This window comes from Ignavibacteriales bacterium, from assembly GCA_026390815.1.
Lineage (GTDB): Bacteria > Bacteroidota > Ignavibacteria > Ignavibacteriales > SURF-24 > JAPLFH01.
Genome location: JAPLFH010000011.1, coordinates 57,672 through 99,034, shown reverse-complemented (window position 1 = coordinate 99,034; position 41,363 = coordinate 57,672). Strand labels below are relative to the sequence as shown.

At 32.3% G+C, this 41,363-nt stretch carries 39 protein-coding genes (1 of these 39 only partly in view); 22 read left to right on the top strand and 17 right to left on the bottom strand.

The window, feature by feature from the left end; genetic code table 11:
• Positions 1 to 273: 273 nt before the first annotated feature.
• Positions 274 to 2,055, top strand: coding sequence for a M14 family metallopeptidase (locus NTX22_04865; protein ID MCX6149837.1), 1,782 nt, complete (start codon positions 274 to 276; stop codon positions 2,053 to 2,055).
• A 193-nt stretch (positions 2,056 to 2,248) separates the two neighbouring features.
• On the opposite strand, the gene NTX22_04860 is transcribed toward NTX22_04865, so the two are convergent.
• From NTX22_04860 to NTX22_04800, 13 genes are all read right to left on the bottom strand, one after another.
• A complete protein-coding gene (locus NTX22_04860; GenBank protein ID MCX6149836.1) occupies positions 2,249 to 3,289 on the bottom strand; it encodes a DUF6263 family protein in 1,041 nt (346 codons plus the stop codon).
• A 12-nt stretch (positions 3,290 to 3,301) separates the two neighbouring features.
• A complete protein-coding gene (locus NTX22_04855; GenBank protein ID MCX6149835.1) occupies positions 3,302 to 4,552 on the bottom strand; it encodes a DUF1343 domain-containing protein in 1,251 nt (416 codons plus the stop codon).
• Between the two features lie 44 nt (positions 4,553 to 4,596).
• The gene (gene ndk / locus NTX22_04850) at positions 4,597 to 5,028 is read right to left on the bottom strand and encodes a nucleoside-diphosphate kinase (GenBank protein ID MCX6149834.1); all 432 of its coding nucleotides are present in this window, start codon (positions 5,026 to 5,028) and stop codon (positions 4,597 to 4,599) included.
• 99 nt (positions 5,029 to 5,127) lie between these two features.
• A complete protein-coding gene (gene sucD, locus NTX22_04845) occupies positions 5,128 to 6,096 on the bottom strand; it encodes a succinate--CoA ligase subunit alpha (protein ID MCX6149833.1) in 969 nt (322 codons plus the stop codon).
• 259 nt (positions 6,097 to 6,355) lie between these two features.
• Positions 6,356 to 6,676: a nucleotidyltransferase domain-containing protein gene (locus NTX22_04840; protein MCX6149832.1), complete on the bottom strand. Its 321-nt coding sequence runs from the start codon at positions 6,674 to 6,676 to the stop codon at positions 6,356 to 6,358.
• Complete coding sequence (locus tag NTX22_04835) at positions 6,655 to 7,035, bottom strand: HEPN domain-containing protein (protein ID MCX6149831.1); 381 nt, start codon at positions 7,033 to 7,035, stop codon at positions 6,655 to 6,657. Before NTX22_04835 ends, NTX22_04840 begins: the two co-directional genes overlap by 22 nt.
• A 99-nt stretch (positions 7,036 to 7,134) precedes the next feature.
• Positions 7,135 to 8,583 (bottom strand): Asp-tRNA(Asn)/Glu-tRNA(Gln) amidotransferase subunit GatA, encoded by a 1,449-nt coding sequence (gene gatA, locus NTX22_04830; protein ID MCX6149830.1) that lies wholly within the window; start codon positions 8,581 to 8,583, stop codon positions 7,135 to 7,137.
• 90 nt (positions 8,584 to 8,673) lie between these two features.
• Positions 8,674 to 8,859: a twin-arginine translocase TatA/TatE family subunit gene (gene tatA, locus NTX22_04825; protein ID MCX6149829.1), complete on the bottom strand. Its 186-nt coding sequence runs from the start codon at positions 8,857 to 8,859 to the stop codon at positions 8,674 to 8,676.
• A 24-nt stretch (positions 8,860 to 8,883) separates the two neighbouring features.
• The gene (gene purQ / locus NTX22_04820; protein MCX6149828.1) at positions 8,884 to 9,585 is read right to left on the bottom strand and encodes a phosphoribosylformylglycinamidine synthase subunit PurQ; all 702 of its coding nucleotides are present in this window, start codon (positions 9,583 to 9,585) and stop codon (positions 8,884 to 8,886) included.
• Positions 9,582 to 9,833, bottom strand: a complete 252-nt coding sequence (purS, locus tag NTX22_04815; GenBank protein ID MCX6149827.1) for a phosphoribosylformylglycinamidine synthase subunit PurS — start codon at positions 9,831 to 9,833, stop codon at positions 9,582 to 9,584. Before purS ends, purQ begins: the two co-directional genes overlap by 4 nt.
• Positions 9,834 to 9,851: 18 nt before the next feature.
• Positions 9,852 to 10,589, bottom strand: coding sequence for a CDP-diacylglycerol--serine O-phosphatidyltransferase (pssA, locus tag NTX22_04810; protein MCX6149826.1), 738 nt, complete (start codon positions 10,587 to 10,589; stop codon positions 9,852 to 9,854).
• The gene (locus NTX22_04805) at positions 10,589 to 11,236 is read right to left on the bottom strand and encodes a phosphatidylserine decarboxylase family protein (protein MCX6149825.1); all 648 of its coding nucleotides are present in this window, start codon (positions 11,234 to 11,236) and stop codon (positions 10,589 to 10,591) included. The genes pssA and NTX22_04805 overlap by 1 nt, the downstream gene beginning before the upstream one ends.
• A gap of 5 nt (positions 11,237 to 11,241) precedes the next feature.
• Positions 11,242 to 11,937, bottom strand: a complete 696-nt coding sequence (locus tag NTX22_04800; protein MCX6149824.1) for a hypothetical protein — start codon at positions 11,935 to 11,937, stop codon at positions 11,242 to 11,244.
• Between the two features lie 124 nt (positions 11,938 to 12,061).
• Between NTX22_04800 and NTX22_04795 the strand changes: the two genes are divergently transcribed.
• The 14 genes from NTX22_04795 to NTX22_04730 all read left to right on the top strand — a co-directional run bounded on the left by NTX22_04795 (position 12,062) and on the right by NTX22_04730 (position 30,128).
• Positions 12,062 to 12,388, top strand: coding sequence for a YbaB/EbfC family nucleoid-associated protein (locus NTX22_04795; protein MCX6149823.1), 327 nt, complete (start codon positions 12,062 to 12,064; stop codon positions 12,386 to 12,388).
• 1 nt (position 12,389) lies between these two features.
• On the top strand, positions 12,390 to 12,986 hold the full coding sequence (recR, locus tag NTX22_04790) for a recombination mediator RecR (GenBank protein ID MCX6149822.1): 597 nt from the start codon (positions 12,390 to 12,392) through the stop codon (positions 12,984 to 12,986).
• Positions 12,986 to 13,720, top strand: a complete 735-nt coding sequence (locus NTX22_04785; protein ID MCX6149821.1) for a class I SAM-dependent methyltransferase — start codon at positions 12,986 to 12,988, stop codon at positions 13,718 to 13,720. Before recR ends, NTX22_04785 begins: the two co-directional genes overlap by 1 nt.
• Positions 13,717 to 14,292: a hypothetical protein gene (locus NTX22_04780; protein MCX6149820.1), complete on the top strand. Its 576-nt coding sequence runs from the start codon at positions 13,717 to 13,719 to the stop codon at positions 14,290 to 14,292. The genes NTX22_04785 and NTX22_04780 overlap by 4 nt, the downstream gene beginning before the upstream one ends.
• Positions 14,292 to 14,792, top strand: a complete 501-nt coding sequence (locus NTX22_04775; protein ID MCX6149819.1) for a hypothetical protein — start codon at positions 14,292 to 14,294, stop codon at positions 14,790 to 14,792. The genes NTX22_04780 and NTX22_04775 overlap by 1 nt, the downstream gene beginning before the upstream one ends.
• A 27-nt stretch (positions 14,793 to 14,819) precedes the next feature.
• On the top strand, positions 14,820 to 15,698 hold the full coding sequence (locus NTX22_04770) for a permease-like cell division protein FtsX (protein ID MCX6149818.1): 879 nt from the start codon (positions 14,820 to 14,822) through the stop codon (positions 15,696 to 15,698).
• A 65-nt stretch (positions 15,699 to 15,763) separates the two neighbouring features.
• On the top strand, positions 15,764 to 16,285 hold the full coding sequence (locus tag NTX22_04765) for an SLBB domain-containing protein (protein ID MCX6149817.1): 522 nt from the start codon (positions 15,764 to 15,766) through the stop codon (positions 16,283 to 16,285).
• A 15-nt stretch (positions 16,286 to 16,300) separates the two neighbouring features.
• Positions 16,301 to 18,556, top strand: coding sequence for a polysaccharide biosynthesis tyrosine autokinase (locus tag NTX22_04760; protein ID MCX6149816.1), 2,256 nt, complete (start codon positions 16,301 to 16,303; stop codon positions 18,554 to 18,556).
• Between the two features lie 32 nt (positions 18,557 to 18,588).
• Positions 18,589 to 20,196: an SLBB domain-containing protein gene (locus NTX22_04755; protein MCX6149815.1), complete on the top strand. Its 1,608-nt coding sequence runs from the start codon at positions 18,589 to 18,591 to the stop codon at positions 20,194 to 20,196.
• Position 20,197: 1 nt separating this feature from the next.
• On the top strand, positions 20,198 to 21,340 hold the full coding sequence (locus tag NTX22_04750; protein ID MCX6149814.1) for a Wzz/FepE/Etk N-terminal domain-containing protein: 1,143 nt from the start codon (positions 20,198 to 20,200) through the stop codon (positions 21,338 to 21,340).
• Positions 21,341 to 21,352: 12 nt separating this feature from the next.
• Complete coding sequence (locus tag NTX22_04745) at positions 21,353 to 22,294, top strand: SDR family oxidoreductase (protein MCX6149813.1); 942 nt, start codon at positions 21,353 to 21,355, stop codon at positions 22,292 to 22,294.
• Positions 22,295 to 22,521: 227 nt separating this feature from the next.
• Complete coding sequence (locus NTX22_04740) at positions 22,522 to 26,130, top strand: NF038122 family metalloprotease (GenBank protein ID MCX6149812.1); 3,609 nt, start codon at positions 22,522 to 22,524, stop codon at positions 26,128 to 26,130.
• 295 nt (positions 26,131 to 26,425) lie between these two features.
• On the top strand, positions 26,426 to 28,993 hold the full coding sequence (gene glgP, locus NTX22_04735; GenBank protein ID MCX6149811.1) for an alpha-glucan family phosphorylase: 2,568 nt from the start codon (positions 26,426 to 26,428) through the stop codon (positions 28,991 to 28,993).
• Positions 28,994 to 28,997: 4 nt separating this feature from the next.
• Positions 28,998 to 30,128 carry a hypothetical protein gene (locus NTX22_04730; protein MCX6149810.1) on the top strand — a complete coding sequence of 377 codons (1,131 nt, stop codon included), beginning with the start codon at positions 28,998 to 29,000 and terminating at the stop codon, positions 30,126 to 30,128.
• A gap of 23 nt (positions 30,129 to 30,151) precedes the next feature.
• Here the strand turns inward: NTX22_04730 and NTX22_04725 are convergent, their stop codons facing one another.
• Complete coding sequence (locus NTX22_04725) at positions 30,152 to 30,559, bottom strand: OsmC family protein (GenBank protein MCX6149809.1); 408 nt, start codon at positions 30,557 to 30,559, stop codon at positions 30,152 to 30,154.
• Positions 30,560 to 30,726: 167 nt separating this feature from the next.
• On the opposite strand from NTX22_04725, the gene NTX22_04720 reads away from it, so the two are divergent.
• The 4 genes from NTX22_04720 to NTX22_04705 are packed head-to-tail and all read left to right on the top strand — an operon-like array spanning position 30,727 to position 37,366.
• Positions 30,727 to 33,396 carry a carboxypeptidase-like regulatory domain-containing protein gene (locus NTX22_04720; GenBank protein MCX6149808.1) on the top strand — a complete coding sequence of 890 codons (2,670 nt, stop codon included), beginning with the start codon at positions 30,727 to 30,729 and terminating at the stop codon, positions 33,394 to 33,396.
• An 8-nt stretch (positions 33,397 to 33,404) separates the two neighbouring features.
• Positions 33,405 to 34,505 carry a DUF4876 domain-containing protein gene (locus NTX22_04715; GenBank protein MCX6149807.1) on the top strand — a complete coding sequence of 367 codons (1,101 nt, stop codon included), beginning with the start codon at positions 33,405 to 33,407 and terminating at the stop codon, positions 34,503 to 34,505.
• A 23-nt stretch (positions 34,506 to 34,528) separates the two neighbouring features.
• Positions 34,529 to 35,986, top strand: a complete 1,458-nt coding sequence (locus NTX22_04710) for a hypothetical protein (protein MCX6149806.1) — start codon at positions 34,529 to 34,531, stop codon at positions 35,984 to 35,986.
• 18 nt (positions 35,987 to 36,004) lie between these two features.
• The gene (locus tag NTX22_04705) at positions 36,005 to 37,366 is read left to right on the top strand and encodes an MBL fold metallo-hydrolase (GenBank protein MCX6149805.1); all 1,362 of its coding nucleotides are present in this window, start codon (positions 36,005 to 36,007) and stop codon (positions 37,364 to 37,366) included.
• On the opposite strand, the gene NTX22_04700 is transcribed toward NTX22_04705, so the two are convergent.
• The 3 genes from NTX22_04700 to NTX22_04690 all read right to left on the bottom strand — a co-directional run bounded on the left by NTX22_04700 (position 37,353) and on the right by NTX22_04690 (position 39,729).
• Complete coding sequence (locus NTX22_04700; protein MCX6149804.1) at positions 37,353 to 37,820, bottom strand: DoxX family membrane protein; 468 nt, start codon at positions 37,818 to 37,820, stop codon at positions 37,353 to 37,355. The genes NTX22_04705 and NTX22_04700 overlap by 14 nt on opposite strands.
• 94 nt (positions 37,821 to 37,914) lie before the next feature.
• Positions 37,915 to 38,508 (bottom strand): rhodanese-like domain-containing protein, encoded by a 594-nt coding sequence (locus tag NTX22_04695; GenBank protein MCX6149803.1) that lies wholly within the window; start codon positions 38,506 to 38,508, stop codon positions 37,915 to 37,917.
• Positions 38,509 to 38,532: 24 nt separating this feature from the next.
• Positions 38,533 to 39,729, bottom strand: a complete 1,197-nt coding sequence (locus NTX22_04690) for a hypothetical protein (protein MCX6149802.1) — start codon at positions 39,727 to 39,729, stop codon at positions 38,533 to 38,535.
• Between the two features lie 251 nt (positions 39,730 to 39,980).
• On the opposite strand from NTX22_04690, the gene prmC reads away from it, so the two are divergent.
• From prmC to NTX22_04675, 3 genes are all read left to right on the top strand, one after another.
• A complete protein-coding gene (gene prmC / locus NTX22_04685) occupies positions 39,981 to 40,826 on the top strand; it encodes a peptide chain release factor N(5)-glutamine methyltransferase (protein MCX6149801.1) in 846 nt (281 codons plus the stop codon).
• Entirely contained in the window at positions 40,823 to 41,281 is a 459-nt protein-coding gene (gene dtd, locus NTX22_04680) for a D-aminoacyl-tRNA deacylase (protein MCX6149800.1), read from the top strand. Before prmC ends, dtd begins: the two co-directional genes overlap by 4 nt.
• Before the next feature lie 75 nt (positions 41,282 to 41,356).
• A protein-coding gene (locus NTX22_04675; GenBank protein MCX6149799.1) for a metalloenzyme crosses the window boundary here: on the top strand, positions 41,357 to 41,363 show its 5' end (the start). It continues 899 nt past the right edge of the window; the window shows 7 of its 906 coding nt (coding positions 1-7); the start codon lies at positions 41,357 to 41,359; its stop codon lies beyond the right edge, outside the window.

Here is a 41,363-nt window from a genome sequence, read left to right as displayed (position 1 = left end):
AACTTATTTAATTCTTTTTCATCCAATTTTAATCGTGGACGACTACTTTTTCTGGACATATTTACTCCTTTTCTTTTCAGAAGTAAATATAACTCTTTTATTTCTATTTGTAAAGCTATTTGTGAAACGTTATACTAGTTCATTGAAGATATAAATAAAATGGGATTCATTGTTAGAATCTAAATGGAAATAAATAAAACAAAATTTGGATATTACTTCCAACCAATTTATTTTCGTTTCATAAAAATTAACAATTCAGCCCAAAGGATTTTTATGAAGAAGTTTCTAAATCTCTGTTTTTACTTTTTAATAGTGATCATTATTTCATCCTCATTTTCTATTGCACAAGAAATTCCAAATAAAGAGTGGCAAACTTTTTTTGAAAAATCTAATTTTTTAAAAACACCAAATTATGATGAGTCGATAATTTATTTTAAAAAATTCGAAAAATTCCCATCAGCTAAGCTAATTAACTTTGGGCAAACCCCGCAGGGCAGGGAATTGCAATGTCTAATTGTCTCTAAAGAAAAGGCATTCACTCAAGAAAAAGCTGCAAACAGCAAAAAGGCAGTTGTATTAATTCAAAATGGAATACATGCTGGTGAAATTGAAGGCAAAGATGCGTCTATGTTATTGCTACGCGATATTTTGGTTAGTAAGGAAAAAGAATATTTACTGGATAATATAATCCTTCTTGTCATTCCAGTATTTAATGTTGATGGTCATGAGCGGATAGGTGCGTTCAACAGGATAAATCAGAATGGTCCGGAAGAAATGGGATGGCGAACAACTGCACAGAACTTAAATCTAAACAGAGATTATATGAAAGCAGATTCTCCGGAAATGCAGGCATTATTAAAATTGTTTACTTCCTGGCTCCCGGATTTTGTAATCGATACACACACAACCGATGGATTAGATTTTCAATATACACTCAATTATGAAGTTGAGAAGCATCAAAATATTTATAGAAAAACATCAGCCTGGTTGATGGATAAATTTGTTCCTTATTTTACCAAATCGGTAGAGAAGCAGGGATATATGGTTTCTCCATATGTTGGTTTTAAAAGCGATAATGTTTCTGATGGAGTTACTGAATGGGTTTCTTTACCTCGTCTTTCCACCGGGTATTTTGCTGTTCAAAACAGACCATCACTTTTAACAGAAACACATATGTTAAAACCGTATAAGGATAGAGTGCTTGCAACTAAATCAGCTTTGCTTTCAACATTGGAATTTATTAACAAAAATTCAGCAGAGCTTAAATCGATGAACAGGGAAGCAGATCAGAACTCTATAAATGAATTTGTTATTGATAAACAACCACTACCGGTTACTTATAAACGAACTGAAGATAAAACTTCATTTTCATTTAAAGGAATCAAGTATTCAGAAGATTCGAGCTGGATTACCGGAACAAAAATTAAAAGATATACTGGAGAAAAATTTGCACAGGAAATTCCATATTACAATAAAATGCTGCCAGCAGTAACTGTAAAAGCTCCCGCCGCATATTTGATTCCACATCAATGGAGCTTAATTGCAGAAAGGTTAAAGCTACACGGTGTAAAGATAGGAGAGGTTAAAGAAAATAAATTAGTAAATGTTGAAAGATATAAATTCCGCAATGTTAAATTTGCAGAGAATCCATATGAAGGAAGACATCAGCCAGGTTTTGAAATGGTAAGTTACAATGAGGAAGTTCAAATTCCCGAAGGAACTTATATTGTTTATACAAATCAGAGAACAATTAGAGTAATATTGAATCTGCTTGAACCTAAAGCTCCTGATTCGTTTGTAAACTGGGGATTTTTTAATGCCATCTTTGAACAAAAAGAATATTTTGAAGATTACTCAATGGAACCAATTGCGAGAAAGATGGCAGAGGATGATCCTGATCTTAAAAAAGAATTCTTGAAAAAATTAAATGAGGATGAATCATTCAGAAAAGATCCCAACAAGCGATTAGACTTCTTTTATCAGCATTCTAAATATTTTGATAAAGAAATGAATGTTTACCCGGTAATGAGAGTGCTTGAAAAAACTGAACTTTAATCCGTTGTGTGTATAACATCGATAGTGTCGGTTATACAACTCGGATATGTCATTCTGAGCGATGTTATGAGCGAAGAAGTTCACACTCGGATAACGGTAAGTGCAATTATTTGTATAGAGATTATTCATCTCGCTTTGCTTCATTCAGAATGACAAGTTCTGCAACAGACACGATAAAGCACAGACACAAAGTTTATAATAATTCCAACACGTTTGTGTTAAGCATAAAATCGTTACGGGTAGCTTTCATCGGTCCACGTGGAGTTTTAGGCATGTTCATTGTTAAAGACATTTTTAATGTGGTGCTTGTCTTTGATTTTTCAATACAGCCTTTATTAAGATTAAAATAAATTGTACCAGAACCAGTTGCTTCCGGTTTCTTAAAGTCGTAGTTAACACCATTTTCAGAAACTTTGTTTTTTCCTCTTGCAACAATATCTAATCCAGCATCAACCACTGCTAACCTTTCATCATTTAATTTTGCAAAATCTGTTAGTTTGTATTTGGCGATATTATCAATTTCAAAAACTCCAAGCCGGGTTGTATATTGATTTGTCCAGGTAGAGTCTTTCCCTACCTTATTTTTTGGGAGAGTTCTAAATATCTGCTGGATTAAAGGCTTAAGCGCGGTTTCAGAAATATTTGTTTGGAATTGTTTCTTCTGTTCGATTGTAACTGAATCTTTTAATCCCTGAAGTGTAAGAAATTTATTTACGATTTTATCAACACGGTAAATTTCCAATATTTCTCCTTTTTGATCTAATCTAATTGCAAAGGGATTATTTACTACAGCTTCATATTCTAAAAATTTCAATCTCTGCAAAGAATCCATTTTTGTTCCGGATTGGTAGGTAATCTTTTGTCCGTTTGCATCCGCAGTAAGATTAACAGATGACAAATTAATTTTGATGTCCATAACTTTGTCAGCATCAACATCTGTTACATTCAATTCAAAAATGTAAGAAATTGTTTGTTTCAAATTCTGCTTCATTGTTGAATCTGAAATTACTGATTGAGTAGTATTTGAGATTGAAGTTAACCTGTAAGTATACTTCTTATCTTTAAGCAGTTGGTAGGAGATTGCTACATCTTTGGGCGGTGCATCATCCTTAACCGTATTAAGAACGCCGGTAGTATCAGGTGTTGCGGTTGTCTTATTTTCTTCGGGTTTATCTTTTTTTCCGCAGCTAATTAATAATAATGAAGCGATTATAACAATTAAAATTTTTTTCATTTCAGTTCTCTTCTAATAAAGTAAATATTTTTTTCTAAGATCTTTAAATTTATTTAATTCCTTTTGCCAGCTAGAAATAATTTCTTCTGGAGTTTTACCCGCAATTATTTGTTCGCGGATCGATTTATCTCCACTTAATTTATCAAAACGTGAAGCTGTAAACTTAAAATCTTTTGGATATAAATTATACAAAGTTGATATCAATGAAATTCCAAATTCGACTGGATTAAAATTATATCTATTCGTTACATTTATTTTAATTCCGTGGCATAATTGTCCTTTATACTTTGGACTGGAAGCAACGTTTGCTATTTCAACCGGAGTGAAATCAGTTGCAACAAATTTAACTCCTTTCAATTTCAAATTATTTATTGCTTTATAAAGAGTATCCGAATTTATATATGGTGCACCAATAATCTGGAATGGTGCTTCTGTTCCTCTTCCTTCAGAAGCATTAGTTCCTTCTATCAAACAAGTACCGGGATAAATAATAGCTGTTACAATATAATAAATATTGGGCGATGGTCTAAGCCAGTGAATATTGCATTTATCAAAGTAAAGTCCGCGCTCCCAGCTTTTCATTTTTATTACTGTAAGATTTGCTTTTAAGTCTTTGCCAATCATCCCACTTTCGTTAAACATAGTTGCAAGCTCACCAACCGTCATACCATGCATAATTGGTATTGGAGCAATTCCTACAAAGGAAGTTAGTTCTTGTTTTAATATTGGTCCATCAACATTAAGCCCCCCAATTGGATTTGGTCTATCCAGAACGATGACTGGAATATTATTTTCTGCAGCAGCCTGGATAGTATAAAATAAAGTAGAAATGAAAGTATAGAATCTTGCACCAACATCCTGGATATCATAAATAAGTACATCAACATCCTTAAGCATTTCTTTTGTTGGTTTATTTATTTTGCCATAAAGAGAGTACACAGGAATTCCAGTTTTGGAATCTTTGCCATCTTCAATCTTAGCTCCGTCAGCATTATCACCCCTTATACCATGTTCAGGTCCAAACAAAACAGAAATCTTTACATCATTTCGGTGGAAAAGTGTATCAACCAAATGAACCTTAGAGTCAAGCAGGGCAGTGTGGTTGGTTACAATTCCAAGTCTCTTTCCCTTAATCAAGTCGAAGTTTTCGGAAAGAAGTAAATCTGCTCCAACAATTACTTTTCTGGCTTTAGGAATTTGCACTTGCGCAAAGCAGTTAATTGATAATAACAATACGATTGATAGAAAAATTTTTCTTTTCATTTTACCAGCAAAATTAAATTTGAGAATTTTATTAATAGTTCTGATTAATCAAAATAATTTTCAAGAAGTTCTTTCCTGGGGAAAAAATGTGCTATTTCATTTCTGGCATTTTCATCCGAATCTGAACCATGAACTATATTTTCAGTTTTATCTTTAGCATAAAGTTTTCTGATGGTACCTTCATCCGCTTTGATTGGATCTGTTGCACCAATAAGTTTACGGAAATCGGCAACTGCATTTTCCTTTTCTAAAGCAATTGGGATGCACGGACCGGAAGTCATATAATCAAGTAAGTTATCAAACCAGGGCTGCTGTTTGTGTACTTCATAAAATCCGGCAGCGGAATCTTTTGTTAACCGAACCATTTTCATCGCTTTAATTTTAAAGCCAGCATTGTTAATCATTGTAACTACCTGTCCAACCAAATTTTTTCTAACACAATCAGGTTTTAATATTGCAAGTGTTCTGTTGCTCAAATGATTCTCCATTTAATGTTGTTAAACCGCATTGTTCTAAACGGTAATGCTATTTCAAAAAATTATTACAAAATATGATGATAAAAATTTATCCGTTTATTATTTTTTCTTCCTGGTTGTGGATTTAATTTTCTTAACGGATTTTATAATTGATTTTAATTTTAGAACATTTTTCTTTTTCTCTAATTTTGGTTTAAATGCATTCAAAGCCTTTTGCATTGTTACACCAATCTCCGCAGGACTTTCCACTACTTTAATTCCTGCTTTTTTCAAAGCTGCCATCTTTTCAGTTGCTGTTCCTTTTCCACCAGAAATAATTGCTCCGGCATGTCCCATTCTTCTTCCTGGAGGAGCAGTTCTTCCAGCAATAAAACCAACAACTGGTTTCTTAACATTCTTTTTAATAAATGATGCCGCTTCTTCTTCAGCGGTTCCACCAATCTCACCAATCATTATAATTCCATCAGTGCCTGGATCATCATTGAAGAGTTTAATAATATCAATAAACTGAGAACCGACTACCGGATCACCACCAATTCCTACGCATGTGGATTGTCCAATGTTCAAATCTGATAATTGTTTTACTGCTTCATAAGTTAAAGTGCCGCTGCGCGAAACAACACCAACATTACCAGCTTTGTGTATAAAGCCGGGCATTATTCCTATTTTTGCTTTACCGGGTGAAATAACTCCAGGACAATTTGGACCGATCAATCTTACGTTTTTAGATTTTAGTGAATTGAAAACATTTACCATATCTTTTGCTGGAATACCCTCAGTAATGCAAATGATTAATTTTATTCCTGAGTTGGCTGATTCCAAAATAGCATCTGCAGCAAATGGAGGCGGTACAAAAATCACAGAAGCATTAGCTTTCTTTTCTTTAACAGCTTCTTCAATTGAATTAAAAATTGGAACTCCTTCTAATATTTGTCCACCTTTGCCAGGAGTAACACCTGCAACTACATTTGTTCCATATTCAATCATTTGTTTTGTATGAAATGAACCTTCGCCGCCGGTTATTCCTTGAACCACAAGTCGGATTTTTTTATCTACAAGAATGCTCATATTAATTCCTATGATTTCTTTGGTATATTTTTTCTTGTTCAAAAATAAGGAAATAAAATAATAGTTTATTAAGAAAAATAAATTTGTGGAATAGCCCTATTTGTTGTTCCTCTACATTTAAAATAATATCAAATAGAATTTTCTTATAACTAAAGCTGGAAAAATTGTTGACTATTTAAATAAAAAAATATTTGCTTGGAGTAATGAGTTTAATCTTTGGATTGATTTTTTTAAGCAATTTGAAAAAATAAACATTGAATTAAAAACTTATTTCAATTCCTTCTTGTCTTACAGTTTCTAACAATGGAGAATGATCATCTTCCAAAAATTTTTTTTCGCCTACTGCATAAGGCTCAATTTTATAATTTATATCACCAGCAATCAGCCAAAGCTGAGCTTTTAATTTGTCATTTCTTTCTTCAAATAATGGTGAGACTAATAATAAATCTATGTCACTATCAGACGTAGCCTCACCTCTTGCATGACTCCCATACAAATATGCTTTTTTTATACTAATACCTTTTTTAGCAACTTCATTAAGGTATAGTTTAATTGTTTTTATAATTTCTCTACTAACCATTTCAATAATTCTTTTGTTCTTTTAAGATATTCTTTTACTAATTCAGAATTAGGTAGTTGTATTTTATATTCGGGATATCTGCCTTCAATTTGGTAGTTCATTAAAATGCCAAGAAGTTCTTCTTGTTCTATGTTTAATTTGATATTAGAGTTATTATGAAGATATCTTAATTGGTGTGTTTTAGGTGCCAATTTATTATTTGCTTTAACGTAATTAGCCTTTAATGCTTTTTCAATAGTTAAATGACAGAAAAATAAACCGTGAAGGTATTTTTTCTTTTCAAGTAGGATCTCGGCAGATTCAATGTCGTTTATTGCACCCGCTTTCCAGTAGTCGATTTGTTTAATAACATCAAGCATAAAAGAATTTCTTTTTATGCTTTAATATATAACAAAAATTCTTTTTTAGGAAGGATTACATTTCAAATAAAATATAAAATGGTTCTGATCAGGTATTATTTAAATCATGCTATGGTGTAAATAGTAACTCATTTTCAACAATGTCAGCTCATCAAATTGGTTTGCCATCAATTGCATTCCAATCGGCAATCCTTCGGAATTTTTTGCAATTGGAAGATTGATCCCGGGTATACCAGCTAAGTTTGCAGACGTAGTGTAAATATCACTCAAATACATTTCCAGTGGATCGTTGGATTTTTCTCCAATCTTAAAAGCAGGGAAGGGGGAGGTGGGTGTTAAGATTAAATCAACTTTTTTAAATGCTTCATCAAAATCATTTTTTAAAAGACGGCGAACTTTTTGTGCTTTACGGTAATAAGCATCATAATAACCGGCAGAAAGAACGTAAGTGCCAAGCATAATTCTTCTCTTAACTTCAACCCCAAATCCTTCTGTGCGGGAATTTGTATACATCTCTTTAAGATTTCCACTTTCCGGATGACGATAACCATACCTTGCTCCATCGTACCGTGCTAAGTTAGAAGATGCTTCTGCTGTTGTTAGAATGTAATAAGTAGCAATGGAATATTCAGTATTTGGTAAACTGATTTCTATAATTTCAAAACCATCATCCTTCAGTTGCTTTATCTTTTCTTCGATAGCAATTCTAACTTCCGAATTCAATCCTGCAGCAAAATATTCCTTGGGAATTCCTATGCGTGGCTTTTTCTTTTTAAATTCTTCAATCAAATTTTTATTGGAAAGAATGTTAAAATAATGTGGAATTTCTTTTTCAATTGAAGTTGAATCTTTTTCATCTTTGCCGGAAATAACCTGAAGCAACAGAGCAATATCTTCAACGTTTTTTGCAAATGGACCAATGGAATCGAATGATGAAGCAAACGCCGTTAATCCGTAGCGGGAAACTCTACCATAAGTTGGTTTCAAACCATAAATTCCGCAAAAAGATGCTGGCTGCCTTATTGATCCGCCTGTATCAGTTCCAAGTGAAGCATCGCATAGATCTGCTGCAACAGCAACCGCAGAACCTCCGCTTGAGCCGCCGGGAACTCTTGAATTATCAATAGGATTGAGTACATTCCCAAATGCAGAATTTTCATTTGAAGAACCCATTGCAAATTCATCGCAGTTAGTTTTTCCAATAATAATTGCATCTTCATCTAATAATTTTTTAATTGCGGTTGCACTATAAAGAGAAATAAATTCTTTTAAAATATTTGATGAGCAAGTAAGAGGTTTATCTTTTATTGCGAGTACATCTTTAACAGCCACAACCATCCCAGCAAGCTTACCATAAGTTCCATTTTGTATTTTTAAGTTTATTCTTTCAGCATTGTTCAAAGCATCTTCTGCAAAAATAAAGTTGAATGCATTTAAATGCTTATCCTTATCTATGCGATTAATAAATGATTGAACATTCTCAACGAGAGAAATTTCACCTGATTTTATTTTTTCAATTTTTTCAGAATAGTTTTTATAGTTGTGCAACAGATTAGCCTCGATCTGATTTGAAAGTTGAGATTTGTATATTCCCTTTGTCCCATTCATAAAAAGGGACAAAGAGAATGTGAAACGAAATTACTCTTTTTTTGTTGGTTTATCTGGATCCTTTACATCTTCTTCAACATCTTTCAATGCTTTCTTAAATTCTTTCATGCCTTTCCCAATACCTTGTGCTAATTCTGGAATTTTCTTAGCTCCAAATAAAATAAGGATGGCAATAATTATAAGTATTATTTCGCCTGTTCCTAAGTTTCCAAACATTTTATTTTCCTCTTTTTAAATTATTTATACTTCCGCAAATATATTTTTTGCTATTGAATTAAAAATCATTGCTCCATCAGTTTTTCCAAGGATTGGATCGCAAGCTCTTTCTGGATGAGGCATCATTCCAAGAACATTACCTTTTTTATTAATTATACCAGCAATATTCATTTGAGATCCATTTGCATTAAACTTTTCAGAGATTATTCCTTCTGGTGATGAATATTTAAAAACGATCTGATTATTCTTTTCCAGATCAACCAAGGCATCATTATCGTTAAAGTAATTACCATCGCCATGAGCAATAGGTATCTTTATTACTTTTTTCATTATCTGTTTCGAAAAAGCTGTATCAGAATTTTCAACAGATAGATAAACATCCTTGCAAATAAACTTTAGTGAATCATTCTTAATCATAACGCCGGGCAATAATCCAGCTTCAAGTAAAATCTGGAAACCATTACAAATTCCAATCACGTATCCACCATTTTCTGCAAATGAAATTACTTTTTCCATAATTGGAGAAAATCTGGCAATAGAGCCTGTTCTTAGATAATCACCATAAGAAAATCCACCTGGAAGAATTATTACATCTGAGTTTTCTAAATCTTTGTCTTTATGCCACAAAAAAGTAACGTCGTAACCAAGCACCTTTTTAAGTGAATAGTAAGCGTCGTGATCGCAGTTGGAACCGGGAAATACAACAACTCCAAACTTAACGCTCATTGTGCCTCTTCAAGTTTGTATTCATAATCTTCCATAATTGGATTTGCTAAAAGTTTATGGCAATATTCTTTTACTTCTTTTTCCGCAAGAGATTTATCATTTATATTAATAAAAAATTCTATATACTTTCCGATTCTGGTTTGTTCAATATTGTTAAAACCAAGAAGTTTAGCACCTTGTTCAACTGCTTTTCCCTGCGGATCAAGTATCGATTCTCTTCTTTTAATTATTACAGTTGCTTTATACAAATTGTTCCTCAAATAATTTTAATGCGAATCAATTCCATAATTATTTTTACTAAAAAGCAGAGTATAAATGTATCTTAAAATACCGAGAAGAATAATGAAAACAAAGATATAGAACAATGCCTTACCTTTTGTAAATATCATTAAAACAAATGATAGGAAAATAAATCCAAAGGAATACGGTCTGTCCTTTATTCCCTTTTTTGTAAACTTTGGAATTGTTTCGTAACGAATTTTGCTTACCATTAAAAATGCAAGAACAATTACCATGGGAATTACAAAATTTTCAAATGGAGGAATGAACGCCCCATCTCTAAAATAGATTAAAACGAAAGAAGCTATTGTAATTGCAGAAGATGGAATTGGTAATCCTACAAAGGAAGATTTATCAAACCCCACAAGCTGAACATTAAAACGGGCAAGTCTTAGTCCTCCGGCAATCATAATAAATGAGCTTAAAACAATTCCAAATATGTTAAATTGGTTTAAATATATTTGGTAAACTAAAAATGCAGGAGCCACACCAAAGCTAACCAGATCTGAAAGAGAGTCCAGTTCAACACCAAATTCGCTGCTGGATTTTGTTAACCTTGCCATAATTCCATCTAAAGCATCAAAAACTGCAGCTACAATAATTAAAATTGCGGCTTGTGTAAAATTCCTATCGTGCGAATAAATAATGGATACAAATCCGCTGAACATATTTAGCGTTGTAAAAAGATTCGGGATAACTGAACGGGTAATTCGGATGTTTTTCATTATTTGTTATACTCAAATAAAATTGTTTCACCAGCAGTAACTTTATCACCTTTCTTAACTTTTACTTTCCAGTTGAGTGGAACTACAACATCTACACGACTGCCAAATTTAATCATACCAAATCTTTCTCCAATTTTTACTTCGTCGCCAATATTAATTTCATAAATAATTCTTCTGGCAACAAATCCAGCAACCTGAGTAAAAAATATTTTGCCATTCTTGTTAGAAATTCCAAATTCTGCTCGTTCATTTTCAAGTGATGCTTTATCGTTGCTGGCAACAAGGTAATCACCCTGCACATAATTCAAATATTCAACTCTGCCATCAATTGGAATTCTGTTTACATGAACGTTTAATGGAGACATAAAGATAGATAGCTGTAAACATTTACCTTTTATAAACTTTTCTTCTGCTACTTCCTTTATTAAAATTACAGTTCCATCTGCAGGAGAAACAACAACATCTTTTCTTGCAGGCAGTGTTCTATCCGGGTCTCTAAAAAAATTCAACGTAAAGATAAGTAAAAAAAGACCAATTACGATAAGTGGAATTCGTAAATAACTATTGTTGAGAAAAATTGCGCTTGCGAAAAGAAAGAACACAATTATAGCCACAATACCAATGGTTGAGTAACCGTATTTTGTCATTTTGTTTAGCTGGAAATTAAGGTTAGTAAAAATTCAGAATAATTTTTTATATCTTCTGCGGATTTTATTTTGTACGGGTTAATTGTATTTCCGTTTGAATTTGTCTGAAGAATTTTTAAACTCAACGGAGTAAAATCATCTACTATAAACACTTTTTCATCTTCCTTACCAAAGTAGCAGTTAACCTCTGCCAGAGTTGTATTCCGTCTTTCAAAAAAAGATTTGAGTACAGCGTTCACTTTGGAGCAAATCCGTTTCATCACTTTTATATCTTCTAATAGACATAATTCAAGAGCCATCAGGTGGTTTTCAGAAATCATATTATCAGGTGAATTACCGAAATGAAAAGTAAGAAGTGGAATTTGAAGATTTGAGCCTTCCTGTTTATTAAATATTTTCGCTGTTCTTTTATCAATTATATTAAGAATCTTTATATAAAATGGAAATTGATAATGCTTATTTAAAACAATGGAATTTTCCTCAACCTTTTTATAACCAGTTTGAATATTGTAAGCATTCAAATAATCGAGGAAAAAAGAATTTGATAATGTAAATTTTGCTCCGATGTTTTTTATCTTAACTATTTCTTTGGAATTCAGATTAACATCGTCGGTATATTCAATTGAAAAGTAATTTTCATCTTCACAAAGATAAATGATCTTTCCGGTTTCTTCGTAAACAATATTTTTCTTAGATTTCAAAAGTAGAAATGCTCTTTGTTTTTGTTGCGGAAATATTAAATAAATAGGTATTCAAAGTCAAATAAGATTTTAGTATTTTGTTTTTAGAAAAATTTATTGAAAAACACATTATTTTGGAGGATAAATGAAAGGTGGTATGCAAGGAATGTTGAAACAAGTTCAAAAAATGCAGGCTGAGATGGAGCGTGTTCAGAATGAACTGGGAAACAAAACTGTTACAGAAGAAGCTGGAGGAGGTATGGTTAAAGCTACCGCCAATGGAAAAAAGGAAATTATCTCTATCCAAATTGATAATGAGGTAATAGGTGGTGGTGATAAAGAAATGTTGGAAGATTTGATTGTTGCCGCGGTTAATAAAGCTCTGGAATCTGCTGGTAAACTGGCTGAAGATGAAATGGCTAAAGTAACAAAAGGTATCTTGCCACCAGGATTAAACATTCCAGGATTTTAATTTGCAAATAGCTGAACCCTTACAAAAAGCAATTGATGAATTGTGTAAATTACCCACAATTGGAAAAAAGTCTGCTCAAAGACTTGCTATGCATATATTGAAGAGCGACATTTCTGAGGTTGATAGTTTTATAAAAGCAATTACTGAGTTAAAGACCAAATTAAAATTCTGTAATATTTGTTTTAATATTTCTGTAGATGATACTTGTGATATATGCAAAAGTGAAAAACGGGATAGAAAAACAATCTGTGTTGTTGAAGAAGTTAATGATGTTATTGCCATCGAACGAACTAACGAATACAATGGATTGTACCATGTAATTGGCGGAGTTCTTTCCCCCTTAAGCGGAACTGGTGTAGATGCCCTAAAAATAAAAGAGCTAATGTTTAGGCTTGAAAAAGAAAAAATTATTGAAGTAATCCTTGCCTTAAATCCCGATACAGAAGGAGAAACAACTTGTCTTTATTTGGCAAAGTTAATTAAACCATTCGATATTAAAGTTACAAGGATTGCCCGCGGATTACCAATTGGAGGCGATTTTGAATTTGCTGATGAAGCTACAATTGGCAGAGCTGTTTTGGGAAGAATTATTATATAATGGCAGAATGGTTTAAGAACTGGTTTGAATCAGAAGAGTATTTAGAAATTTACAAACATAGAGATGATGAAGACGCAAAACTATTGTTAAAGTTAGTTCTTGAAAATGTTCCTTCTCAAGATGATCAGACAGTTCTGGATATTGCTTGTGGAGCAGGCAGGCATTCTTTGTTATTTGCTGAAAAAGGATTTAATGTTACAGCATTCGATCTAAGTAGAAATTTATTGCGGGTAGCAAAAAATAAATCGCTTGAACAAAAATTAAATATTGATCTTTTCTGTGCTGATATTCGCTATTTAGCAATAAAGAAAAAATTTGATCTAATTATAAACCTCTTTACAAGTTTTGGCTATTTTGAAAATGATGAAGAGAATTTTGCCCTTTTTCAGGAGGTTAATTTTTGCCTTAAAGATGATGGCATTTTCGTTCTTGATTATTTTAATTCAGAATATCTAAGACAAAATCTTGTTCATAAAAGTATTGAGGTGTTTGATGGAAAGGAAATAATCCAGGAAAGATATTTTGACATGAATAGAGTAAAGAAAAATATTACTATCAGAAAATGTAATGAAGTAAAAAATTTTACAGAATCAGTTCGTCTGTATAATAAAAATGAATTAGTTACAGCCATTACAGATGCTGGATTAAAAATAATTAAAATATTTGGTGGTTATCGTGGTGCGGAATTTAACATTAATACTTCTCAAAGATTAGTAGTCTTTGCATCAAAATGAAAAAGATTATTATTTTTTGTCTAACAACTTTTATCTTTGTATCGTGCGATATTTTTTCAACAAGATCAGCGGAAAAACCGGAAACGCCAAGGACTAATAATCAAACTGCCACCACTCCTGAAATTCTTATCCAAAACTTAAAAGATTCATTTAAAGATAAAGTTGTTGAGAATTATCTTTCCTGTTTTGTCGATTCATCTTTTTCAGATAAGAAGTTTAGGTTTTATCCATCTGCTGGTTCAGGTTCCAAATACATATTTCTATTAAGTTGGAATCTGCAGGGTGAAAGACAATACTTTATTAATTTGATTAACTCGATCGACAAAAACAATAATATTGTGCTGAGTTTTATTAATGAAGAAAAAAATTTTTTAGGCGATAGCACTTCATATACAGCAAGCTATTCCATTTCAATACCAACATTGGATGAACAAAAACCAAAATATTATGAAGGTAATTTGCATTTCACATTAATTCGCGATGGTAGATTGCAATGGTCTATTTCAAATTGGCAGGATATTAAAGATGAAACTTTCCCAAGCTGGAGTGAACTTAAAGGAAGATATTATTGATGAAAAAAAAGTTAATGATATATCTTTTCCCAATAATATTTATGTCAGGATGTTTCAATCCATTTGCTCCCGAATTGGATGAAAATCTAAATTCAAATAATTCGCCTATTTCTGATTTAACAAAAGTTGATGGAATCTTTCAAAACTTACAATATGCATATTCTTTTAAGGATACAACAATTTATGGTGATTTAGTGGCTAACGATTTTAATTTTACATATAGAGATTATGACCTTGGATTTGATGTTTCTTGGGGAAGAGATGATGAGATGAGAGTAACAAATGGTTTATTTCAAAATTCTCAACGGCTTGATTTGATCTGGAATAACATTCTGCTAATTTCAAGTGATTCAACTAATATTGTAAGAAGTTTTAATTTAACAATTACTTTTAATCCAACAGATATTGTACGAGTAGATGGAAAAGTTAATTTAACTTTAAGAAAAAATACTATTAATAAATGGCAAATTGTAAGGTGGATTGATGAATCAAATTTTTAACTCACTATCAATTTAAAATAATTATTTATGATTTATTTTTATTTGAAAGAATCATTTAATTCGATAAGAAAAGCAAAATTATCTTTCTTATTATCACTATCCATTACATGTATCGCTGTATTTTTAGTTTCGCTGAGTTTTATTTTATTAAGCTTTTCAGGTGTTATTGAAGAAAAAATAAAAGAAAGAATTACTTTAAATGTTTTTCTAAACGATAGTTTAAGTAATGAAAAAATATCTGGAATTCAGGTATATCTGAATGAAATCAAAATTATTAAATCGCTTGAATTTATAAGTAAAGAAGAAGCAGAAAAAACATTTATTGATCAAACTGGAAACGATTTCAAAAATCTACTTGATTACAATCCGCTTCCTTCTTCCTTCGAAATCAAACTTCGCAGTGAATTCGTTAATGAAGAATCGATTAATAAATTAGAGAAATCAATAAAAAAATTTAGTGGAGTCTCGGATGTAGTTATTCAAAGCAGTCTAATTAAAAAATTATTAGATTCATTACGAGCTATAAAACTTTATATCCTTTTAATCTCCATATTCTTTTTTTTAGTTTCTACATACATAGTTTATAGCACAAATAGATTGATAATTCAATCCAAATTTTCTCAACTAGAAGCAATGAAACTTGTTGGTGCAAAAATCTCAACGATTAAGATCCCATTATTGATTAGTGGGATGGCAATTGGAACAATTTCCTCTTTATTAACCATATTAACAATTAAACTTCTGTCAATCATATTTAAGAACAATTTTGATTCGTTCTTGTTAGTATTTATCAATAATCCTTCATTTTTCATTTCAGTTATAATTAGTGGAATACTCATTGGACTAATCGGCAGTATAATTGCCACCAGTTCAATTTCGCACAGAATTAACAAAATTATTCTTTGATTAGAATGTGATATTTTAGTAGATTAAACAACCAATTTTTAATCTTTTATAGGGGATCCTATTATATGAAAAAAATGTTTTTTTATTTGAGTCTTTTATTATTAGTAATTGCGGTTCCTTCTATTGCACAAACCGGGGATATTAAAATTGGCGCCGATATGAGTATGTTACGAAATGCACAGGGCGCATTCTACGATTATTCGGATCCAGAAGCATTAAACATTAAGGTATCTGTGTGGGGATATGTTAGGTTTCCCGGCAGATATTTAGTCCCAGCTTACATTAATGTTAGAGATTTATTATCATATGCTGGTGGACCAACAAGTGATGCTTTTATGAATGATATGCGTATTTACAGAGTTCTTGAGGATTCTACATCAGTGATGTACAAGTTTGATTATAATGATTTAATGTACTCAGAAAAATTAACCAAAGTTAAAGAGATGGTTCCCGATCTTAGAGTTGGTGATTTACTTGTTATTCCCGGTGAGCCAAAGCTTTATTATAGGGATTATTTTTCTATGACACTATCTATTGTTTCTACATTAATTTCATTAGCAATATTGGTCATTAATATCGTAAAATAATGAGTGAGGATATAAGTGGAAGATTCAAAAATTAATATACGACAGAGTGAAGGAAGTTCCTTTAAAGATTACATAAATTTAATACGAAACAATCTTGTACCAATAATTCTTATTACTCTCACCGGTCTTGCAGTTGCTATTGTATATGCTATTAACGCTCCTAATATTTATAAAGCCACAACATCATTGAAGGTTTCTAAACCTGGCGGCAGCATTTTAAACTCCCCTTTAATGCCGGAGTTTCAGGATTTTGGTAGCGACCGGTTCATTGCTAATGAAATGGAAATATTAAAGAGTTATTCTTTAAGAGAAAGAGTTGCGCAAACTTTGTTGGATTTGTATAAGAACAGCAATATTAGGGACAGTTTTAATTTAATTATCAACAAAGAGTTTGGTAAAGAAAGAACTGTAACTACACCGGTAAAATCATCTTTACAAATAATTGATATGTTGAAAAGTGTTGTATCAATAGATCAGAAGAGGGGGTTAGATATTATTGAAATTTCAGTGGAATCTCCCTCTCCTTATGAATCTGCTTTAATTGCAAATGAATACGCAGCTGCTTATAACCTTTTAAACTTACAAACTAACCGAATACAACTAACTAACGTTAAAAACTTTTTATCCGATCAAAGAAAGGAAAAACAAAGCGAGTTGACCAGGTCTGAAGATAGCCTGCGAAATTACCAGCAAAAGGGCGGAATAATTGCTTTAGATGAGCAAGCAAAATCTCTTATAGACCAGTTGACAAACTTTGAAGCGCAAAAAAATGCCGCAAATATTGAACTTACAGTTGCTAAAAAGAATCTTACACAGTATAAAGATGAATTGTTGAAACAAGATCCCAGACTTGCTGATTATCTTCAGAGCTTTGCCGCTGAACCTTACTTAAAATCTTTACAAGAAGAAATAGCCAAGCTGGAAACTAAAAGAGATGTAGCTCTTGCAAGCAAAGGTTCAGATAATACTAACTCCAGACTTGCTGTATCTGATTACGAAGCAAAAATTAAGAACCTGAAGGATAAAGTAACAGAAAAAATGACTGTCTATAAAGCTGGAATTTTTGCCTCGAGTCCAGAAGAAATAAAAGCGTTGACACAAAAAATAATAGAAGAAGAAACAAAAATACAATCGGCAGGTGCATCATTGCAGGAATTGAATACAATTGTTCGGTCTTACGATACCAGGTTCAATTCCTTACCCAGGGCTACAATCGAATTAGCGAAGTTAACGCGTGATAGATCAGCCTTTGAAAAGATGTACTTACTTGTAGAAGAAAAATATCAGGAAGCGTTAATAAACGAGCAATCTCAACCAGGGAATGTGCTCATAGTTGATTCAGCACGTATACCTTACAGACCATCCAAACCAAATAGAACATTAATAGTAATTATTGGTTTTGTATTGGGTCTCGGAATGGGCTTTGGTTTTGCATTTGTAAAAAATTATTTCGATAACACAATTAAAACGCCTGAAGATATAACAAACAGAAACATTAATGTTCTAGCCTGGATTCCAATGATTGAAGGAATCGGTCAAAATGGAAATAAGGAATTTGAATTTATTGTTTCTAAAAAACCGGATTCAATTCCAAGCGAAGCTTTCAGAGCATTAAGAACTCGGGTTCAATTTTCTAAAATAGATAAAGAGGCTATTAAAACAGTACTAGTTACTTCATCTGCACCGCAAGAAGGTAAATCAGTTGTTTCTGTTAACCTTGCCGGCAGTTTTGCACAAGCAAATAAAAAAACTTTGCTAATTGATTGCGATCTAAGAAAACCAAGACAACATTCTATTTTTAAAACAAACAGATTCCCTGGTTTTACCGATTATTTTTTCGGTCAAGCTACATTTAATGAAATATTAAGAAATACCGGGATAAACAATTTATTTCTTATTACTGCTGGAACTATCCCACCAAATCCTTCTGAATTGTTAGGTTCTTACCAGATGGAAGAATTTTTAGCAAAAGTTAAAAATGAATTTGATATGATAGTTATTGACTCTGCACCGATTATTGCTGTTACGGATTCTGAAATTATATCGAGATTGGTTGATGCAACAATACTTGTTGTTTCTGCTAATACCACTGAAGTTGATGTTATGCAAAAATCCGTTGAATTGCTTAAACATGAACAAAATACCTTTATTGGTGTGTTGCTTAATAACTTTAGTTATAAGAGTGGTTATGGTTCTTATTATAAATATTACTATTATTACTCCAGACCAGCAGATGGTACAAAGAAAAAATCCAAAAAGTCTGAGTCGTGATTCAATCATTATTTTTAAATAATAGCTTTATTATGATTGTAAAAGCCGTAAAACCATTACCGCTATTGTTTGTTAGCTTTATATTGTTTATCAACACGTTTTCCCAATCCTTCCCGGATTATTTAGAAAGAAGTTTAACAACAAACAAAGACACACTTTTCAAAGGTTACCTGTCAGATGTTTCTCCAGGTGAAGGAAGTATAAATCCTAAATTGTATTTTGTTGGTCCTGGGGATAAAATATTTATTTCAATTAGAGGGATAGTTGAGCAAAATTTTAATCTGCAAATTAATCAGGAGGGCGGATTATATATTCCTAAAGTTGGGTTAATTAGTCTGCTTAACCAATCTTTAGAAACTGCTAAAAGTTCAATTAAAGAAAAAATATTGGACATCTACAAAAATGTTGAAATTCAAATATCATTGCTTGACATTAGAAAAATAAAAGTTACATTCATTGGGATTGTAACTAAACCTGCCTCCTATGTTCTAATTTCAAATAGTAAATTACTAGACCTTATTCTTCAATCCTATGGGCTGCAAAGTAATAGCGATTTGAGGAACATAAAAATTATTGATAAGGATGGAGAGACTAAATATTATGATCTGGTTTCATTCCTTCGATTAGGGAACAAAGAGTGTAACCCATATTTACGTGAAGGTGATTTAGTTATAATTACAAGTATTGATAAAACTGTTTCAATTGTTGGTGCAGTTAAAAATCCAGGTACATTTGAGTTTGTTAATAATGAAACTGCTGCTCATCTTCTTGAACTTGCCGGTGGTTTTTTAGACAAAGCACGCACCGATACACTTGAATTGACAAGATTTCTTGATGATTATAAAACAATTAAAAGCTTTTATTATTCTTACGAAGATTTATTAAACAATAATATCATTTTACAAAGAGGGGATCGATTAATCATTCGTGAAAAGCCTGAATATTTAATTGAGCAGTTTGTTACAGTATCCGGTTTTGTCAAATATCAAGGGATTTACAAGATTACTAAAGATAAAACTACTCTTAAGGAATTGATTACAAAGGATGTTGGTGGCTTTTTGGATAATTGTTCTTTAAAGGATGCTTATGTAATTAGAACTGTAGGTTCAAATGAAAAAGATCCGGAATTAGATAGGTTAAAATCGATTCCCCGCGCAGATATGACAGATGATGAATATGATTACTTAAAGCAAAAATCAAGAACCATAAAAGGTAAAATGGTTGTTGATTTTGAAAGATTATTTAATATGAATGATCTGTCAGAAAATCTGATACTTAAAAGAGGAGATGAAATTTTCGTTCCGGAAGAAAAAAAATATGTGTCGCTTGTTGGACAGGTTATAAATCCTGGAAATATTATTTTCAGACCTGCCTTAACAATTGAAGATTATATACAATTGGCTGGCGGATTCGGATGGCGGGCTTTGAAGGGTGATATCAGAGTTATAAAAGCAAATACAGGTGAATGGGTTGATGAAGACGATGTAGAAAATTTAGAACCTGGTGATATTATCTGGGTACCCGAAGATCCACCTAACCCAAGATTCTGGGAAGTTTTTCAACGAACCTTAGCCGTATTTGGCCAAGTTGCAACAGTAATTGCTGCTACAGTTGCTGTTATTATAGCTGTAAGGAAATAAATTGACGTATCATGAAATTCTAAATATATTAATTTTCAATAGAAAAATAATTCTGAAGATAACTTCAATTTCCACCTTATTTCTTTTTATAATTCTTGTATTCATTTATCCTATCACATATTCCTCAGTAGTTAAAATTCTTCCACCTGAAGAAAATAAAATGAGCAGTATAAGTAATCTTGTTGCTAATACTGATTTCTTAAGTCTTTTAAATTCGGGTGGTTCCCGCGGTAATTCTCAATTATTTGCTGAACTACTTAAGAGCAGAACATCTGCAGAATACGTGATAAATAAATGTAATCTGATGAACTATTTTAGTACAAAAGATACGCAGTTAGCCGCTTCAAGGCTTTCCAAATTAGTTGAGGTGGAAGTAAATAAAGAAGGGATTGTTTCTTTAGAAGTAGATGTTTCCACTCCATTATTTGGAAGATTCAATTCAGTTAATGATTCGATTAAAATACTTTCTGCACGTATTTCTAATACGTTTGTGGAAGCGCTGGATAAAATTAACCAGGAAAAGTTGAACTCCCGTGCTAAACGCTCCAGGGAATATGTGGAGAAACAATTAGTTCAAACAAAAATAAATATGGATTCTGCTGAAGTCGCTTTCAAAACTTTCCAGGAAAAGAACAAAGCCATTTCTCTTCCGGAACAACTTACAGCAGCTATTCAAACTGCTGCTAAATTAAAAAGCGAGATTATTTTTACTGAAATTCAAAAAGGAACTCTTGAAACTAACTTAGTTGAAAATGGCAATTCCCTTGAAGGAATTGAAAGAAAGTTGGAAGAATTAAAAAAACAATATCAACAAATAGAATTTGGTGAAAAACTTAACACTGATTATTTACCAGCATTTAGTAAAATTCCAGAAATGAGTTTAGATCTTGCAAGACTTTACCGTGAAGTCAAGATTCAAAATGAAGTTTATTTGTTATTGCAAAAACAGTTTTATTCAGAAAAAATTCAAGAGAATAAGGACGTTCCCACAATTGAAGTGCTGGATAAAGCTCTTCCACCATTACAAGCTAAAAGTCCAAGATTAATTTTTCATACTTTATTAGGCGCTCTAATTATTTTTCTTCTTACTTCTTCAATTGTTTTATATGCGGAGAATAAGAGAAAATTTTTAATGAGTAAATGAAAGGAGAGTGAATTGTATAAACCAACTGCAGTTGTTACCGGGGGAGCAGGCTTTTTAGGTTCCCATCTTTGTGATCGTCTTCTTTCGGAAGGATTAAAAGTTTGTTGCATAGATAATTTAATTACCGGTAATCCGGATAATATTGCTCATCTTTTTGGTAGAGATGATTTTTCATTTATCAAGCATGATGTTACAAATTTTATCCACGTTCCGGAAAGAGTGGATTACATTCTTCATTTTGCTTCTCCTGCAAGTCCAATCGATTATCTGCAATTTCCAATTCAAACCTTAAAAGTTGGTTCACTTGGAACGCATAAAGTATTAGGATTGGCAAAGGAAAAAAAAGCAAGGATTCTTCTTGCATCAACTTCCGAAGTTTATGGCGATCCAGCAATTCATCCACAAAAAGAAGACTATTGGGGGAATGTTAATCCAATTGGTCCGCGCGGAGTTTATGATGAAGCCAAAAGATTTGCTGAGGCAATTACGATGGCGTACCATCGTTACCACGGAGTGGAAACAAGAATTGTTAGGATATTTAATACTTATGGACCACGAATGCGTTTAAATGATGGCAGAGCCTTGCCAGCTTTTGTTGGGCAGGCTTTGCGTGGCGAAGACTTAACTGTTTTTGGAGATGGTTCTCAAACAAGAAGTTTTTGTTACGTTAGTGATTTGATCGATGGAATATTCAAACTTCTTTTATCTAATGAAACTGATCCGGTAAACATTGGTAATCCTTCGGAGATAACTATAAAACAATTTGCTGAAGAAGTTATTAAAATTACCGGAGTAAAAAGTAAAATTGTTTACAAAGATTTACCGGAGGATGATCCCAAAGTTCGCCAACCGGATATTACAAAAGCGCAAACTATTTTAGGATGGGAACCAAAAGTTGGTAGGGAAGAAGGACTTAAAATTACTATTGATTACTTTAAGAAAATCAAATTCTAAATATTCCGCTTAAGGATTGTTTATCTTCTAATTGGTTATTTACTTAAAGTTGAAGCAAATTCGTTCGCAATTTTCCCTTTAAATAATCAAAGTAAACATCTGCTCAACGGATTAAATTCTGCTTCAAATACATCCAGAGATTTTCTTATTCACTTCTTGACAAACCATTATTATTTATTTATTGTAAGATTAAAATTAGAACATCAAACTATGGAGGTTATTGCAAAATGAGAAAAATAAAATCTCAATTACTATTATTAATTCTTCTCTTCTTATTAACCGCGATTAATTTTTATCCTCAATCACCAATTGGGAAATATCAGTCCACACCAAAAGAGATAGAATATTTAGGATACAATATTTTACGAATTGACGATTCGGGTAATTTAGTTTGCCAGGAAATGAAAAGAGAAGAAAGAGAAGAAAGAGAATCTTTTCTCTTAAATGCAAATACTCAACCTCATTTAACAGTTGTTAATTCACTTAATAATCCAAACTCTGTGCGCGGACTAAAAGTTTTATTAAGAGCAACTGATCAGTTGCTTAACAACAAAGAAGCACTATTAGCATTTAGGCGGGCTGCCGCAAGATGGGAAAGATTTATTCAAACTAAAATTACAGTTGTAATTGATGTTGATTACGGTACAACAAGATGGGGAGAACCTTGGGCAGCTGGTGTTCTTGGCAGTACAAATTCCGCTTATAAAATTGTGCTTTTCCAAAACGGAGATTCTGCCAAAGTAACTGATATAGTGCAGGCACTCAAATTAAAACATCCGGCAGATGCCCAGCTACAGGCACTTTATAATGCCATTCCTATTCCTACTCCAAGCAGTGCCGGTACAAACCTTAACTGTGCAGTTGGTGGATTAATTAATTTTCAGGAATTAGGATTGCTTAATGCTGAAATCAATCCCGATCCTCAAATAAATCCATTAGGCTCAGTTCCTTCAATAGGATTCAATTCATCTTTTAGTTTTGATATGGATCCCTCTGACGGAATATCACTCGGTTGGCAGGATTTTGATGCTGTAGTTACGCACGAAATTGGGCATGCATTAGGTTTTAATTCCATAATTGGAAATGGTGGTGCCCCGACTAATTATTTTACTCCATGGGATCTTTTTAGAGTTCGTCCGGATTCTGTAGAACCAAATAATCTTGATGGATTTAAAACAACTGACAGAATAATTACACCTGGTCCTCCGTCATCAATTGTGCAGGTTACAGAGAATGGAGTTAAATATTTCAAAAGCAACCAGGTTTTTTTTGATGGCTTAAACGAAATTGAATTATCTACCGCCACTGGAAGCAGAGTAGGTGGTGATGGTCAACAAGCTTCTCACTGGCGTGATGATGACTTAAGACCGCCTTCGCTTGGAGATAAAAGACATATTGGAATTATGGATCCAACTGCTAACGCAGGTACACGCGAAGAAATTGGTATTAATGATTTACGCATGCTTGAAGTTATCGGTTATGAAATAGATTATCAGCCAAGCTTTGCATCAGTAATGCTGGTGCAAGGCAGCGATACGTTAGACCTGGATAAATCACAAGATACAATCAAGATAAAAGATGTACCACTTAATGGATCTAAGATGGTTAGCATAAAAATAATTAATCTTGATTTGAACAACATGCTTAATTATGAAACTGAAATTGAAATAATAACCAAAAGACCAGAAGATGCATCTGCTGATATTAGTGTGGATGCATTGTCCGGATCAATTGGTAGCGGTGGAAACACTACAATAAATTTGGTTGCGGCAAACGCTACAGCTCCTTCTATCTTCTTTGGTATCTTGCGAATCCATACCAACGATGAAAATAAATTAGTTATTGATATTCCTTTTAAAGTATCTGTTGGCGGAGCAATTGAACCAACAATTGTAACAGATAAAACTAATCTTGGTAATTTCGTTTTTGATAATAAATCTGGCAGCCAGTTAAGCTCAAAAGAATTAACAATTAAAAATTTTGGTAATCTTCCGTTGGAGTACAGACTTTTACTTTCCTTGACTGATAAAAGCAATCGACCATATGACACAAGATTGAAAAAAACAAGTGGGAAGTATGAGAATAATATATTATCACATTTTTATAGTGCGGAAGCTCTTGATGATGCTGTAGTTTTATTTAATGCAGATTTTGAAACTGATTTTAATGAGTTTACTTTTAAAGGAATTAATTCTGAAGATTGGCATAGAATAACTACTGGTCCATCATTGTTGGATGGTCATTCAAAGCCAACATCAGCACATTTTGGAATTGACTACATCGATTCAATAAAGTACCGTAACTATTCTGATGTTTACCTTACGAGTAAAAGTTTTGACCTTAGTAAAATATTGCCGGAAGATTTAGTTACTTTATCATTCAATTATTACTTACAGGCAGAAGAAGGCTATGACTTTGCTTCAGTTTTAATTTCTATTGATGGAGGAAAATCCTTTGAAGAAGTTGCAACATCAAACGGCGGGATTATTAAAAACGATTCTGTATGGCAATCAGTTTCTTTGCAACTGCCATATTTATCTGGCAATACTAATCCAGTTCAATTCGCATTCAGATTTACAAGCGATCAATTGATTGAAAAGGAAGGCTGGTTTATAGATGATGTTCAGCTAAGCGTTATTAAAAATTCCAATTCATATTACACAGATGTTAAGGGAGGAAAAATTACCGGCTTAAATGAAACTAATCTTGTAAAGCTTTTTGTAAATTCTCAAAAAATTGCGGCAGGTTATTATAAAGGATCTTTGTCGATGCTAAGTAACGATCCTGTAAAACCAGAATTTTCAGTTCCATTCGCAATTAAAAATTTCACTATTGAGCCTGTACAAAAAAATGTGCTTTATGCTTCAACCGGTAGAGGTACCGCAGCTAAAGGAAAATTACTAATCATCAATAAAAATACTGGCGCTGGAACTGAGATTGGAACTTCAGGTTTTGAACCATTAAAAAGTATTACGATTTCTCCTGAAAGCCACGAACTTTATGGATTAAATGCCAGCACATTTATTCCATCCTCAATTGTTTTGGTAAATTCGCAGGACGGATATGGATTATTTAAATACGAGTCGAGCTTTAAATTAAGCGCCATTGTTTTTGATGATAAGAACAATCTATATGCTGCTTCTGATGATAAGAAATTATTTAAACTGAATATTGAAACAGGCGACTCAACTTTCATTGGCGAAATTGGATTTAAGGTTGGAGCAATGACCATTGAACCTAAAACCGGGAATATCATTGCAAGCGTGGATGCATCATCCAATAAGGATAAATTATACCGGATTGATGTTAATACTGCAGATACATTCTACATAGGTAAAACCGGTCTTGGAAAAATAACGCGTGGTTTAGTGTTTGATGAAAAAGGAAATTTGTATGGTGTTGTTGGTGAAGATACACAATCGAGTACGTTTTTATCAATCGATATGTCAACAGGTTTAGCAACTCAGATTGGTGATGTTGCATTCAGAGGAGTAATGGGTCTGGCTATGTATGCCGATACTACAACCGGTGTGCTTACAAATAAAACTGATATTCCTGTTAAACTTATGCTGGATCAGAATTATCCAAATCCTTTCAATCCTTCTACCAGCATTAAATATAATATTCCGGAAAATGGTTTTGTAAAACTTATGGTCTTTGATATTTTGGGAAGGGAAGTGAAAGCACTGGTTAATGGAAACAGATCCGCAGGAAGCCATATTGAAAAATGGAATGCAACTAATTTTGCCAGCGGTTTATATTTCTATCAGTTGGAATTTACAGCGCAGGGAATAAATAAAACTACTTTAAGAAAGAAAATGGTTTTAACAAAATAAATCATTTCGCCAATGTTTCCAGCTGGATAATAATCATTAATATTTTACTGATTGTTATCCAGCGTTTTATTTTTAGAAAATACTTAAATGAAAAAAACTAACTAAATTCGATTACCTGCCTTTTCATTTTACCTTACTTCTTTTCTAAAACTTCTTTTGGATACAGATTTTATTTATATTTACAAACGCATTTAAGAGCTATTTATTTGCGCTTTGTTGTAGTTGGTCATTTTAAAGTATAAGATTTAATATAAAATGATTATTTACATTAGTAAATTTATCCGGGAGATTTTTAATGGCGAATTTCATTGGAACCTTTAATGTAACTCCTTCTTTACCAAAAAATTTAGAACCGCTGAGGGAATTAGCAAATAATTTACATTGGACCTGGAACCAGGAATCATTTGAACTTTTTAGACGACTCGATAGAGAATTATGGGAATCTACAAATCATAACCCGGTAATGATGCTTGGAAAAATTAGCCAGGAAAGATTAATTGAAGTTTCTAATGATGATGGTTTTATAGCTCATATGAGCCGTTCATATAATCAGCTTAAGACTTATTTAACACAGTCAAATTGGTACCAGAAAAATTTTAAAGGAAATGGCAAACCATTCATTGCATATTTTTCTGCGGAATTTGGATTGACAGAATGCCTGCAAACTTATTCCGGCGGATTGGGAATTTTGGCAGGTGATCATATTAAATCTGCTTCCGAACTTGGATTACCTTTGGTGGGAATTGGATTGCTTTATAAAGAAGGTTACTTCCAGCAATATCTTACCTCAGATGGTTGGCAGCAGGAACGTTATGAGTTGAACGATTTTTACAATTTACCAATGACACTTGAACTTGATGAGCAAAAAGCTCCGCGTAAAATAAAATTAAATTTTCCTGGAAGACCCGTTTATTTTCAGATTTGGAGGATTGATGTTGGGCGTGTTCCACTTTTTTTATTGGATACAAATATTCCTGAGAATGGTGAAGAAGACAGAAAAATTACCCGTACTCTTTATGGTGGTAATAACGAAACCAGAATTCAACAGGAAATTATATTGGGAATAGGTGGACTTAGAGCACTTCATGCAATGGGCATCAAACCGCAGGTATGTCATATGAATGAAGGACATTCTGCATTTTTATCTTTGGAAAGAATGCGTTTTCTAATACAGGAAGATGGATTAACTTTTGATGAAGCGAAAGAAGTTGGATATTATTCAAACATTTTTACAACACATACACCTGTTTCTGCTGGAATAGATATATTCGATAATCAAATGGTTGAAAGATATTTTGGCGATTATTATCGAAACGAGTTAAAGGTTTCTGACCGGGATTTCTACCAGCTTGGAACGATTAATCGCGATGCACCTCCAACTAATTTTAATATGGCACACCTTGCTATGAACACTGCTGGATATGTAAATGGCGTTAGCCGGCTGCATGGTGAAGTATCTAAAAAAATGTGGGTTTCCGGATTTAAAGGTGTTCCATTTGATGAAATTCCGATTGATTATATTACAAATGGAGTTCATACACGCAGTCATATTTCTACCGATATGGGAGAACTTCTTTATAGATATCTGGGTGAAAAATTTGTTATGAAGCCGGAAGATCAAAGTATTTGGGAACGCGTAGAGAAAATTCCTGACGTAGAATTATGGCGTACACACGAAAGACGAAGAGAAAGACTTGTAGCATTTGCCAGAAGCCGATTGCGAAAACAGGTTCTTGCAAGAGGCGGCTCTCAGTTTGAAATTGCTGCAGCAAGTGAAGTATTGGACCCAGGTGCACTTACCATCGGTTTTGCACGCAGGTTTGCCACTTATAAAAGAGCAACTCTTATTTTCCAGGATTTGGATAGGCTATCAAAAATTCTTAACAATCCTACCCAACCCGTACAATTAATTATTGCTGGTAAAGCTCACCCAAAGGATGAAGAAGGAAAAAAGTTAATCCAGGAGATTGTTCAATTTGCTCAGGATGAAAGATTCAGGAAAAAAGTTGTCTTTTTAGAAAATTATGATATGAACGTTGCGCGGTATATGGTTGAAGGTTGCGATGTTTGGCTTAACAATCCCAGAAGACCCCTGGAAGCAAGCGGAACATCAGGTATGAAAGTAATTGCAAATGGTGGTTTGAATTTTAGTGTTCTTGATGGATGGTGGGACGAAGGTTACGATCCAGAAGTTGGTTGGAAGATTGGCAATGGTGAAGAATATTTAGATTTGGATTATCAGAATGAAGTTGAATCGAACCAGTTATATAATACTTTAGAAAGAGAGATTGTGCCATTATTTTATAATAGAAGTGAGGATAAATTACCACGTGCCTGGCTGAGTAAAATGAAAGCTTCAATTAGAATTTTAGGTTCTATATTTAATACAAATAGAATGGTAGAACAATATTTTACTAAATTTTACCATACTTCTTATGAGAGTAGAAAAACCTTGATCAAAAATTCATTTCAACAGGCTAAATTACTTTCCGAGTGGAAGAAAAAAGTAAAGAAAAACTGGGGTCAAATCAAGTTCATTAATGTTGGTTTCGATGGAAGTTCTACGGAAGTTAAAGTTGGAAATGAGTTTGTTGTTAAAGCTGAAATATTTCTGGGAGAATTAGTTCCAGATGATGTTGAACTTCAGATATATTATGGCTCAATTGATAAACAATTTATTGCACATGCAAATTCTTTTGTTTCAATGCATCTGGAAAAGAATAAACAGACAAATAATATTTATACCTATAAAGGATCAATTGTTACACAGAACAGTGGACAGTATGGATTTACTGCCAGAATATTACCAAAGCATTCATTATTAAGAACTCCCTTCGATTTGGGATTAATAAACTGGGCATAGTTTTATGCTGTTAGAAACGTTGGATATTAAAAAGAATGACGTTTTAATTTTTTCTGAAAACAAGTTTGATCTTCAGAATAATTTTAAAGTTTGCTATAAACAAAAATCTTCTAAAAAACCTGTTACTATAAGTCTTAATGAGGTTGGGAATTTTATCAATGCCCCAGTTCCCAAAAGTTTGATTGTATATCGTCTCCTTACAAATCAACCTTCGTTTAATGCAAATATAACTAAATACGGTTTCTTCCTTAAAATCCAAGGTAACGTTGAATTAATTTATTTTGACCCAATCTTTGCAATTAAAGATATTGAGCATATAAAAAACAATATAAACTTCGAAACATTTCGATTCAAAATACAGCAGGTCGGTCTCACTTCAAATTCAAAAATGGGAAGCTACCTGGATTTTTCAGAAATCTATGCTTTCGATTTAAAAGCTGAAGAAGCGAAAAATCAAAATGACAGAGTATATGCTGAAGCTATTTTTGCATTTGACATTTCTTTTTCTGGTGAGGAGGCAAAATCAGTTGAAGAAATACCGATAATAAAAAATGAACATGATATTTCTAAATTATCAACTGATTCCTCTAAAGTATTTGTCCGGGCTAAAATAGATTTTAAGGATAAACCAACCATTGAAAACACTGTTACTGTAAAGAAAGAAATTATCCAATTGAAAGAGGACAAGAATAAAGAACAAGTTCATAACAATGTGGAACAGAGAACTGAAAAGCAAGTTAGTGTTGAATCGGGAACAATTGTTCCCAAAAAAGTTGAACCTAAAAATGTTGATTTTAGGACTAAAGAAAGCGAAACTATAAATTTTAGAGAACCTTTTAATGTCGATCAAGGAAAGATTAAAGAATATAAAGCAGTATCTAAAAATATTCCTGATTCCAATAAAAGAAAAAATGAAACTCTTATTCAGGAAAAATTTTCCGATAAAGAAAAGACAAAATCTTCCATTAGCGATTTTCTACAAAAGAAAAAACAAAATATTAAACAAGAAAAAAATTCCGGAAATTCAGAATCCGAACAAAATAAATTAGTTGATCTATTCAAATCATCTTCCAGCTTAGGAAGTTTTTTAAAAGATAGAGGTAAAGAATCCTTTATCCTAAAGATCGAAAAATAAATTCCGCCCGTTTCTGTCTCAGATTATAAAACACTATTTAATACGCTTGTTTGAATACTAAACTTTGGCGGAGTTTGTAAATGCTTTTTAACTGCGCATAATTCTGCAGCGTTAATAACAGCGTCTTTAAATTTTTCCGGAAAATCTTCCGGTAACTGAATATCAAGGTGAATATTATCAACTAAACGAGTTACAGGATTAAAGTTCATATTCTGAATGATTTTAATGTCTTTTGTGGGTATTCCGCGGGATGTGCAAAATCCTTTAACATAAATTCCAGCACACGTACCAATCGATGCCAGGAATAAATCGAACGGCGCTGGTGCAGTTCCATCTCCGCCTACTTGTATTGGCTGATCTGTGTGAATAATGTAACCATTATAATTTGCATCAACTTTTTTTCCTTCCGGAAGAGTAATTACTAATTCCATTATTTCTCCATTTTTTTTAAGTAAGATGAATTTTGATCAACAAGGATTCAATTGTAAAATATGACAGCTTCATTCTTTCATAAAATTAAATTTCTTTCTTGGTTAAAATTATCATTTCGATTATGTTTCAACATCTAAAATGTATTGCACTTTTATTTCGATTGAATATGAACTTTAGAATTTTATTACTTTTTTTTGCTTGGTTTATAACTTTTCTCTTACCAATGGATTCTTTCAGTCAATTCAATCCATTAGTAAATTCTAAGGATTTTGCTCTGTATCCTGAAGTAGAAACTGGAAATATTCAAGGATATATTTATGATGAAAAAGGAATTGCAATCCCGAATGCAAATATAATTATTTTGGAAAATTTGCGTGGCACCACTTCTGATGAAAAAGGGCGGTTCTTAATTAAAAATATTGCTGCAGGAAATTATAATATTAAAATTTCTCACATTGCTTTTGAAACACTAACAAAAAATATTATTATCACTTCTGATCAAACAACAGAAATGAATATTCAATTGAAATCAACATCGTTCCTAATTGGTGGAATAGAAGTAATCGCATCGAGTGAATTAATTCCAACCGAAGCTGCATCAAAAACATATATTTATGGTGGAGAAATTGAGCATTATCAGGCTTCAAGTGTAAAAGATGTTTTGGATTTGGTACCTGGAATTCAGAAAACTGATAATTCGAATTTGGGAAAATTTAGTCAAGCGGCAATCCGTGGTGATGAAACAGATAAATTATCTTCACTTGGTACTTTTGTAATGGTTGACGGGATGCCAATTTCTAACAACGCAAACATGCAATTTGAAAGGATGCAAAATATCAATACTGGAATTTCAAACCTCGGTGGTGGTGTGGATCTAAGAACAATTCCCGCTGATAATATTGAATCAATTGAAGTGGTTTCAGGTCTTCCATCTGTAAAATATGGTGATTTGACGGAAGGATTAATAAATATTAAAACAAAAACCGGGATTCAGAAACAACGGTTGAAAATAAAAAATAATCCTGATACACGCGAATTGAATTTGGGTGGTGGATTTTCTTTTCAGGAAAGAAAACTTAATTACAATTTTAACTTTGCCAGAAGTGAACGCGATGTTAGAAAAGTAGGAGATGAGTATTCACGATTAACCGGGCAACTTATATTTTCAAATCCAATTTTAATAGATAATCTTTCTGTTAACCATAAAGTTGGTTATCAAATTATTTTTGATGAAGAAGAACCTAAAGGTGATGTTTACAGAATAAAAAATTATAACCGGGGATTTGATATTGGGTATTCAACTTGGGGAAAATATTTTCTAACCGAGGATAAATCTAATAACATTGAGTTTAATGGTTATATCAACTTGAGGAAAGAAAATTCCATGATGTCCCGGCTTATTCAATCCGATTTAAGAATTTTGCCAAATGGTGATACAGTTTCTTCATATATTGGCAAAGTGGAAACGAAAGGAAATGAATGGCTGGTTGGCGCAAATTTAACATATAACAATTATTTTTTTACCGGAGATTTTCTTCATCGTATTTTAGCTGGAACCGAATTACGATATGAAACAAATACTGGTAAAGGAATCGTCTTTGATACGCTGTTTAGTTACTATGGTGTTGAATCCGGCAAGCGACCATATAGTTATGAAAATACACCAAAACAAATTTTGTTTAGTCTCTTTACGGAAGATATTATTACCGGCAAATTTCCATTTGATTTTGATCTTACCATCGGATTCCGCTATGAAATGTATAGACCAACCTCATTTAATATTAGCGGAATTTTTGGAAATGGAGATTTGGTTCAATCGAAACATGGTTCTTTTTTTAATCCAAGATTAAGTTTGTTTGTTCCCTTATCAGAATTTAATCAATTAAGAATTAATTACGGAACAACTTCAAAATCCCCGGCATTAAATTACTTGTATTTACCAGAGGATGTTCTTAAATGGAGAAATCCAAATAACAATAGCATTGTTTATTTGCGCTATAACCGCTTTGCACCGGATTTAAAGGGATTTAAAGAAAAGCAGCTTGAAATATCGTACGATCAGAAATTCAGGGAAGCAATCGGTGTTACTTTATCTTTTTATTATAAGGAAAGAAGAAATGAATTTGAAGAACAGCCAATACCAGTTTTTGTTAATACTATAGTAAATGGAGTAGAAAAAAATTATTATATAGACAACTATGCAGTAATTAAAAACCTGGGTTGGACGATCTCAAAAGGTATCGAGTTCATACTTAAAACAAAAAAAATTGAACCACTTAATATGACTTTTCAAGTTGTAGGGTCATATTCATTCTTAAACAGATCAAGAAATGGATTCGAGTTTGATCCTTCTCCAAATATATTGAAAGGGCAAATTCCTAATTACAAGCCAACTTCCGGATCAGATACTTTAATCGGATTTGTTTTTCCACCCAAAGGAAGCTGGAGCGATAGACTACAATTTAATTATTTGATACGATACACACTTCCTAAACTGGGTTTATGGGTTACATTTAGAGCGGAGCAAATTGTATTTGAAAGAAATCAATTTTACTCACTTGAGCCAATGGACTTTACTAAATTGAATACAAGCGAGCAATTAAATTTTAATTTTGATAGAGAAATGAGAAGGAAAAATTCTAAATGGTTGCTTGATATTAATATTAGCAAATCTCTTTTTACTGGATCAGAAATTTCTTTTTACGTGAATAATTTTATTGATGACTCAGCTGTTTGGCAGTATTCCAGTTCTCCAACTACTATTTCAGAGATTAAAAGAAATCCACCTATTTATTACGGAATAGAATTCAGTATGATTTTAGAAGACTTATTTTAGTTTAAATTATGAAACAGTTTTTATTTGTTATAATAATAGTTCTTTTTGTTTACTTAACCGGTTGTTCAGAAAATCCACCATCACTTCAGGATGGTAATTCAACTATAAAATTAATTGCTCTTTGGAATGATCCTGAGTTGGACTCAACGCAAAATCCAATCCCTTTGATAAATGCGAAAGTTATCGTTACATCTGAGTATGGGATTCAAATATTTTATACTGACAATTCGGGTTCGCTAAATTTAAGTAATTTACCAGCCTCAACATATAATATCTCAATCCGAATGCCTTACTCCAGGGATCCAAATATAATATTGATCGGCTCCATTTTTTCGGTTTCGATTAAATCCGGGCAAACATTTACTGATACAGTTGTCGCAAGTCCATTTTCTAACGATGAATTAGTTTTGAATGAAGTTTATTATGTTGGACCCGTTAATTCCATTTCTTATTACTCAGATCAGTTTATAGAATTGTATAACTCCAGCAGCAGCATAAAATATTTAGATGGAATAATGGTTATGCGATTTTCTGGCAATAACGAATTAGGAAATAAAGGACCGGGAGCGGACGAAGGGAACGACGCAGATATAGACGGAGTATCTTACATTTATAAATTTCCTGGAAAGCCAGGGGAAAATAATTATCCATTCTTTCCAAAGACATTTCTAACATTAGCAGTTGATGCAGTTAATCATAAAAACATTACTGCGAACAGTATAGATTTATCGCATGCGGATTGGGAGTTTTATAATCAATACGCTACAGATGATATTGATAATCCAAGTGTTCCAAACTTAATTAATCTCCGATCCGAAATTAAAACAGATTTTATAATAAATTTGAACTTCGATATAATTGTAATATCAAAGGGAATTGATTCTGTTTGGCAAGATGGAATAAATATTACTGATATTATTGATGGCGTGGAGTTTCAACCAAGTGCATCTCAGGCAAAAACTCTGGATCAAAGGGTAGACAGAGGATATGTAATTGGACCAAGCAAATACAGCGGTAAATCTATTCAGCGTAGAGAACCTGGTATAGATACAAATAATTCTTTGTTGGATTGGGATATTATTCAACCTCCAACACCGGGATATCAATAGCAAATTTATTTTTCTTTGAATTTATGAAATTAAGTTATCCGATTTTACTAATTACATTATTTCTAATTCCCATAGTTGTACCGGCTCAAAATGTTAGGTTAGCTTCGATGGGTGGAATGATTTTAGCAATTGACGATATTGATAATTCGTTGAATTTATACGACTATGGCAATAATCCTTCATGGCTAATTCAAGATGAAAAAACAGATAAGCTTAAGTTTATAACAAACATAGACAATAATTGGGGAAATTATAAAAGGAATTTAGATCCACTTGGAATACATAACCAAAAATTAACTGCTTCAGGAATAAAACAGCTAAGCTCTAATGAAACATTTCTGGGTACAGCATCCTATTCAGTTGAAAGAAAATCAGATTTACCAAATACATTAAAATATGATACATACTCTGGCGAAGCATTTTTTATGACTGATTCTGCTACCGGAAATTTTATTTATGATGGACCATCAATCGGTTTTATATACAACCGGCAATTAAATGATAATTTCTTTGCCGGTGCTGAAATGAATTATAAGATTTTAAACGGATTAAAAAAGAAGTATTCCCATGCTAAAACTTTGTTAAGAATTCTTGATGGTAAATTTGGTCTTTCGTATCAGTTCTCTAATGATTTTATTTTTGGGATGCACATTGGATTTTATGATTCTCAAGAATCAATTGAAAGTAAGAGCGAAGAATTAACATATCTGGAAATCTTAAATTACCGTGGAGAAAAATACTTTATAATTGAAAGGGGAAGCACAGTAGATCAGAAATTAAGAAAAAAAGGTTTGTTGTTAGGTTTGCAGGTTTCTTATTCGCCAATAAAAGATTTAGCTTTTGCGTTGAAGCTAAACAATGATCAAATTGGTACAAGGATTTTGATTCCCCAGGAAAACTTAATTAATTATGAAGAGGGGTACGCAGATTTTAACAATGCTAATTTTGAGTTTGCAACCAGGTATGGTGTAACTAAAAATTATAAAATTGGAACGATGTTTAAATTTTTCCAAAGCAAAAGCTGGTCAAAAAATTCTGGAGAAAATTTATTGCTCTGGAAATGGAAAGTAAATGGTTATAATGCTGGTATTGGTATTTCCTATCAAACTGATGATAAAAAGTTTTTGTTTGGGACTGAATATAATTACGGAAAAACAGAAGCTGATTCAGCCAAATATATTGATAATGTGTATAGAAAGTTATCCTCCGAAGTACATTCAATTAAATTGGGTTGTGAGGTAAAAGTAATAAGCAATTTATTTCTTCGGATCGGGTACAATTATATTTTTAATTCCTGGGATTTGCGAAGTGGTGGAAAGAATTTGAATGAAAATGTTTTTAGCGGTGGCTTTGGATTTTTGTTTACTAACTTTACAATCGAAGTAAATGCAAGCTATGGGTCCAAGTTAGCAGTTAACCAGAGTGAATTTAAAAGAAATTCTTTTGAAATTAGTGCAGATGTTATGATCAATAATTGGTAATATAAACATAAAAATAAGATGATTAAATTTTTACCGCTTGGTGGTGCTGGCGAGATAGGCTCCAGTTGTTTTTATTTAAATATTAACGGAACAGGAATTATCCTGGATTGTGGAATGCATCCTAGAAAAATTGGAATTGATGCACTACCAAAACTGGATTTGATTAAAGATAAAGATGTTGATTTCGTGTTTTTATCGCACGCTCATCACGATCATATTGGTGCTTTACCATTTCTGGTAAAACAGCATCCGTATATAAAAATTTTTTCTACCCCACAAACAAGAGCAATTTCAGAAATTACTTTGCATAATACCGTTTCCATTCTGGAAGAACAATCACTTAAAGATCCAAAATTAAGTCCATACACTCACGATGAAATTGATCTTCTGATAAAGAGCATTAATTACGTTGAACATAGTAATCAATTTACTGTTGCTGGATTTAAGGGACATAACAAAGAACAAATAAAAATTACATTTATAGATGCTGGTCATATCTTAGGTTCCAGTGGTATTCTGATCGAAAGTGAAAATGAAAGAATATTTTATACAGGTGATATTAATCTTTCTGATCAAGCGATAATAAAAGGTGCAAGTTTAAATAACCAAAAAGTTGATACTTTAATTCTGGAAACTACTTATGGTTCAACAGATTCTTCTCAAATTCCAATCTGGTGGAATGAGGCTAAAAGGTTTTCTTCAAGTGCTAACCAGATATTACAGAATGGAGGTTCAATATTAATTCCTGTTTTTTCTCTTGGTAAAATGCAAGAAATTCTTGCAACCATCTGGAACTTGATGTCTAAAGGTCTTCTTATTAAAACTGATATTTATTCCGGGGGAATAGGGAAAAAAATAAATAGAATTTATGATTACAATCGTTATGTTACCCGTAGAATTGATCAGGAATTTGAATTATCGGAAATTCCGCAAAAAGAAATTTATGAAGCCGACTTTAATATGTTCAGAAAAAATCCATCCATTGTTCTTGCACCAAGCGGGATGGTGATTGAAGGTACTCTTTCATTTCAATTAGCACAGGATTGGTTAAAACAGGATAAGTTTGCAATATTTGTAGTTGGTTATATGGATCCCGATACGCCAGGATATAAAATAGCCAATGCACAAAAAGGAGATAAAATTCAATTGAAGGATTTTTCAACTACCATTAAAGTAAAATGTTTAATTGATAAATTTCGCTTTTCTGCACATGCAAAAAGAGAGGAATTATTAGAAATTGTAAAACAAACTAATCCTTCAAGAGTAATTTTGATTCATGGTGATAACGAGGGAATAAATTGGATGGGGTATAATATATTGTTAAAATATCCGCACATCAAAGTTCATTATGCTGAAGTTGGAAAAACTATTGATTTTTAATTCCATTTGTTTTAATTGAGTTGATTGAAAAGGATTTTGAATCAAAATAATAAATTTGAATACCAAGTAATAGCAGCAAAACATCTTCGATTATTTTTTTTATTCCAACGGATTCACCACCAACAGTTCCAAAACAGCCGCAATCAATATTCAATCCTCTAAATAGACTAATGGTGATAAGAAATAAAAATAAAACCAGAAATGTATTTATAATGAAAGCGTTTTCCTTTATTGCTACTCCAAATATTAAAAACAAACCTGCAATAAATTCAATCCAGGGAATAACAATTGCAATAATATTTATAAAATAAGGTGGAAGAATTTTATAGTTATAAATTGAATCTGCAAATCCAGAAGGATCGGCAATCTTTTCAACAGCGGCGTATATAAATATAAATCCTAATACAAGTCTTGAAACAAGAAGCAAATATTTATTAGAAATAATTTCTTTCATAAATTCACGAATGTTGTTTCGATACTAAAATTTACGTTAAATATTATTATTGATAAACCGTAATTACATTCCATCAACCTTATTCCATCTTCCACTATTTAACCTCAGACGGATACCCGGCTTTTATCCATTCATTCCATCCACCAAAAAAAATAAATACTTTTTTGTAACCTAAACCGAATAAATTTTCTGCGAGTTTAGAACTAATATCGCAATCATCACCTCCACAGTAAGTAACGATTGTCTTATCCAATGGAATTGTTTGTAAAATTGGATTGCTATTATCAAAACTGTACTCTGGAATATTTAATGCATTTGGAATATGTCCATCTGCAAAATCCCATTTATCGCGCGCATCTATAAAAATTGCTTTCTTTGATTTGAATAGAGTGGAAGCTTGCTTCAAATAAATAAATGCTGGTTTTAAAAGAATTTGGTTGTCTTTGTTCTTTCCATCAGATAATTGTTTTGACTGTATATTCTCTTTCTTTTTAACTCCGCTAATTATTTTATCTTTAATTTCACTTTCAACATTTCCATTCACAATCGAATCCTTCGCCCAGGCGATTACTTTTTCTTTTCGTATTAAGGAAATTCCTTTTGAATAGAAAAAATTAAATAATATACCGAGGATTGAACTTGCGAATAAAATTACAATAATTACTTTGAAATCAACTTTTTGTTTCATTGGTTAAAAAATACTAAAAGTTAATCATTTAATTTTTTTCTCAATCTCTTCAACTTTATTACGACTAATGTCTAAAACTCCAACCATCAATCCGGATGTTACTACTACGGCTCCTGCTATTTGATAAATAGTTACATTTTTGCCAAACAACAACATTACAAATGGAAGCAGAGCCAGCCAAACGTTTGTATATGGCATCCAGAAGTGAGCAGCAAATTTAGATAACTTAAAAAACCCAAAACTATAAATGTATCCAGTAAAACCAGCCGCAATTACAAATAAAATCGGTAACCAGTTATTGGGAATAATGTTTCCTTGAAATAAAGCAAAAAATCTATGGTATCCGGTAGATGATATTATTGTTTCAATATTATTTTCAACTTCCTTAGGAAGATTATTTTTTAATACATATTCTTTATCAGATTTATCATAATAATCAAGAAGATAAGTTTTTTTCTTTTCATCAAGTTTTAAGAGTACAGAATTTTCAAATTTTGATGCTTCAATCTTATCTGGAATATTTGCTCTTAACAAAGTTGCAACAATGGGGAATATAAATAGAGCTGAACAAATAAAAACCATTTTCCATATTTCCCGCCATACTACTAAAGCATTTGGACCAACTCCCGCTTTTGCAGTTTGTACAGTTTTGTTATTTAGTACCTGTTGAGATAAAAGACAGCAATTTATAATTATAACCCAGATAATAGCGCTAAAATCCAAAACTTCATTTGGATCTCTTATTTCTCCAATCATCCAGGGAATATGTGGAACTGCAAGACCAATTATAACAAGAGAAATTCCTATCCAATGTTCCTTTCTAATTACCGCATCGAAAAGAAATTTTCCGAAAAATGGTAGAAAGGCTAAATAGACGTTAAGATAGGGTGCATAAATATGTGGTGAATAATACCTTGGAAGATAAAAAAATCCGATATTCTCTATAACTCCGGTAAATGCACAAATAATAATAGTGTACATTGAAATGATGCCAGGCCAAAAATATTTTAATTTCTTCCCACGAATTATTTCAATAGTTACAGCTATAACCGCCCAAAGTAATTTTGAAATTTCTCTCCACCAGGTCATTACTCCTGGTGAAATATCTAATGCTTTACCGCCTGTGTACTTAGGCTGGGTGCCCATCCAGTTAAGAATATATTGTCCACCCAAACCACCATTAATGATTGCTAACCAGATAATTAGAAGTATCCATTCCATTGAATGATTACCTTATTTTAGTTTGCGAAAAAAATAAGCTCCAAATGAAATTCAAATATCAAGTTTATTAATGAGTTCCAACTTATTATATTGAAACTAAAAAGTCAAAGCTATTTAGGATTAACAAAGGATTTATTTATTGCCTTCCTGCTTAGCAAAATATATTTTTGAAACGAGTTAACTAAATAATAAACAATTTACATTTTAGCTATCCTTCACTATCTTTACTTTAAAGAAATTAGTAACCGATTATGACTGTATTAGAAGGCATTCAACTTACAACTGATTATTTGGACAAAAAAGGAATAGATTCTCCACGAATTAATGCAGAAATTATGCTCGCGCATATTTTAAAATGCAAACGATTGGATTTGTATCTGTCTTTCGATAAACCTTTGAAGGATGAGGAAATCAAAGTATACCGCGAGTTCTTAAAACGCCGGTCATCATTTGAACCGCTACAATATATATTGGGATCAGTTGAATTTTATGGACTCGAGTTCATGGTAAATAAATCTGTTCTAATCCCTCGGCAGGAAACTGAAATATTGATAGAAACAATTCTGAACTATTTTCCCAAAGAAAATAAATTATCCTTCCTTGATATTGGAACTGGAAGTGGAAACATTGCAATATGTCTTGCAAAATTATTTCCCGAATCAACAGTTACAACAATTGATATTAGTCCTGATTCTATAAATCTTGCAAAAGAAAATGAAAAACTTAATAATCTGGATGAAAGAATAAAATTTGTGAATGCAGACATTAAAGACTTTAATCCTGAAAATAATTTTGATGTAATTGTGTCCAACCCACCTTACGTTTCGATAAATGAATATAAAACTCTTCAGCCAGAAATTGTTAACTATGAACCAGCCAACGCAATCTCGGATTTTGGAAATGGACTTAAGTTTTATGAATTAATTTCTGAGAAAGCAAATTTGATTTTGAATAAACCCGGCTATTTATTCTTTGAGGTTGGCAAAGGACAACATAGTGATGTTAAAATAATTTTCGAGAAAAATAATTTTCGTAATGTAATTGTTAAAAAAGATTTCCTAAATATTGAAAGAGTAGTTTATGGAGAATTAGTTTGAGGGCATTAGTACAGCGAGTGACTAAGGGTGGGGTTTATATTTCAAAAGAGAATTATTCTGCCGAGATTGGTAAAGGAATGGTTATACTTCTTGGAATTCACAATGATGACAAACCTGAGGATATAAATTTCGTTGCGGACAAGTGCTGCAACCTCCGAATATTTGAAGATGAAAATGAAAAAATGAATCTTTCAATTAAAGATGTTAAAGGAGAGGTTCTTATCATATCTCAGTTTACACTTTATGGCGACTCAAGAAAAGGCAATAGACCAAGCTTTATCGATGCAGCACGTCCGGAAAAAGCTGATGAGTTTTACAAACTATTCATTCAAAGAGTTGAAGATAATTTAGGTAAGGAAAAGGTAAAAGTTGGAATCTTTGGAGCAATGATGTTGATAAAAATATTTAATGATGGACCAGTTACAATTTTGGTGGAATCTAAATTAGAAAAATAGTCCGATGTGTTTATGATTTACACAGATCAAAGTAAATTTTAATTGTTAGTCAGCTTTCTGTTAAAATTGAAAATTATGCAAT

Bases quoted from the DNA above. Each gene is read 5' to 3' on its own strand.
- NTX22_04840 (MCX6149832.1), bottom strand. From the start codon at position 6,676: ATGGTTAGTAGAGAAATTATAAAAACAATTAAACTATACCTTAATGAA.
- NTX22_04695 (MCX6149803.1), bottom strand. From the start codon at position 38,508: ATGAAACAAAAAGTTGATTTCAAAGTAATTATTGTAATTTTATTCGCA.
- sucD (MCX6149833.1), bottom strand. From the start codon at position 6,096: ATGAGCATTCTTGTAGATAAAAAAATCCGACTTGTGGTTCAAGGAATA.
- NTX22_04765 (MCX6149817.1), top strand. From the start codon at position 15,764: ATGAAAAAAATGTTTTTTTATTTGAGTCTTTTATTATTAGTAATTGCG.
- purQ (MCX6149828.1), bottom strand. From the start codon at position 9,585: ATGAGCGTTAAGTTTGGAGTTGTTGTATTTCCCGGTTCCAACTGCGAT.
- NTX22_04715 (MCX6149807.1), top strand. From the start codon at position 33,405: ATGAAACAGTTTTTATTTGTTATAATAATAGTTCTTTTTGTTTACTTA.
- NTX22_04835 (MCX6149831.1), bottom strand. From the start codon at position 7,035: ATGCTTGATGTTATTAAACAAATCGACTACTGGAAAGCGGGTGCAATA.
- pssA (MCX6149826.1), bottom strand. From the start codon at position 10,589: ATGAAAAACATCCGAATTACCCGTTCAGTTATCCCGAATCTTTTTACA.
- NTX22_04720 (MCX6149808.1), top strand. From the start codon at position 30,727: ATGAACTTTAGAATTTTATTACTTTTTTTTGCTTGGTTTATAACTTTT.
- NTX22_04690 (MCX6149802.1), bottom strand. From the start codon at position 39,729: ATGGAATGGATACTTCTAATTATCTGGTTAGCAATCATTAATGGTGGT.
- NTX22_04755 (MCX6149815.1), top strand. From the start codon at position 18,589: ATGATTGTAAAAGCCGTAAAACCATTACCGCTATTGTTTGTTAGCTTT.
- NTX22_04795 (MCX6149823.1), top strand. From the start codon at position 12,062: ATGAAAGGTGGTATGCAAGGAATGTTGAAACAAGTTCAAAAAATGCAG.
- NTX22_04770 (MCX6149818.1), top strand. From the start codon at position 14,820: ATGATTTATTTTTATTTGAAAGAATCATTTAATTCGATAAGAAAAGCA.
- NTX22_04775 (MCX6149819.1), top strand. From the start codon at position 14,292: ATGAAAAAAAAGTTAATGATATATCTTTTCCCAATAATATTTATGTCA.
- tatA (MCX6149829.1), bottom strand. From the start codon at position 8,859: ATGTTTGGAAACTTAGGAACAGGCGAAATAATACTTATAATTATTGCC.
- NTX22_04865 (MCX6149837.1), top strand. From the start codon at position 274: ATGAAGAAGTTTCTAAATCTCTGTTTTTACTTTTTAATAGTGATCATT.
- NTX22_04710 (MCX6149806.1), top strand. From the start codon at position 34,529: ATGAAATTAAGTTATCCGATTTTACTAATTACATTATTTCTAATTCCC.
- NTX22_04860 (MCX6149836.1), bottom strand. From the start codon at position 3,289: ATGAAAAAAATTTTAATTGTTATAATCGCTTCATTATTATTAATTAGC.
- NTX22_04725 (MCX6149809.1), bottom strand. From the start codon at position 30,559: ATGGAATTAGTAATTACTCTTCCGGAAGGAAAAAAAGTTGATGCAAAT.
- NTX22_04730 (MCX6149810.1), top strand. From the start codon at position 28,998: ATGCTGTTAGAAACGTTGGATATTAAAAAGAATGACGTTTTAATTTTT.
- NTX22_04705 (MCX6149805.1), top strand. From the start codon at position 36,005: ATGATTAAATTTTTACCGCTTGGTGGTGCTGGCGAGATAGGCTCCAGT.
- NTX22_04805 (MCX6149825.1), bottom strand. From the start codon at position 11,236: ATGACAAAATACGGTTACTCAACCATTGGTATTGTGGCTATAATTGTG.
- NTX22_04700 (MCX6149804.1), bottom strand. From the start codon at position 37,820: ATGAAAGAAATTATTTCTAATAAATATTTGCTTCTTGTTTCAAGACTT.
- NTX22_04855 (MCX6149835.1), bottom strand. From the start codon at position 4,552: ATGAAAAGAAAAATTTTTCTATCAATCGTATTGTTATTATCAATTAAC.
- NTX22_04785 (MCX6149821.1), top strand. From the start codon at position 12,986: ATGGCAGAATGGTTTAAGAACTGGTTTGAATCAGAAGAGTATTTAGAA.
- glgP (MCX6149811.1), top strand. From the start codon at position 26,426: ATGGCGAATTTCATTGGAACCTTTAATGTAACTCCTTCTTTACCAAAA.
- NTX22_04780 (MCX6149820.1), top strand. From the start codon at position 13,717: ATGAAAAAGATTATTATTTTTTGTCTAACAACTTTTATCTTTGTATCG.
- NTX22_04740 (MCX6149812.1), top strand. From the start codon at position 22,522: ATGAGAAAAATAAAATCTCAATTACTATTATTAATTCTTCTCTTCTTA.
- prmC (MCX6149801.1), top strand. From the start codon at position 39,981: ATGACTGTATTAGAAGGCATTCAACTTACAACTGATTATTTGGACAAA.